The 57671-nt window shown below is 53.6% G+C and carries 53 protein-coding genes and 1 pseudogene (1 of these 54 running past the window's edge); 14 read left to right on the forward strand and 40 right to left on the reverse strand.

All coding sequences use genetic code 11. The features are described from left to right. Positions 1-215: 215 nt before the first annotated feature. The 3 genes from PUR_RS22400 (at position 216) to PUR_RS22410 (ending at position 1578) form a co-directional block, all read left to right on the forward strand. Positions 216-473 carry a GlsB/YeaQ/YmgE family stress response membrane protein gene (locus PUR_RS22400; protein ID WP_179037158.1) on the forward strand — a complete coding sequence of 86 codons (258 nt, stop codon included), beginning with the start codon at positions 216-218 and terminating at the stop codon, positions 471-473. Positions 474-511: 38 nt separating this feature from the next. Continuing rightward, the gene (locus PUR_RS22405) at positions 512-1051 is read left to right on the forward strand and encodes a YtxH domain-containing protein (RefSeq protein ID WP_179037159.1); all 540 of its coding nucleotides are present in this window, start codon (positions 512-514) and stop codon (positions 1049-1051) included. A 194-nt stretch (positions 1052-1245) separates the two neighbouring features. Continuing rightward, positions 1246-1578, forward strand: coding sequence for a DUF5665 domain-containing protein (locus PUR_RS22410; protein ID WP_179037160.1), 333 nt, complete (start codon positions 1246-1248; stop codon positions 1576-1578). Between the two features lie 239 nt (positions 1579-1817). On the opposite strand, the gene PUR_RS22415 is transcribed toward PUR_RS22410, so the two are convergent. The 11 genes from PUR_RS22415 to PUR_RS22465 all read right to left on the reverse strand — a co-directional run bounded on the left by PUR_RS22415 (position 1818) and on the right by PUR_RS22465 (position 13749). After that, positions 1818-2588: a sigma-70 family RNA polymerase sigma factor gene (locus PUR_RS22415; RefSeq protein WP_179037161.1), complete on the reverse strand. Its 771-nt coding sequence runs from the start codon at positions 2586-2588 to the stop codon at positions 1818-1820. Then, the gene (gene rsbW, locus PUR_RS22420) at positions 2585-3034 is read right to left on the reverse strand and encodes an anti-sigma B factor RsbW (RefSeq protein WP_179037162.1); all 450 of its coding nucleotides are present in this window, start codon (positions 3032-3034) and stop codon (positions 2585-2587) included. The genes PUR_RS22415 and rsbW overlap by 4 nt, the downstream gene beginning before the upstream one ends. An 18-nt stretch (positions 3035-3052) precedes the next feature. Continuing rightward, the gene (locus tag PUR_RS22425; protein WP_124697038.1) at positions 3053-3391 is read right to left on the reverse strand and encodes an STAS domain-containing protein; all 339 of its coding nucleotides are present in this window, start codon (positions 3389-3391) and stop codon (positions 3053-3055) included. Between the two features lie 97 nt (positions 3392-3488). Continuing rightward, positions 3489-5162, reverse strand: coding sequence for a response regulator (locus PUR_RS22430; RefSeq protein WP_179037163.1), 1674 nt, complete (start codon positions 5160-5162; stop codon positions 3489-3491). A gap of 18 nt (positions 5163-5180) precedes the next feature. Continuing rightward, a complete protein-coding gene (locus PUR_RS22435) occupies positions 5181-6050 on the reverse strand; it encodes a CheR family methyltransferase (protein ID WP_179037164.1) in 870 nt (289 codons plus the stop codon). An 84-nt stretch (positions 6051-6134) separates the two neighbouring features. Further along, positions 6135-9800 (reverse strand): response regulator, encoded by a 3666-nt coding sequence (locus tag PUR_RS22440; protein WP_179037165.1) that lies wholly within the window; start codon positions 9798-9800, stop codon positions 6135-6137. Between the two features lie 6 nt (positions 9801-9806). Further along, entirely contained in the window at positions 9807-10973 is a 1167-nt protein-coding gene (locus PUR_RS22445; RefSeq protein ID WP_179037166.1) for a PP2C family protein-serine/threonine phosphatase, read from the reverse strand. A 238-nt stretch (positions 10974-11211) separates the two neighbouring features. After that, a complete protein-coding gene (locus PUR_RS22450) occupies positions 11212-11559 on the reverse strand; it encodes a YflT domain-containing protein (RefSeq protein WP_124697043.1) in 348 nt (115 codons plus the stop codon). Between the two features lie 100 nt (positions 11560-11659). After that, positions 11660-12217, reverse strand: coding sequence for a hypothetical protein (locus PUR_RS22455; RefSeq protein ID WP_179037167.1), 558 nt, complete (start codon positions 12215-12217; stop codon positions 11660-11662). 56 nt (positions 12218-12273) lie between these two features. After that, on the reverse strand, positions 12274-12774 hold the full coding sequence (locus PUR_RS22460; protein ID WP_179037168.1) for a DUF948 domain-containing protein: 501 nt from the start codon (positions 12772-12774) through the stop codon (positions 12274-12276). A 357-nt stretch (positions 12775-13131) separates the two neighbouring features. Then, positions 13132-13749 (reverse strand): hypothetical protein, encoded by a 618-nt coding sequence (locus PUR_RS22465; protein WP_179037169.1) that lies wholly within the window; start codon positions 13747-13749, stop codon positions 13132-13134. Positions 13750-13879: 130 nt separating this feature from the next. On the opposite strand from PUR_RS22465, the gene PUR_RS22470 reads away from it, so the two are divergent. After that, on the forward strand, positions 13880-14287 hold the full coding sequence (locus PUR_RS22470; protein WP_179037170.1) for a hypothetical protein: 408 nt from the start codon (positions 13880-13882) through the stop codon (positions 14285-14287). A gap of 262 nt (positions 14288-14549) precedes the next feature. On the opposite strand, the gene PUR_RS22475 is transcribed toward PUR_RS22470, so the two are convergent. After that, on the reverse strand, positions 14550-15362 hold the full coding sequence (locus tag PUR_RS22475; RefSeq protein ID WP_179037171.1) for a C40 family peptidase: 813 nt from the start codon (positions 15360-15362) through the stop codon (positions 14550-14552). A gap of 209 nt (positions 15363-15571) precedes the next feature. Beyond that, positions 15572-16396 carry a cation diffusion facilitator family transporter gene (locus tag PUR_RS22480; protein ID WP_179038033.1) on the reverse strand — a complete coding sequence of 275 codons (825 nt, stop codon included), beginning with the start codon at positions 16394-16396 and terminating at the stop codon, positions 15572-15574. Positions 16397-16656: 260 nt separating this feature from the next. Between PUR_RS22480 and PUR_RS22485 the strand changes: the two genes are divergently transcribed. Both PUR_RS22485 and PUR_RS22490 read left to right on the forward strand, forming a co-directional pair. Beyond that, positions 16657-16839 (forward strand): hypothetical protein, encoded by a 183-nt coding sequence (locus PUR_RS22485; RefSeq protein ID WP_124697050.1) that lies wholly within the window; start codon positions 16657-16659, stop codon positions 16837-16839. 197 nt (positions 16840-17036) lie between these two features. Then, positions 17037-17402, forward strand: coding sequence for a cyclase family protein (locus PUR_RS22490; RefSeq protein WP_232101606.1), 366 nt, complete (start codon positions 17037-17039; stop codon positions 17400-17402). Between the two features lie 160 nt (positions 17403-17562). Here the strand turns inward: PUR_RS22490 and PUR_RS22495 are convergent, their stop codons facing one another. Further along, positions 17563-19188: an ABC-F family ATP-binding cassette domain-containing protein gene (locus tag PUR_RS22495; RefSeq protein WP_179037172.1), complete on the reverse strand. Its 1626-nt coding sequence runs from the start codon at positions 19186-19188 to the stop codon at positions 17563-17565. A 154-nt stretch (positions 19189-19342) separates the two neighbouring features. Beyond that, a complete protein-coding gene (locus PUR_RS22500; RefSeq protein ID WP_179037173.1) occupies positions 19343-20332 on the reverse strand; it encodes an MBL fold metallo-hydrolase in 990 nt (329 codons plus the stop codon). Between the two features lie 199 nt (positions 20333-20531). On the opposite strand from PUR_RS22500, the gene PUR_RS22505 reads away from it, so the two are divergent. After that, complete coding sequence (locus PUR_RS22505; RefSeq protein ID WP_179037174.1) at positions 20532-21671, forward strand: conserved virulence factor C family protein; 1140 nt, start codon at positions 20532-20534, stop codon at positions 21669-21671. Between the two features lie 150 nt (positions 21672-21821). On the opposite strand, the gene PUR_RS22510 is transcribed toward PUR_RS22505, so the two are convergent. Both PUR_RS22510 and PUR_RS22515 read right to left on the reverse strand, forming a co-directional pair. Further along, a complete protein-coding gene (locus tag PUR_RS22510; RefSeq protein WP_179037175.1) occupies positions 21822-23000 on the reverse strand; it encodes an IS110 family RNA-guided transposase in 1179 nt (392 codons plus the stop codon). Positions 23001-23297: 297 nt separating this feature from the next. Then, on the reverse strand, positions 23298-24422 hold the full coding sequence (locus PUR_RS22515; RefSeq protein ID WP_179037176.1) for a transglutaminase domain-containing protein: 1125 nt from the start codon (positions 24420-24422) through the stop codon (positions 23298-23300). Positions 24423-24763: 341 nt separating this feature from the next. Here PUR_RS22515 and PUR_RS22520 point away from each other — a divergent pair, with 341 nt between their 5' ends. From PUR_RS22520 to PUR_RS22530, 3 genes are all read left to right on the forward strand, one after another. After that, on the forward strand, positions 24764-25879 hold the full coding sequence (locus PUR_RS22520; protein WP_179037177.1) for an IS110 family RNA-guided transposase: 1116 nt from the start codon (positions 24764-24766) through the stop codon (positions 25877-25879). 386 nt (positions 25880-26265) lie between these two features. Then, positions 26266-27027 (forward strand): GNAT family N-acetyltransferase, encoded by a 762-nt coding sequence (locus PUR_RS22525; RefSeq protein WP_179037178.1) that lies wholly within the window; start codon positions 26266-26268, stop codon positions 27025-27027. 32 nt (positions 27028-27059) lie between these two features. Continuing rightward, positions 27060-27260 (forward strand): hypothetical protein, encoded by a 201-nt coding sequence (locus tag PUR_RS22530; RefSeq protein ID WP_124697056.1) that lies wholly within the window; start codon positions 27060-27062, stop codon positions 27258-27260. Between the two features lie 193 nt (positions 27261-27453). On the opposite strand, the pseudogene PUR_RS22535 reads toward PUR_RS22530, so the two are convergent. From PUR_RS22535 to deoC, 7 genes and pseudogenes are all read right to left on the reverse strand, one after another. Then, positions 27454-28669, reverse strand: a pseudogene (locus PUR_RS22535) (IS110 family transposase). A gap of 299 nt (positions 28670-28968) precedes the next feature. Next, positions 28969-29205: a glutaredoxin family protein gene (locus tag PUR_RS22540; RefSeq protein WP_124697057.1), complete on the reverse strand. Its 237-nt coding sequence runs from the start codon at positions 29203-29205 to the stop codon at positions 28969-28971. A 67-nt stretch (positions 29206-29272) separates the two neighbouring features. Beyond that, the gene (gene trxB, locus PUR_RS22545) at positions 29273-30214 is read right to left on the reverse strand and encodes a thioredoxin-disulfide reductase (RefSeq protein ID WP_179037179.1); all 942 of its coding nucleotides are present in this window, start codon (positions 30212-30214) and stop codon (positions 29273-29275) included. Between the two features lie 306 nt (positions 30215-30520). Beyond that, on the reverse strand, positions 30521-32566 hold the full coding sequence (locus tag PUR_RS22550) for a heavy metal translocating P-type ATPase (protein WP_179037180.1): 2046 nt from the start codon (positions 32564-32566) through the stop codon (positions 30521-30523). A gap of 517 nt (positions 32567-33083) precedes the next feature. Next, a complete protein-coding gene (locus tag PUR_RS22555) occupies positions 33084-34055 on the reverse strand; it encodes a hypothetical protein (RefSeq protein ID WP_179037181.1) in 972 nt (323 codons plus the stop codon). Positions 34056-34230: 175 nt separating this feature from the next. Continuing rightward, complete coding sequence (locus PUR_RS22560; RefSeq protein ID WP_179037182.1) at positions 34231-35535, reverse strand: homocysteine synthase; 1305 nt, start codon at positions 35533-35535, stop codon at positions 34231-34233. Between the two features lie 305 nt (positions 35536-35840). Then, entirely contained in the window at positions 35841-36518 is a 678-nt protein-coding gene (gene deoC / locus PUR_RS22565; protein ID WP_179037183.1) for a deoxyribose-phosphate aldolase, read from the reverse strand. A 304-nt stretch (positions 36519-36822) separates the two neighbouring features. Here deoC and PUR_RS22570 point away from each other — a divergent pair, with 304 nt between their 5' ends. Together PUR_RS22570 and PUR_RS22575 are read left to right on the forward strand one after the other, a co-directional pair. Further along, positions 36823-37164, forward strand: a complete 342-nt coding sequence (locus PUR_RS22570) for a hypothetical protein (protein ID WP_179037184.1) — start codon at positions 36823-36825, stop codon at positions 37162-37164. 4 nt (positions 37165-37168) lie between these two features. Further along, positions 37169-38167, forward strand: a complete 999-nt coding sequence (locus PUR_RS22575; RefSeq protein WP_232101607.1) for a ketoacyl-ACP synthase III — start codon at positions 37169-37171, stop codon at positions 38165-38167. Positions 38168-38294: 127 nt separating this feature from the next. On the opposite strand, the gene PUR_RS22580 is transcribed toward PUR_RS22575, so the two are convergent. From PUR_RS22580 to PUR_RS22595, 4 genes are all read right to left on the reverse strand, one after another. Further along, the gene (locus tag PUR_RS22580) at positions 38295-39125 is read right to left on the reverse strand and encodes a prohibitin family protein (RefSeq protein WP_179038036.1); all 831 of its coding nucleotides are present in this window, start codon (positions 39123-39125) and stop codon (positions 38295-38297) included. 228 nt (positions 39126-39353) lie between these two features. Next, a complete protein-coding gene (locus PUR_RS22585) occupies positions 39354-40805 on the reverse strand; it encodes a SulP family inorganic anion transporter (protein WP_179037185.1) in 1452 nt (483 codons plus the stop codon). Positions 40806-41075: 270 nt separating this feature from the next. After that, a complete protein-coding gene (locus tag PUR_RS22590; protein ID WP_124697065.1) occupies positions 41076-41399 on the reverse strand; it encodes an HPr family phosphocarrier protein in 324 nt (107 codons plus the stop codon). A gap of 157 nt (positions 41400-41556) precedes the next feature. Further along, complete coding sequence (locus PUR_RS22595; protein ID WP_179037186.1) at positions 41557-42636, reverse strand: bifunctional 3-deoxy-7-phosphoheptulonate synthase/chorismate mutase; 1080 nt, start codon at positions 42634-42636, stop codon at positions 41557-41559. Between the two features lie 517 nt (positions 42637-43153). Here PUR_RS22595 and PUR_RS22600 point away from each other — a divergent pair. Beyond that, complete coding sequence (locus tag PUR_RS22600; RefSeq protein WP_179037187.1) at positions 43154-43786, forward strand: LysE family transporter; 633 nt, start codon at positions 43154-43156, stop codon at positions 43784-43786. On the opposite strand, the gene PUR_RS22605 is transcribed toward PUR_RS22600, so the two are convergent. Further along, positions 43783-45225 (reverse strand): amino acid permease, encoded by a 1443-nt coding sequence (locus PUR_RS22605; RefSeq protein ID WP_179037188.1) that lies wholly within the window; start codon positions 45223-45225, stop codon positions 43783-43785. The genes PUR_RS22600 and PUR_RS22605 overlap by 4 nt on opposite strands. 159 nt (positions 45226-45384) lie before the next feature. Here PUR_RS22605 and PUR_RS22610 point away from each other — a divergent pair, with 159 nt between their 5' ends. Then, positions 45385-46017 carry a GGDEF domain-containing protein gene (locus PUR_RS22610; RefSeq protein ID WP_179037189.1) on the forward strand — a complete coding sequence of 211 codons (633 nt, stop codon included), beginning with the start codon at positions 45385-45387 and terminating at the stop codon, positions 46015-46017. A 109-nt stretch (positions 46018-46126) separates the two neighbouring features. Here the strand turns inward: PUR_RS22610 and PUR_RS22615 are convergent, their stop codons facing one another. The 11 genes from PUR_RS22615 to PUR_RS22665 all read right to left on the reverse strand — a co-directional run. Beyond that, positions 46127-48385 (reverse strand): PAS domain S-box protein, encoded by a 2259-nt coding sequence (locus PUR_RS22615; protein WP_232101608.1) that lies wholly within the window; start codon positions 48383-48385, stop codon positions 46127-46129. Positions 48386-48576: 191 nt separating this feature from the next. Next, positions 48577-48984 (reverse strand): response regulator, encoded by a 408-nt coding sequence (locus PUR_RS22620; protein ID WP_179037191.1) that lies wholly within the window; start codon positions 48982-48984, stop codon positions 48577-48579. A 136-nt stretch (positions 48985-49120) separates the two neighbouring features. Then, positions 49121-49795, reverse strand: a complete 675-nt coding sequence (locus tag PUR_RS22625) for a Na-translocating system protein MpsC family protein (protein ID WP_179037192.1) — start codon at positions 49793-49795, stop codon at positions 49121-49123. Between the two features lie 381 nt (positions 49796-50176). After that, a complete protein-coding gene (locus PUR_RS22630) occupies positions 50177-50527 on the reverse strand; it encodes a 4Fe-4S dicluster domain-containing protein (RefSeq protein WP_179037193.1) in 351 nt (116 codons plus the stop codon). Beyond that, positions 50524-52131: an FAD-dependent oxidoreductase gene (locus PUR_RS22635; protein WP_179037194.1), complete on the reverse strand. Its 1608-nt coding sequence runs from the start codon at positions 52129-52131 to the stop codon at positions 50524-50526. The genes PUR_RS22630 and PUR_RS22635 overlap by 4 nt, the downstream gene beginning before the upstream one ends. Positions 52132-52234: 103 nt before the next feature. Further along, positions 52235-53299, reverse strand: coding sequence for an ABC transporter substrate-binding protein (locus tag PUR_RS22640; protein WP_179037195.1), 1065 nt, complete (start codon positions 53297-53299; stop codon positions 52235-52237). A gap of 49 nt (positions 53300-53348) precedes the next feature. Next, complete coding sequence (locus tag PUR_RS22645) at positions 53349-53681, reverse strand: 4Fe-4S dicluster domain-containing protein (protein WP_179037196.1); 333 nt, start codon at positions 53679-53681, stop codon at positions 53349-53351. Continuing rightward, complete coding sequence (locus tag PUR_RS22650) at positions 53678-55285, reverse strand: FAD-dependent oxidoreductase (protein ID WP_179037197.1); 1608 nt, start codon at positions 55283-55285, stop codon at positions 53678-53680. The genes PUR_RS22645 and PUR_RS22650 overlap by 4 nt, the downstream gene beginning before the upstream one ends. A 40-nt stretch (positions 55286-55325) precedes the next feature. Further along, a complete protein-coding gene (locus PUR_RS22655; RefSeq protein ID WP_179037198.1) occupies positions 55326-56204 on the reverse strand; it encodes an ABC transporter permease in 879 nt (292 codons plus the stop codon). A 15-nt stretch (positions 56205-56219) separates the two neighbouring features. Next, positions 56220-57023, reverse strand: coding sequence for an ABC transporter permease (locus tag PUR_RS22660; protein ID WP_179037199.1), 804 nt, complete (start codon positions 57021-57023; stop codon positions 56220-56222). A gap of 67 nt (positions 57024-57090) precedes the next feature. After that, positions 57091-57671 carry the 3' portion of an ABC transporter ATP-binding protein gene (locus PUR_RS22665; RefSeq protein ID WP_179037200.1) on the reverse strand. 196 nt of this gene lie beyond the right edge of the window, so the window shows 581 of its 777 coding nt (coding positions 197-777); its start codon lies beyond the right edge, outside the window — the gene reads right to left on this strand; its stop codon occupies positions 57091-57093.

Raw genomic sequence — 57671 nt, forward strand, 5'->3', positions numbered from 1 at the left:
AGAACTATATAATCTAGCAGGCAAAAGACGCCGTTTGTAAAGGTTCAAAAAGGACGGTTTACTCTATATATTAGCGTGCGTTCATTCCGTTTCCTCAGTTATCCTTCACCAATCTTTCCCGTACGCTTCCGCTGTTTCAGCACATTCGCCCAAGTTTATATACGAAGTAAGATGAACTCATCGTACTACGATTTCCAAACAAAGGAGGCGATCGTATGTGGGGAATCATCATCAGCATCGTGATGGCAATCGTCATCGGCATTATAGGTGATGCTATAGCCGGAGGCGATATGCCCGGCGGAATCATCGGCTCGATGGTTGCAGGATTAATCGGCGCTTGGCTGGGAGCATACTTATTCGGCGGCTTTGGCCCTGTGATCGGTAATTTCGCCGTCATTCCGGCAATTATCGGTACCATGCTGTTCATATTTCTGCTGGGTTTGATTTCCAGACTGCTGCGACGCGCCACCTGATTTTGGATTTACATTATTCTAATGAGGAGTGATTGGTGATGAATAAAGCAGAAACCGAATATCCAGTACAAAGCGGCGGGACTTTTGCAAAAGGAATCTTAATCGGCGGCCTGCTCGGTGCGGCGGCGGCTCTCCTCTTTGCGCCCAAACCGGGACGCGAAATGCGGAGCGATCTGTCCGACAAGCTGAGCCTGGCGACCGACAAAACGAAAGAGTTTTCCGGCAAGGTCAGCGACAAGACGAAAACGCTAGCTTCGACAGTCGGCGGAAAGGCGTCGGATCTGGCCAGCACCGTGACCGCCAAAGCTTCCGACTTGGCCAGCACCGTCTCGTCTAAAGCTTCCAATATCCTGACAACCGTCAGCGACAGCAAGCAGCAAATAGCCGCCACCTTGCAGGAAACCGGAAAAGATGTTTCCGATACCGTCAGTTCCGCTTCCGCAGAGGTAAGCAAAGACGTCAAGGATGCTTCAAAGGAGGTCGCCGATCAGGCCAAAGACGCTTCCGAGGATGTCTCCGAAGAAGCGAAGGACGCCTCGGACGAAGTCAAAGCTTCCTATAAATCGACTTCTTATTAAGAAATGCGCGCATTTTTATAGTTTTCCATTTAAAGGCGCGGCCTGCTTCAAGCTTTACACTTTATCTTTACTCCGCCAACAGCCAGCTGCGATCAGCTGGCTGTTGGCATGTATGGCGCCTCATTTCATGAACCGGAAGCGGCGGCTTCCAATTCAAATAAAGCCTGTACGGCTGGAAGAAAGCAGGGGACTTTATGGGAAATCCGACTGAAAAAACGAAAACCAACGAAGTGGACGATCACCCGTTTGAACTCCGCCATGAAGTGAAGCGGCTCAATGCCAGGCTGGACAAAATCGCCGATTCGCTGGAGAAATCGGAGTTCAAAGATATACTGGAGAATTATACCGATCCCAAAAAGCGGATCATTACGAACCTGATGGCCGGCATTTCCCGCGGCTTGGGGTTATCGCTCGGCACATTCGTCATTCTCGGTTTACTCGGCTATATTATCAGCCTGTTCGTCAATGTGCCGGTCATCGGCGAGTACTTGGCCGAAATCAAAAAGTACATTGATGCCAACAGCTGATGCCAACAGCTGATGCCAACAGCTGATGCCAACAGCTGAAGCATGCCGTACCGCAATCCAGCCCGCCGAAGTTCCGGATCTGACCGGGAACTTCGGCGGGCCTTGGTTTTACGCTCAGTCTTCGAAAGGAAGCTGCGCTTCGCCATGCCATACTCTCCCGAACATTAATAAAGGGCATGAGCCTCCTTTCAGGAGAACACATACCCTTTATTAGTCAGGAAAGCCGCTTGTCCACTCCATCAGTAAGAGGAATTGGACATGATCTGCTTCAGCTTCTCGGTCGCCCGCTTCTGGATTCGCGATACGCTCATCTGCGATACACCCAGCTTCTGGGCGATTGCCCGCTGGGACTGTCCTTCCTGGAAGGCCAGCAGCAGCACCTTCTGCTCCTGCTCCTTCAGCTGTCCAAGCGCCTGCTGAAGGTCCATACGCCGCTCTACGGTATCGTAGTCATTCGCGTCCGAGCTGATCAGTTCGCCCAGCGTTGCGCCGGTCTCTTCTTGAGACAGCGGAGAATCCAGAGAAACGTAATGATAGCATTCTCTGCCTGCAAGCACTTCGACCGTTTCCTCCACCGACAGATCCAGGTAGTGTGCGATTTCGCCCACATCCGGAGAACGCTCCAGCTTGACCGTCAGCTCGTCGATCGCCTGCTGAACCAATGCGCCTTTTTCTTTGATGCGTCTCGGAACCTGTATGTACCAGGATTTATCACGGAGAAAATTTTTCATATGCCCGATCATACTCTTCATGGCATACGGTTCGAAAGGAATACCCAAGCTGATATCGTACTGCTGCAGAAGGCGGATGAGAGCCATCTGGCCAACCTGATACAGGTCTTCATACAAGTCGGGGCGGTTGCGGGCAATCTTCCCGGCAGCCATTTTGACCATAGGTTCATATTTTTGAATCAAAGCGGTGGCAATATCATTATCCTTGGTCTGCTGATATTCCCAAATGAGAGAAACGGATTCGTCCATGGACTCTGGGGGAGTCACTCTTTCATTCATACTCTCTCCTCGCTGAGAAGTAGTCTTTTGGTCAAAGTTACGACTGTCCCCTTTCCCGACTCGCTTATTACGTTAACCTCATCCATAAGCGCCTGCATCAGATAGAAGCCCAGCCCCCCGACTTGAACATCGCTCAGTTCCTTGTCATGCAGGGTGATGCGTTCTTCGGATGCCACATTGTCAAAGCTCTCCCCCTCGTCTTTGACAGTGATAGACAGAGCGTCCGCACTTACTTCAAAGATGACATCGACAAATCCATCCTCCTGATTGTAAGCGTAAAGAACGGAATTGTTGCAAGCCTCGGAAACGGCTACCTTCATATCTTCTATATCCTCGTACGAAAAGCCCATCTTAGAAGCGATTCCGTACAAATTGAGTCTAACAATATCGACATATTCCGCGCTGGCCGGCAACTGAAGTATCACTTTTTGTATATCATCACTCATTCTATGTTCGGTCCTTTCCTAGTGGGAATTCTCTTGGGAGGCGAAAAATTTAGCGATCCCTGTCATATCAAACAGCTTCTGAATTTGCGGCGGAACTTCCTCCACGGTGAATTTGACATCCATCCCGTGTCTTGCCTTGAGGATCGACAAGAGAATTCCTATTCCCGTGCTGTCGATATACTTCAATTCTTTCATGTTAATGACAAGATCAAGCGCTGTATCCCCCACAAGCGGCTCCATCACCAGCCGGAAATCGGGAGCAACCGACAAATCGAGCTCTCCGCTTAAGTAGACCGTGCAGACACTGCCCTCGGTCTTGGTCGTTGCATGAAACTTTTCACTCTTATGTGTATTCATAGACAATCTCTCCTGATTAATGTTTTCTTTACCAATAACCCTTAAGACATACTCTTGAAACAAAAAAATCGGACTTCATTCCCTGGTAACTGCTGGATCAGGCGGGATTTGACGTGGTATCCCGGTCGTGATCCAGGCTTTCCTCACCGGAATATCGGGACAAAATTTGTTTGAGGCTGCTCAGTTTGAGCGGCTTGCTGATATAATCGTCCATGCCGGCGGCCAGGCAGCGGCTCTGAATGCCGTCCATGACATTGGCCGTCATGGCGATAATAACGGGGGACCCGAACTCCCGCTTTTTTCCCCGCCGAATCTCTCGCGTCGCCTCGAGTCCGTCCATTTGGGGCATGTGGAGGTCCATAAATATCAGATTGTATGGACGGGACAGCGCCAAGCCGGTGGCCTGACGCCCATCCTCGGCCACATCCGCCTTCACTCCCAGCTTCTCCAGCATGCTGACCATCAGCTTTTGGTTGATAGGATGATCTTCTACAATAAGCACTTTGTATTGGCCTTCCTGGCGGAGCGGAACTTCAGCCTCTTTCTTCTCCGGTCGACCGCCTCCGCTCGGATCATCCTCCGGGACTCCCGCCACAATGGTGAACACGAAGGCAGCCCCTTTTTCTTCCATATATTCAACCCGAATATCGCCTCCCATCATGCCCACCAGCGATTTGCAGATGGCAAGACCTAGACCGGTGCCTCCGTACTTCCGGGTCATCGAAGAATCAAGCTGGGAGAAGGGCTGGAACAGACGGTCGCGCTTTTCCGGAGAAATGCCGATGCCGGTATCCTTGACCGTAAATTCGACAACAATCTCGTTATCTCCTCTCTTCGCGCCGGATACGACCAAATAAACCCCGCCTTGATTGGTGAATTTGACCGCATTCGACACCAGGTTCATCAGCACCTGGCGAAGCCGCGCCATATCCCCGTACAGCACCTCCGGCAGCCTGTGGTCGATAAAGTAGGCCAGCTCCAGATTCTTTTTGCCCGCTTCCGCGGAGAACAGGCTGAAGACCTCCTGAATGCAGTTCCGCAGTTCGAACAGCTGGACTTCCATTTCCATTTTGCCGGATTCCATCTTCGTAAAATCAAGAATATCGTTAATGACGGTGACGAGAGTGTCTGCGCTCCTGCGGATGATTTCTGCGTACTCCTGCTGCTCCGTTGTTAGCGCCGTTTCCATCAGCAGGTCGATCATCCCCACGACCCCGTTCATCGGCGTTCGTATTTCATGGCTCATCATGGCCAAAAATTCAGTCTTTGCCCTTGCGGCGCTTTCCGCATCTTCCTTCGCCTTGATCAGCTCCTGGTTGATCCGCTCCAATTCCTGCGTCTTCTGCTGGAGCAGCATCGACTGGGTCTGGTGCTTCTTGGTCGTCAGGAACATGTCGACAAAGCCTTCGATTTTCGATTTCAGAATTTGCGGGATAAACGGCTTAACCATATAGTCGATGGCCCCTGCGGAATATCCGGCAAACAGATGCTCCGCTTCCTTGCTGTTGGCCGAAATAAAAATAATCGGAATATCCTTGGTCTTGTCCCTTGATTTGATCAGTTTGGCGGTCTCAATCCCGTCCATTCCCGGCATCTGAACATCAAGAACGATAACGGCGAATTCATGCCTCAGCAGACATCTCAGCGCCTCTTCTCCGGAGTTTGCCTTTATTAATTTGTATTGCTGGCTTTCAAGGACCGCCTCAAGCGCCAGCAAGTTTTCCGGACGGTCGTCTACCAGCAGGATATGAATCGGTTCTTGAACCCCCATAAGCCCCTCCTAAGACAATCATTTGACTTTACGGTAGATTTTTTCCACTCTGTCCAGGGGTTCGTAGCTGTCGCTGTACCTGGTAAAATGAATGGACTCTTTCGCTCCGAGAACAAGCACTCCAAACCGGCTGAGGCTCTCGCAGAACAAGCCGTGGACGTGATCCCGAAGCTCATCGTTAAAGTAAATCATCACATTTCGACAAAATATGACATTAAATTCGTTGAATGAGGTATCGGTCGCCAAATTATGCTCGGCAAAAATAATATTTTTGCGCAAGTCAGGCTGAAAGATGACCGAATTGTATTTCGCCGTATAATACTTGGAGAAGGCGTGTTTTCCGCCGGCTTCCAAGTAGTTTTTGGTATACTGCTTCATCTTGCTGATTTCGTACACGCCTTCCTTAGCCTGCTGAAGCGAACGGTTATTCATATCGGTGGCGTAAATACGCGCCTTGTCGTACAGGCCTTCCTCCTGGAGCAGTATCGCCATGGAGTAGACCTCTTCGCCCGTGGAGCAGCCGGCATGCCAGATACGGATGTACGGGTAGGTCCTCAGCAGAGGAACGACCTTCTGGCGGAAAGTCAGGAACAGGCCGGGGTCCCGAAACATCTCCGTAACCGGTATGGAAAGGCTGTAGATGAACCGCTCAAAACAGGTCCGGTCATGAAGCACCTTCTCCTGCAGTGCGGAGATACTGGACAGGTTCTCCGCATGAACATGATGCCAGATGCGCCTCTTCAGGGAAGGCAACGCATAATTCCTGAAATCATATCCATACAGGCGATGAACGCCGCTGAGCAACAGTTCGATTTCAATATTTTCCAATTCGTTATTGTTGGTCCCTGCAAGGGGCAGTTCATCGCTTCCTCGTTCTGTTGCTACCATGGTTATCCCGGCTCCCTTGCGCTCGCCGTCTTCTGGTAGGCGGCTGATTGTTCTGTCTGTAAGAGTATTACCCCAAATGGGGAATTACGAATACAACCACACCCGCATTAGCGAAAGAAGCTGCTCCGTATCGATCGGTTTCTTCATGTAATCGGACGCCCCGGCCTCAATGCATTTGACCCGGTCTTCTTTCATCGCTTTGGCGGTCAGCGCGATGATCGGCAGCTTGGAGAACTGCGGCATTTCTCGAATCCGCCGCATGGCTTCGTATCCATCCATTTCAGGCATCATCATATCCATCAGCACGAGATCAAACTCCGGACTATTCACGAGCATTTCCAGCGCTTCCCTGCCGTTCTCCGCGAACTTTACCTCCATCTGGTACGATTCAAGCACGCTGGAGAGGGCAAAGACGTTGCGGATGTCATCGTCGACGAGCAGAATCTTTTTGCCTTCGAACAGTTCCTCTTTATTGTGAAGCTTCTGCAAAATTTTGCGTTTGTCCTCCGGCAGGTTCGCTTCGACACGGTGCAGGAACAGCGTCGTTTCGTCAAGCAGCCGTTCCGGCGAGCGCACGTCCTTGATAATGATGGACTCCGCATATTTGCGCAGCCTTGTCTCTTCCTTGCTGTCCAGATCCTTGCCGGTATAAATGATGATCGGCAGATCGTTCAGCTCCTCGTCGTCGCGGATATGATCCAGCAGCTCGAAGCCGTCCATATCGCCCAGCACGAGGTCGAGCACCATACAGTCGTATTTCCGCTTGCGCAGCTCGCCCAGCGCTTCCCCTCCGGTCGAGACAGCAGTAATGGCCACATCGTCGTGGCCGATCAGCTCCATGATGGAGCGGCGCTGGGTTTCGTCGTCTTCGACGATCAGCAAATGCTTGAGACTGCTCTCCGTGTAGGACTCGATCTGCGTGAATGCCCGTTCCAGTGCTTCCCTGCTGGAAGGTTTTCTTAAATAGGCGATAGCGCCCATCATCAGACCCTGCTTGATTTCTTCGCCCACCGAAATCACATGCACCGGAATATGCCGGGTCTTGGCCGCACCTTTCAGTTCCCTGAGAATCGACCAGCCGTCCATTACGGGAAGCTGAATATCGAGGATGATCGCATCGGGCAAATAAGACTGGGCCATTTGCAGCCCGGCGTCTCCCCGAAGAGCGACAATCGTCTTGAAGCCGCGGGCTCGGGCCATATCCACCAGCACTTTGGCGAACTTGTCATCGTCCTCAATAATCAGCAGCACCTTGTCGCTGGAAGACAGGGCCTCACGGTCATCCGCAAACGGTACTTCGTGTTCCCGGACCGGCTCGGGTTTGGCTGTGGCGGGCGGGGACAAAAAGCCGATCGCAGGGCTCGGCAAGCCGGTTTCTCCGGTTGCCGCCGATTCCTGTGCTCCCGGCAGCAGGCTGTAATTGAGAGCGACCGGCAGGTACAGCGTGAATTCGCTGCCCGTGCCCTCACGGGATTCCAGCATAATGCCTCCGCCCAATAAGCGTGACAACTCGCGGCTGATGGACAGGCCTAGGCCGGTACCGCCGTATTTGCGGCTGGTCGTGCCGTCCACCTGCTGGAACGCTTCAAACACCAAATCCTTCTTATCCGCAGGTATGCCGATGCCGCTGTCCTTGACGCTCAGAGCCAGATACTCCCTGTCCATCGGCAGATACACTGGCAGGGACCTCTCTTCCGCCCGGCTTACCGAAAACTCCACAAAGCCTTTATTCGTAAACTTGAAGGCATTGGAGAGGAGATTGCGGAGCACCTGCTTCAGACGGTAGCCGTCAGTAATAATATGATCCGGAAGCGGTTCGTTGAAGGACAGACGCAGAGAAAGACCTTTCTTCTGGGCCATCGGGGCAAAGTTCTGCTTCACGAACGTTTTCATATCCGTGAGGGCGACTTTCTCGCGGTTCAGTTCCATCTTGCCCGCGTCCACTTTCGACAAATCGAGAATTTCATCAATCATCTTAAGCAGATCCGCTCCGGACGTGTGGATGGTCTGGGAGAATTCCACCTGCTTGTCCGTCAAATTGCCTTCTTTGTTCTCCATCATAAGCTGGGACAGGATAAGCAGACTGTTCAGCGGAGTACGCAGCTCGTGGGACATATTCGCCATGAATTCGGATTTGTACCTGCTTGTAACGGTCAACTGCATGGCCTGCTTCTCCAGTTGGGCCCGGGCACTCTCAATCTCATCCTTTTGCTCTTCGACGAGTCCCACCTGCTCCTCAAGCGAGCGCGTCTTGGATACCAATTCGCTGTTGTAATGCTCCAGCTCTTCCTGCTGGCGCTGCAGCAGCTCCTCGGAACGCTTAAGTGCTTCCGTCTGCTCTTCCAGATTTTCATTGGAGCGGCGAAGCTCCTCCTGCTGGGTCTGGAGTTCCTCGGACTGGCACTGCAGCTCTTCCGTGAGGGCCTGCGATTCCCGCAGCAGTTCCTCGACCGCCAGACGATGCGTCGTATTATTAACGATGGCCGACAGGTTCACGGCTAGCTGCTCCAGCAGCTCATAATGCAGCTCCGAAAACAGCTTGAACGAAGCAAATTCCATAACGCCCAGCAACTCGTCATTGAATAGAAGCGGGTAAATGGCAATATTGCCCGGAGCCGAGCTTCCGAAGCCGGAAGCGACCGTGAGATAATCATCCGGCGCGCTCTCCAGCAGAATCGGCTTTTTGTCCAGCGCGCATTGGCCGACAAGGCCGCTGCCAAGCTCAAAGCCGTTCCTTGGCTTGCTCTCGTCAAAAGCATACGCGCCGTAGATCTCCAGCCTGTTCGATTTATTCTTCTCTTTCAAATATATTGCGCTGAATTGCGCACCGACAACGGGCGCGAACTCATTCACGAAGGTCTGGGAAATCTCTTCGAGCGAGTTCACACCGCGCAGAAGCTCCGTAGTCCGCGCCACATTGGCGTTAAGCCAGGAATGATCCTGCTGTTCCTTGATATAGAGAGCTTCCCTTTCCTGCTTCTCCTCGATCTCTTCCGCCATGACCTGAAAAATACGGGAGATCTCCCCGAACTCATCCTTTGAGGTAACTTTAATATTGCGGATTTCTTTCAAATTCCCGGCGCCGACACTTCGGATCATCATGGACACGGCTGCCAGCCCCCTTGTGATGCTAGGCAGCACCCACAAGATGACGCCAAGTCCAAGCAGCAGACCTGCGAATATCACCATAGCAACGACTTGAATGGAACTCTGATAGCTGTTCTTGGCATTGTCGATTTCTTCATTGATCTTGAAATTCTCATACTCGGCCAGACTGTTCAGACTAGCCAGCACTTCGTTCTGAATATTGGTGCCGATCGAATTGCGGTAGGCGGTCGACGCCGCCCTTTCTCCGTTATTCAGAAGGGTCAGCACGCGTTCTTGATATGAAAAATAGGCCTCGGTCGCCTCATCGATACGCGCGAACATCTGCTGCTCTTCCGCGCTCTTCTTCGCGGAACCCATCTGCGTTATATATTCCTTGGACTTGGCTATGCTCTGCTCGATCTCATTGCGCTGTACATTCATATTCACATCAGGATTCAGCATAATGTTTGTCAGAATACGGGCCATGTCATTCACTTCACCGCGCATTCCGGAAGAGGCCCGGATCTTCTGATAACGGTCCTGATAGATGCTGTCAAGCTGTTTGTTCATATAATGAAGGCGGTCGTATCCGACCAACGCCAGCGCCATCAGGATGAGCAGAAGCGCGCTGAAGCCGATCAGCAGCTTGGCTTTGATCTTCATTTGTTATCATTTTCCCTTCTTCAGTGAAATCCACACCAGGCATTTGTCATCATCGCGCTCACCCGGAGCCGCACCATCGAAGAAAGCGGCCCGCATCGGCTCTTCCCGCCACTCATGTTCCCCATCCAGTTGACGGATCAAAAATTCAAGCTGTTCCTCCTGGTCTCCGCTTACCATTTCCAGCAGCCCGTCGGTATATAACGCCAAGTGGCCTTCCCGCTCATAGCTAAAGCTTTGAGGCGTGGCTTCGATCCGGTCGAACAAGCCGACCGGGTGGCAGTTGCTCTCAAGCATAATCGGTTCTCGGGCGTCGCCTTCAAAGAGCAGGGCCGGCGGATGGCCGGCATTGATATAGTCAATGCGCTGAAGCCTGGTATCGATTACCATATAAATGGCCGTAAAATAGTATTGTACAAGCTGCTTTTCAATATAAAGCTGGTTGAAACGGCGGTTTAGCTCCTGTATGACCTTCTCCGGTTCGACATAAGTCGTGACCGTATCCTTTAGCACGGAGGCGATGAACATGCAGAACAGCGAAGATGAAATGCCGTGTCCCATCATATCCAGCAGGATAACGGCGTACCTCCCTTCGCCCAGATCGTACCAGGCGTATAAATCTCCGGCCAACTCGAAGGAAGGCTGGTAAATGGCATGAACCTCGAACTCTTCTTTTTCCAGCGGCAGGCTGAGTACCGCATTTTGCACAAGCGCCGCCAGCTTCAGTTCGTCCTGTATTCGCTGGTCCCGCTCCTTGTGCCAATCCTTCTCGGCTTTGAGTCTCAGCGCCAGCCGGATTCTCGCCATCAGCTCAACCTTGTTGATCGGCTTGGTCACATAATCGACCGCGCCCGCGTCCAAGGCTTCCGCCAGCTTTTTGGAATCGCCGACGGCAGTTACCATAATAATAGGAATATCCTTCAAGTGCTCGTACCGCTGCACGATCCGGCAGGCCTCGATACCGTCCATTTCCGGCATCATCATATCCAGCAGAATCAAATCGACGTCGGAATGCTTAGGTCTAAGTTCATTATTATTCTCACGGCTGATTCCGATCATCTCCAGCATTTCGATGGCGGAAGCCGCAGTAACCAAATTGCGATATCCCTCTTTTTTCAGGATTTCACGGATAATGATAATATTGGTCGGATTATCGTCTACGATTAATATTTTCATCAGTTCACCTCACCCAGTTTCATACTTCGACCAAAAACTCCAAAAAGCGCATAATTCTATCTTACGACATCCAGACGGGTATTTTCCATCCGCAAGATTTGTTGCGGCGGCCTTTTCTTTCCTCCGCCAGGAAGATTTAGGACATTTCTCCAACAAAGTAACCTCCAGCCCCACTGACACAGTGGTTCTGGAGGTTACGTTATTGGACTATGAATCCTTCCCGATCAGTTAGCAGCGCTCATACGGATGTTTTTTTTGCGATAACGAGCACTTTGCCCAAATCAAGCTCTTGTTCGAAAAAATCAGCCTCTGCTTCGCTAAATCCCAAGGAAGTAATCTTGGAGCGAAGTTCGTCGCCGCGCGAGCGGAACATATTGGCCAACGTGCCGAACAGTCCCTCTTCACTCATCCCGACTTCATTGCTGTCCGCAGCCTCTGCAATCCGGTCTTCCCGGTCCCGGTCATGACTAATAACGTACAAATCTTCCTTCATATACCCGCTGTCCCGCAACCTGTTCACTTCCTCAATCGCTTGTACACCATTCTCCAACACCTTGGCATAGGCTTGTGCACCGACAGAATCCATGATCTCACTCTCCTTAGCATGAAATTATTCATTTCTTACAAGGCAGTAACGGCAAAGACAACTATATCTTAATAAACTTGCCGCTTCCGGTTGAAACGGATCAGGAAGAATAATCGTCAAACAAATCAATTCCGTCCCACTCTCCGGTTTCCTGGCTCCGGTAAATTTTAAGGGCCGTGCTTCCCCTCATGTACACATCGCCATCCTCGGCCACGAAATCCGGAGAGCCCAGCGTCTCCTGCAGCGTATCGTGAACAGGATCGATCTTAACCGTGTTCAGCTGCAGCCCGTAATTCCTAGCCTGCTGGGGACTGACATGTACATAGACCACAACTCCGTCCGAGACGCCGGCCGACATATCCGCATAGCGGTACTCCAGGCTGTTCTGCCAAGGATCGGGAACGACTTCGAGCGGCTCCCCTTTACGCTCCACCAGTTCCTCCTCTGAGGAATACAGCGATACTCCGGCCAGCGACTCAAAGCTGCGGATAAACTTGTCCTCCGTTTTATTCTCCGTTTCTCCCGCTGCGTTTTGGGCCGCCAGCACCGTCTGTGGCCCGAATCCGAAACCGTCAGCGTTTAAGGACGCATTCTGGGCAGGCGAATCCGCAGCAAAAAGAGGGGAAAGAAGACCGAACAAAAGAATCCATACATTCATAAGATTGCCCCACCTTTCCAATCTGCACCTCGGCTGCCCGCATCAGTCGGCCGAAATCATTTGCGGTATCTTTGCCAGAGGCCCGCGGCTACGTCGACACCCTTCAGGACGGCCTGCATTTTTCCTTTCTTGCTGTATGCCGCTTTGTAGGAATTGACCGTGCGTTCTTCAGCAGGGCTCATCGGCGCATTATCGATCGACACATGATCCGATTTCTCTCTCAATTCCCTGTTTTTGCGGAACTTCTCAATCACCGTTACCGAGACCTGCTTGACGGTCAGCGTCAGCTCGTTCAGCACCTCGCCTAAGTTTTGGACCGAATCCAAGATGGGATCGATCTTCCCGATTTTGCCCTGCACATCAGCGGTAATATCGTTGGCATGCCTTACGGTAGTCTTTACTTCATAAGTAAGCTCGTCGACCGTCTTCTGGACCTCCTGAAGCGTCTGGCTCACTTTGTCCAGAGAGTCCTTGGCGGAATTCAAAGTCTTGATTAAAAAGAAAACGAGAACTGCGAATGCGACGGCAACAAGCGCTACGCTTAGGCTAATAATCATGGGTAAAAGCTCCTTCCGATTCGAAATAATTACGGCTCCAAACCCGCCTTAATATTGCATAGTTACCCCTTGGTTTCAAGGGCGAAACAATTGTTCGGCCGCTGGCCCCCGGACTCCCGGATCCCCGGTTTAACGCGGTGTTTCAATGCTCCCCGCTTGCGTTTAAACATTGACTACCAACGCCATGAAAGGGTGAAAAAACATGCTGAAATGGTCCGTTATTCATCATTTCTCTCTTCACCGGGCGAAGAGGCCGGTCAATGTAAGTGTATGCGCCCATATGGAAAAAAGGGCATAAACACCTCCCCAAACAAAAATAAGTCCGGGACTTCCCCTAACGCAGGAGGAGTCCCGGACTTATTTCAATTTCAGCAGCAATTGAAGCAGATCATTCCAATTCACGTCAAACGAGATGCGCATGCCGCTGTCCAGCAGTTCGATCTTATCCACCTCCACCATAAACGGCATATGCTCCCTGAGGGGAACCGCAATCGGCGGAATGGACAGCATGCCTTCCGGCAGTTTCCGGTTCCGGATCGAAGTATAGTCGTGGCGCAGCATAATCATTCCCCCCGCCCCCGTCGAAACCTTCATGGTCATCCCGATTTCCGCACCGAACGGCACCGGACCGGCCAGCCCGTTAATATCCGCGGTCAGGCGGTCCCCGCTCTGCCGGAACCTTGCTCCGGTGAGACGGACAAGGGTTAACGGATGCTCGGCGAGATAGTCGTTCAGCCCTTTTTTGAACAGGTTGTTCAGTTCGTCTTCAGTCAGCGTCAGAACAGGCCTTCTCTCTTTTGCCATCTGAAGCAGCTGCGGCTCAAGGTCCAAGCGGTCGTAAGACATATCCAGTTTATACTCCGGTTTGACGTACCAGACGGCCGCCGTTCCCGCAAGGAGCAGGACCAGCGCGAAGCCGGCGAACAGCCGGAGCAGAATTCTGCGCGGTGCTCTCTTTTTACTCGTACGGGGCATATCGCTTCTTCCCTTTCTTGTCATGGACAATTCTTTGGCTGGTTCACAATACCGACATTTGTTTACTAGGATATTGACGCACCGACTACCGGATTATTCCGGTAAGACAAACATCAAGGAGGAATTGAATATGAAGAAAATCGCCACTATTGCAGCAGCTATCGGTCTTACGGCCACCATCGCCTCTACCGCTTCGGCAGACGAAGTCACGGGTACGGCCTCGCCGGCCACGGCTACCTCAAGCACTTACGGCGGTACCGTTACCTCAAGCACTTACAGCAATACGGTGACGGAACCTGTAATCACACCGGAGGATATCAAGCAGGCTACGCCGATAATCATCCTGACCCGTGTTACTCCGTTCTATTTCTCTAACGGTTCCGTCATGAAGGCAGCCGGCATGCTCAGTCCGCAAACGGTCGATACGACCGGACAAGTCATAACCGATGCGATCGGCAATGAATGGAGAGAGGTCTATACCTGGCTGGGCCTTGCATGGATCAAGGTTCCCAATTCCGCTTTTGTAATCATGCCTTAAATTAAAGTATAAACGCAAATCGCAGCGATATCATCCCGGCCGGGGTTACATAACCTTTCAGTCAGCCGCCGAAGTCCTCGCATGGTTGCCCTTCCGGGCAGCGCGGGATGATATCGCGCCATTGGATAAGCAGTCCGGATGTCCGGCCCGCTACGCAAAAGGGTATCCCTATCAGCCATCACCGGCAGATAGGGATACCCTTTTTCAAGATGCACCCGTCACAAACATACTGCTTTCGCTTCGCCTTGGGCAGGCTGTATAATCAGTGGACGACCGAGCCTCCGAAGAGAAAACGGTTGGTCCAAGAAGCGCTTAATTTATCCACTCTGACGCCCCCGGAAGACTTGGAATACGTATGCAGGATCTGCCCGTCCCCCAAATATAGAGCGACATGCGTAATCGTCTGCGCCGACTTGTCGATCCCGGCATAAGCCGCCGCCGAGCTTCCTTTGTAGCTCATAAAGAACATCAGATCGCCGCGCTTGAGGCCCGATATATCCATTACGGCAGAGCTGTTCTGCTTGACCCAGCTTCCCTGCTGTCTGGAATCGGCCGGGAGCTTGATATTCGCTGCTTCAAGATAAATCTGCCGCATAAAATCCGAGCAGTCAAAGGTGGATGTGTTGCTGCGGCTTGACCCGAATTCGTAAGGTGTGCCGAGGTAGGCCATCCCTCTTGCAATGACCGCTTCAATGGCCCCAGATGCCGCCGGGCTTGCCGCAGGAGCAGCCGGTGAAGGCTGGGGCGCCGCGCCCGCTGCGGTTAACGTGATGTACTTGTCCCGAGAACTGCAATAACCGGTTTCACCATCCGCTGTGCGGACCCTATAGAAATAAGCATTCGTCTTCTCAAGAACGGTTACCTTCTCCCCTGCTTTCAAATAGGAGAGCACCCTGCTGTTAACGGATGGCGTGCTGCGAAGCCGCACTGAGGACTGGATGACAGCCGTCTGCACCGCTGAAGCTGACAGAACCTCAGACGCATGGGCGGTCTGGGTGCCAAGCTCTCCAGAAGAAGCGTAAAATGCAGTCGATAAAAATAACGCGGCAAAAAGCTGCTTGGTTAATTTGTTCATACCGTTCCCCCGAATGGCTATGATGAGAAATCAACAAGGGTGGCGCCGCCGTTATTGTTTTCTGAACTCATTATAGGCTCACAAGGATATGGGAACATGCACCAAATTTCACAAATCACCATGCCAATTCATGGTAAACACCGGGTCTATAGTCTTGTTTTCTACTTATATTTGGTGGAAATTACAGCTAATTAGGAAAAATCGGAATGTTAACTTTTGGGTTCCACATGGACATGCACACTCATGATGTTGTGCTTGTTATGCATGCGCTCCTCAATGGAGTCGCTGATTTCATGGCCCTCCATTACGGTTAATTCAGCATCCACTTCAACGACGACATCCACCAGCACTTGATTCCCGTGAATCCGCGCTTTCATATCCTTGATGCCTTCCACGCCCGGCGTCCGCTCAATGGTGCTGCGCAAATCCAGCAGCCGGTTCTCGTCAAATCCGTCAGTGAGGCGGTAGGTGGAGTCGCGGAAAATTTCCCATGCCGTTCTGCAGATCAGCAGGCCGACCGCAAACGCCGCAACCGGGTCCATCCAAGGAAGCCCGAACTGGGCGCCGACGATGCCGACGGCCGCTCCTATACTGACCATGGCATCCGAAAAGTTGTCCTTAGCGGCTGCCATAAGGGCACTGTTATTAATCTTAACTGCAAGCCGCCGGTTGTAACAATACACCCCGAACATCGCCAAAGCGCACACAATCGCCACCCCAGCTGACCATAGTCCCGGAACGGACTCCCGTCTCTCGAACAGGTTGCGCACCGCCTCGATGATGACCTGTATGCCGACCATTGCCATAATAAAAGATGCCATCAGCGCGGCAACCGTCTCCGCCCGAAAGTGTCCGTACGCATGATCCGAATCGGGTGGCTTGCGCGAGATACGCAGGCCGACCAGCACAGCCACGGAAGCAACAATATCGGTAAGGTTATTGAAGCCGTCCGCGAGCAGCGCGCTGGATGCGAACAGATATCCGCAGATCAGCTTAAAGGTCGACAAGATCAGATAAGCCGCTATGCTGATCATCGCTCCCCGCTCGCCTTTGCGAATATCCTCATAAATATCAACCAATGCCGCCACTCCTTTTTAAAATATAACAAAGTATAGATCTTCCAGTGCCACTCTATCCTAGCAAAGCGCATCCCTGTGGGTCTAGAGCAACAGTGTTGGCCTGCCGAAAGATCGTTTCAATAAGAATCGCGTTAACCACAACTATTCTTGCCCTTGTCGGCGTTTTTAAAAACAATTAGAATAATCTCATGACTAGCTTCAAGGAGGAAACGAACATGACCGAAAGCAGCGACAAGCCCAAAATTAACCTAGCCGACGCCATCCGGCAAAAGCTCGAGCAGAAGAAACAGCAAAACGCCAACAAAACGGGAGGCTTTCAAGCCGGCGCCACCAAAACGTTTAAAACCCAGAACAACAAAAAACCGAATAACCAGCGCCGCCGCACCGGCGGGTCCTGATTTGGCAGTCTAACTGCAATCTGCAGAAAAGAGCCTTTAGATGGATTAGAAAGACAAACGGGGTCGTCCTAAACGCAGCTTTTTTACTTTCGCTGCTGTCAGAACCGCCTCGTTTTTATTTTGGGGCCGGACGTTTCGGCCGAACGGTAAAGGAGTCTTGAAATCAGGGCTGCCTGCTTGATGTCAGAGGAACCGGAGTGATCGGGTATAAATCCGAATATGAACAGCTCGTCCGCGAAGGACAAATCGTTCTCCTGTACACCGGCCACGGCGATTCGTTCGGAGAGCCCGCCTATTATGCCGATTATCCGGTGCTGGCCCCGGAGCTTGCGGAACTGCTGATCCGTAAAAAGATTAAAATAGTCGGGATGGACACGCCATCGCCGGACAAATATCCTTTTGAAATCCACTCGCTCTTGTTCCGTCACAAAATTCCCATTATCGAAAACCTGGCCAATCTCCATCTGCTTCGCGGGATGCCGCGATTTGAAATCATTGCTCTCCCGCTCAATATCGATGCGGACTCCTCTATTGCCCGGGTCATCGCCCGCACGGTCGAATAAGCTGGGAGCCAATACGGGCTTGCAAGCACTGCGTAAAAATGGGGCTGTTCCGGCACTGTGAAACCTATCCCCTGTGATCGAAATCAAACAAGGAAGCTCCCGCAGCCGAAGGCTTTGGGAGCTTCCTTGTTAATACAGCATTGCACCGGGCACCGCGATCTTACACTTCCACCGGATACATCCGCTGGCGGAGTTCCTTGATTTCGTCGCTCTCCAGGTACTCGTCATAGCTCATTACGCGGTCGATAATACCGCCCGGCGTAATCTCGATAATCCGGTTCGCGATCGTCTGAATGAACTGATGGTCATGCGAAGTGAACAGAATCGTGCCGTCGAAGTCGATCAGCCCGTTGTTCAGCGCCGTGATGGATTCGAGATCCAAGTGGTTGGTAGGCTCGTCGAAGATCAGCACGTTCGCGCCGTTCAGCATCATCTTCGCCAGCATGCAGCGCACCTTCTCGCCCCCGGACAATACGCTTGCCTTCTTCAGCGCTTCTTCGCCGGAGAACAGCATGCGGCCCAGGAAGCCGCGCAGGAACGTCTCGTCCTGGTCCTTGGAGTATTGGCGCAGCCATTCCACCAGGTTCATGTTCACACCTTCAAAATACCGGGAGTTGTCTTTCGGGAAGTAAGCCTGGGATGTCGTAACGCCCCAAGTGTACTCGCCCGAGTCCGCTTCCGTTTCGCCCATGATGACATCGAACAGCGTCGATTTGGGCAGCCCGTTAGGACCGACAAGAGCAATCTTGTCGCCTTTGTTGACGACAAAGCCGACTTCGTCCAGCACCTTTTCGCCCTCAATGCTCTTGGTCAGGTTGCTGACCGTCAGCAGCTGCTTGCCGGCTTCGCGCTCCGGCTTGAAGTTCAGGAACGGATATTTCCGGTTCGACGGACGGATGTCGTCAAGCGTGATCTTGTCGAGCTGCTTCTTCCGCGACGTCGCCTGCTTCGACTTGGAGGCGTTGGCCGAGAAGCGCTGAATGAACGCCTGCAGCTCCTTGATCTTCTCTTCCTTCTTCTTGTTCGATTCCCGCTGAAGCGAAAGGGCCAGTTGGCTGGACTCGTACCAGAAGTCATAGTTGCCGACATACATCTGGATTTTGCCGAAGTCGATGTCCGCGATATGCGTACATACTTTGTTCAGGAAGTGACGGTCATGGGATACGACGATAACGGTACCTTCATAGTCCATGAGGAAGTTCTCCAGCCAGCCGATCGATTCGAGATCCAAGTGGTTGGTAGGTTCGTCAAGGAGCAGGTTGTTCGGACGGCCGAACAGCGCCTGGGCAAGCAGCACCCGGACCTTTTCGTTGCCGATGAGCTCCGCCATTTTCTTGTCGTGCAGATCGCGCGGAATGCCAAGACCGATCAGGAGCGCGGCGGCGTCCGGCTCGGCGTCCCAGCCGTTCAGCTCGGCGAACTCGCCTTCCAGCTCGCCGGCCCGCAGACCGTCGGCTTCTGAGAAGTCGGATTTGGCGTACAGCGCGTCCTTCTCCTTCATAATGTCATACAGGCGCGCGTGGCCCATAATGACCGTCTCCAGCACCGGGTTTTCGTCATATTCGAAGTGGTTCTGCTTCAATATGGCCATGCGTTCGCCGGGCGTGATATGAACTTCGCCGGAGTTAGCTTCGATCTCGCCGGACAGAATTTTCAGAAACGTCGATTTACCGGCGCCATTGGCCCCGATCAGACCGTAGCAGTTGCCGGGGGTGAACTTTATATTTACATCTTCAAAAAGTGCGCGCTTTCCGTAACGGAGTGTCACGCCGCTTGTGCTAATCATTTTTGCATACCATCCTTTACACATAGGTTTCCGGCATATTATAGCACAAAAATGAACCGAAAAGCCCGTAAACTCCTTGATTTGCCGCGAAAAGGGCAAAATTGGGCGGTCACGCAGCGGGATTCCGGGTCTTGGCGACTGCTCCTGCTCCGGTTTAACGCGCCTCGGGATGAATAATAAGCGTCTCTCCATTCCCAAGCGTTCGAATCCGCTCCTCGCCGAGGCCCTGCTCCTTGCGCGCCGCTTCCATCCGGTCGAGCGCCTCGCGCGCCGTATCGTCGGCGAGCCGGAACGTGCCGTAATGCATCGGAATCATCGTCTCCGCGCCCACGTCGAGAAACGCCTGCACCGCCTCTTTCGGGTTCACATGCTGCGAGGTCATAAACCACTCCGGCTCATAAGCGCCGATCGGCATCATGGTCACATGCACCTTGAAGCGCCTTCCAATCTCCTTGAAGCCCGGGAAATAACCGCTGTCCCCGGCAAAATACAGATTGGGCGGCAGCTTATGCCCTCCCTCGCCTCCTTTACCGCCAGCGTCCGGATGCCGCTCCGGCTTGGCAGGCTCCATAATGAATCCTCCCCAGTGCGAGGTATTCGTATCAAAGGGCGTCCGCCGCGTCCAGTGCTGGGTCGGCACGAAGGACAGCTTGATGCCGCCGACATCCAGGCTCTCCCACCACTGCATTTCCACGCAGTTCCGGAAGCCTTTGCGCAGCATTTTCCGTTTAAGTCCTGCGGGCACGACCACGGTTGTCTCCGCGCCGTACAATTTCCGGATCGAACCCACATGCATATGATCGTAATGGGAGTGGGAGATGAGGATCAGGTCGACAGGCGGGACGTCGCCAATCGCCATCCCTGGCGGCACCAGCCGCTTTTCCAAGCCCAGTCTTCCAGCCCAAATCGGGTCTGTGATGATGTTCATTCCTTCATATTGGATAAAAAACGTCGAGTGGCCGATCCAGGTTATCGTCGTATCCAGCCGGTTCTCCCCTAAATAGGACAGCATCGGCGGCACGCTGGGAACGACGAACGAGAGGTCCTTGACTTTTCGCCGCCGCTCTTCGCGCCATTGGCGGAATTCCTTGAACGTCTTGTCCACGCTGACATTATCGATATTGTTGTATCGGAGTTTAGGCATGACTGATCTCTCCTTGAAAGTCCTAAAAGCACGGAATGCTTCCATTTTACCAGATTTTCCATTTCCATTCTTGTCCGCCCTGTTTTGTGTTTTCAATCAAATTTGATGTAAAATGCGGATACATACTTCCGTATATCTTTTACGTAAATCTTTATAGCCAGAAAATGGGGCGCTGATGCCCTAAGGAGGTTTTACCCGAATGAAGATTACATTTATTGAACCGACGCCTAGTCCGCATACGATGAAGCTTCATCTGGATGAAAGTCTCGAGCCGGGGGTACGCAGAACCTATACGCCGGAAAGCCTGCGCTCGGCGCCTTCCTGGGCGCGGGAGATGCTGTCCATTCCGGGCGTGACAAGCGTCTTTCATACCGCCGACTTCGCTGCGGTGGAGCGCAAGCCATCGGCGGACTGGGCTGCAATTCTTCGTGAAGTGCAGTCCCGCTTCGGCGGCGAATCGTCCGGGGAAGCAGACTGGAGCCTGACGGATGAGAACGCGGGAGCGCACTTCGGGGAGGCGCAGGTGTTCGTCCAAATGTTCCGCGCCATCCCGATCCAGATCCGGGTCAAGACCGGATCAAGCGAGGAACGCATCGCGCTGTCGCCGCGATTCACCAAGGCGGTGACGGATGTGGCGAGCGCCGTCCTGATCAAGGAGCGCAAGCTAAGTGATTACGGCGTCCGCTACGGCGAGCCGAAGGAAATTGCGCGCGAGGTCGAGCAGGAGCTGGAGGCCGCCTATCCGCAGGAGCGTCTCGATTCGCTGGTGCAGCAGGCTATCGCGCACGGAGTTACGGGCGGTGAATTCATCGAGCAGCGCAGCAAGCGCGGGCAGGACGAACTGCTTCGCGACCTTGCGAGCGAAGACTGGCGCGCGCGCTATGCAGCGCTTGAAGATTTGACGCCTTCGCCAGAGCTGCTGCCGCACATCGCCGCGGCCCTGCACGATCCGAAGCTGCTGATCCGCCGGCTGGCCGTCGTCTACCTCGGCGATCTGCGCACGACCGAAGCGATGGCGCTGCTGTACGATGCCATGCAGGATAAAGCTCCCGCCGTGCGGCGCACCGCCGGCGATACCCTCTCCGACATCGGCGATCCCGCCGCAACGCCGGTCATGATCGACGCGCTGAAGGATGCCAGCAAAATCGTCCGCTGGCGCGCCGCCCGCTTTCTGTACGAAGTCGGCACGTCCGAGGCGCGCGGGGCGCTGGAAGCGGCGGTTAACGATCCCGAATTCGAAGTCGGACTCCAGGCGCGCATGGCGCTGGAACGCATTGAATCCGGCGAAGAAGCCGCCGGAACCGTCTGGCAGCAGATGGCGGAACGTGGACGCGGGTAATCAGCGACAGGCAGCCACAGCTGATACAAAAAAACCAGCTAATACTTGTCAAGAATTTTGTATTGGTGATTCGTGTTCTTCTTGGTATACTATTTTTTAAGCATGACAAAGAACCTTCATTGGCGTGAAGGTTCTGGATAATTATGGGTTTTAAGTTTGGAAGGGCTGCTGCTTACATAGGATGGCGTACACGTGATGGAGTAGCTTGTTGGCGCAAGCGATCACGACCACCTTGTAGGGCTTGCCCTCTTTTCTTTTTTTGTCGTAATACTCCCGTATCCTTGGGTTTGTTCTTCCTCGAATACCGCACTGTACGGCTAGATATAACGCCCGACGAAGCCTCTTGGAGCCGCGTTTTGTAATTCTGGAGCTGGTCGCCGTGAATTTGCCGGATCTGAATATTCCAGGGTCTAAACCTGCAAAAGCCACCAGTTGTTTGGCTTCTTTAAACTGCCGTACATCTCCGATCTCTGCGACAATTGCGGCTGCGAGCTTATCTCCGATTCCCGGTATACTCTTCACGAGCTCAACCTCCGGAAGACCCCTTGCCATCTCATTCATCTGCTTCTCCAGTTCGCTCAATTGATCTGTAAACGCTAGAACTAAGTCCACCATACTGCGGAGAACGGAGGTTTGAGCGCGACTTCTTGGTTGTTCACCCCAGCGGGACATCACTTCTCTAAGGGTTTCCGCCTTAGCTTCTACCCACTTCTCAGAATGTGATTTCCCTGCACTTTTTCGGATGACCACATGCAAATCCTCAGTTTGACCTTCCAGGCAGCGAGCCAGCACGTACAGAGAGGTTACCGAGAATAGATTGCGAAACACCTTCTCGTACGCCGGGAAAACTTGATCCAGCAAGGCCCTCATGTTTAACTTCGCTTGCACAAACATCCCCGTCACAAACTCATGTTGTCTGGTTACATGTTGGAGCTCCGTAAACCCCTCATCCCAAGTCCGATGCGGTGTAACATCTCCCCGGTAATACATTTCGGCTAAGTGCCAGGCATCTGCAGCATCCGTCTTTACCTTGCGCAACTGTGTGCCTTTCGCTCGTTTTGCTTGTAACGGGTTGACAATGAAGTACGTCCATCCGCTGCGCTCTAGATAGGCGACAAGTCCACGGTGATAATGACCGGTCGCTTCCAGAACGACAGCTGGAGAAATCCCTGTCTGTGCCTGCAGTTCCGTCAGAATCTCCCCCAATTGCTCAAATCCGCTTTGCTCATGCGAGATGCTTATCGCCTTCCCCCAAGGCTCGTTCCGCTTTAAAAAAGCTTGTATGACACTGAATCCCTTGGCCACATCTACTCCTATAACAGGTTCCATAACAACCTCCCGATTCGTATTTGCCGGCAATCCTACGATGGTTCCAAACCCATAGCTTCGCATGTGATACGGGGTCCATTGCCCCTACCAGCTCAAACATGGTCATTGGGAATAGTAGGAGAACAGTTTTTTTGACGGGGTAACGTCCCCAAAGCAGCCCGCGTTCTCCCGGCTATCGCCATCTTAAAACACCCACAAAAACAGGCCAACCAGAAGTTTCTGGCTGACCTAATAATACGAAACGGCCCTTTCTCCGTCCTTTAGACGGATGGAGAGGCCATTTTTTATATCCCGGCATTACTGCCAAAAGAGCTCCACCTTCAAATCCCCTGTATCCTCAAACGAGGATGTCTTATAGCTCAGATCCTTGAAGCCTGTCTTGTACAACTGCTGCAAATCGCTCACCAGCCTGCTCTCGCTTCCGTCGTAGCGGAACAGCAGAGAAGCTTCCCCCGCTTTCCGTGCCTGCTGCGCCAGACCGGCCAGCTCAGCCGCGGTATTGACGATTCCGCTTTCCTCATATAGATCGTACCTTAGCTCCCGCTGAAGTTTCTGGTAGACCGACCGCTTCTCGCCTCCGGCGCTTGCCAGTTCACCCAGCGTACGGGAATACTCCACAGCCGCAGCCGGATAGGCGCGCGTCCAGGTATGGTCGCGGCGCATCTGATTGTCGGTGCGCAAATAATAAGCCGTGCTGACGGCCCCCTCCCGGTCGGGTGTGGGATCGTCCCAGGTCGTATCCAGGTGGTACCAGCGTCCGTTCAGCTGAACCAGATTCCAGGCATGCGATTGGCCCGAGCCCCCTTGCCACGCGGTGCCTTCCACGATTTTATTCGCAATGCCCGCGCCCTTCAGCAGCTTGTAGGTCAGAAGCGAGTAGCCCTGACAAACGGCGCTGCCGCTTTTCAGCCCTTCATACGCCGTATATTTGGTGTAGGTCGTGTCATATTTCAGGTTAAGCACCACCCAGTCGTGGATCGCCTTAACTTTTTCATCGGCCGTCATTCCCGGAGTAATAATCTCGCTCAAGATCGTCTTGACCCGTCCGTTGACGTAAGCAGTCTGCTGAAGCGATTCGCGGTAGGCAAGCCGGACACTTACGGTCGCCGAGCGTGATCCTCCCCGGTAGGAGAAGCTGTAGCTGTTCACAATATAGTTCAAATAGGGATCGCTCGACATCGCCCGATCCAGCGCCGTTTGTATTTGCGACTTCAGGCTTGAGGTCTTTCCTTCATATGTAAACGTGACGCTCTCTTTGCGGCTATTCATCGCTCCGCTCAGTCGCTGGGTCATATCGCCGACAGAACGCATGACGCTTCCGCTTGCCGCGGCATAGGCGTAATCCATTCCCCAATACACGGCCGGCGGCACGGCGGCGGCAGCCAACATGCCCAATAGTACGGCTTTTGTCATCTTACCCATCTTCTTTTAAGCCCCCCTGATGCCTGGAATTTTCCGTCGCTCCAAATCATTCCCCAAATCCTCTTCCATATATTACATGCGGGGAGTAGCGTTTCCAATGCTACTTAAGCGCCAAAATTCACAAAATAATTGCGTCTCAATACTCTAATATCGGCAATGCGGGCATCATGAATAAGGGTTCCGGGTGAAAGACAAACCACGCCGTGTCCCTCACAGCACCTCTTTTGATAGTTCGTTTAAGTTAAGATGAACAAAAAAGGCCAGCTCACGTTTGCAGGACGTAGGTTAAAATGGAAGCGTGAAACCCCATTTCAGAGCTACAAGCAAAGGAGCTGGTTGGAATGAATTATACCACAAAATATGTAGGATTGGATGTATCGAAAGAAACAATAGCGGTGGCGGTAGCGGAAAGCGGCAGAGACGCCGCCCGCTATGTGGGAGCGATCAAGCACGAAGCTGGAGCGATCCGCAAACTGCTGAAACAACTGGGAAAAAAGGAAGAGCTGGAGGTTTGCTACGAGGCCGGGCCGACGGGCTACGGACTGCACCGTTTGCTGACGAGCCTGGGTGTGCGCTGCATGGTAGTGGCGCCATCGCTCATCCCGGTACGGCGTGGAGATCAGGTCAAGACGGACCGGCGGGATGCTTTGCGCCTTTCGGAGCTGCTTCGGGCCGGCGAACTGAGCGGGGTCTACGTGCCAAGCGCGGAAGACGAAGCGCTGCGGGACCTGGTGCGGGCGCGGGAAGACGCCCGGGAAGATCTGCACCGGGCGAAGCAGCGGCTGCTGAAGTTTCTGTTGCGGTACTCAATCACACCGCCGGCGGGAATTAAACGTAGATGGACGAAACGCTACCGGCTGTGGCTGGAAGGGCTGAAGCTGGAGCAGGAAGCGCAAGCGATAACGTTTCGGGAATATTTGCACGCCGTGAAAGAAGGAGAAGAGCGGCTGAAGAGGATCGAAACGGGACTTTTGGAGCAGGCCGCCCAGGGCGCGAACGGAGCGTTGGTCAAGGCGCTGCAAGGGTTGCGAGGGGTGGCATTCGTGACGGCGGTGTCGCTGGTGGCCGAAATCGGCAGTTTCCGGCGTTTTCGCAGCCCGATGCAACTGATGGCGTACCTGGGGCTGGTGCCGAGGGAGTATTCGTCAGGGCAGAGTGTGCGGCGGGGGAAACTGACAAAGACGGGGAACCGGCATGCGCGGCGTTTGCTGGTGGAAGCGGCGTGGAGCTACCGGCACAAGCCGGCGGTGCGGGGCGAAATCGCCAAGCGACAGGAAGAATTAAACCCGCAGATTCAGCTGATTTCATGGAAGGCCCAGGAACGGTTGCATACGAAATACCGGAAGCTGGTACAACGAGGTAAGGCGAAGAATCTGGCGGTGGCCGCAGTGGCGCGTGAATTATGCGGGTTTGTGTGGGCGGTGGCCTGCGAAGTGGAGAGCGCTGCGGCCCACTAGAGTCATCTCCCTCTGCAACAGGCAGAAGCAGAACGTCCGGGCTGGAAGGCTGGGCCCGGGACAAAAGAAAAGGTTGGAGAGAACCCGCGATACATTCTTGCACCCGGGATTCATCCCAGGACGTGCGTTCTAAGTTTGCGGAAGCTCTCCATACGAAGGCTTACCCTGTGGTATCCAACCCACGAATAGCAGTGTGCAAGCCGACGACTGCATTTTTGTCCCGTGCCGAGCCATTTAGCCCCTGTGTGTAACTGTGTGCTTGACAGATTTGTTCATAGCAGAATGTTTGAAAAACATGCACATATTTGTCATTCCAAATTTGGGGTATTTTGTCGATAATGAAATTAGGAAAGTCTTCCTGGAAAAGGAAAGGAGAAATGCTGACCATGATACAGCTTGAAACCTTATCACGGGAGAATCTTGAGAAAGAAGGAAGCTACTGCTATCAAAACAGCCCAAATTCAGAAAGCTGCCAGAGAAAAAACAACTGGTTAAGCGCCGAATTGGAGAAGTATATAAGCTATGCAAAAATAACGGATGACGGGAGGCTGCGAGGGTTTATAGAATTCGCGGAGGCCTTCTATTTTTCGAAAATGGTCTATGCCGATTTATATATGGTTATTCATTGTTTGTGGGTCTGGCCCGGAGAAGAGTATGACAGCAGGCTGATCGATCATTGTCTGGAGGAGTCGGAAAGATTGGGCAAGCAAGGAATTGCCGTTATTGTCAATTCGGGAAATTCGTGGACATCGTACAAGGAAATCTTCCTGAAAAATGGCTTTAAAACGGTGGACAAGGTGCCTGGGGGTTATGAGCTTCTAGCTCTCAAGCTTCATTCGGACGCTTATGACCCTTTCTTTCCCTGTGACTGGGAAGAGCAGCTGAACCGCTATAAGAGGCTGACTCTTCTCCGTGCTTTTCAGTGTCCCTATGTTCAAAGTTTAACCGCGAATTTTGACAAAGCCGCCGTTGCACTCCATCATATCAGCGACGGAATTGATGATCCGCACAGCCGTGATGCTCTGACCCCCTTGTCCCCCACCCCTTACGGCGTATTCGGAGCTGTGTGCGACGACACTCTCATCTCCACTCATCGGCTAACAGTGCAAGCCTTGGTAGAACAGCTGAAAAATCGTACAAGCCGATAGCGCAACTTACATACGAATTGGAGTGAACGCTCATGACCTATGTGGATACGTCCGATATTTCGGCCCGGATGTTCATCACCGTACTGCTGTTTCTGCTCGTTATCGCCCCCTTGATCAGTCTCGGGGTGCTGCGCCTGTTCCAGTCCAGAAGAAAGGCGGGCCTCATGCTGATCGGCGGCGGCATCGCCGTGTATGCGGTCTTTCAGATCGCCATGTCCCTTATTCCGGCCTAGCCGGAAATCCCCATATAAGAAGAAACGGCTTTGCCGTCCTCTGGAAGAGGAAGGCATCCGTTTCTCGTAAAAATATCAGGTTAAGGATAAGCGCGGAGCTTATACTTTCTGCCCTGAAAATAAAGTTGCTCCAGAACACTAAAAGTGTGCATACGAAAACAAACCCCAGATTGTATATTTTTTAAATCGGCTGTCAGGCCGTTTGTTCCGTCAGATTTACTTGATATCCTAAGGATTCTAATCGTTGGAACGGTTCATCACCATGTCGCGGTTTCGTTGATCGAAATAATCAAATCCCAGTTCTTTATATTCTTGTTTTCGCGTTAACAAGATATAAACGATCGTCAGGATGCTATGTCCGACAGCCACTGCTGCCCTGTTTTTTCCTCGCCTGCCTGCGATCCGGTGATATTGGGCCGACAGGTAGGTATTCTTTTTTCGTCCCGCGGCCCGTGCCGCTTCCACCAGCGCACTTCGCAGTTTTTTGTTCCCTTTTCGGGTCTTCGCTGACCGCTTTTTCCCGGCACTTTCATCGTGACCTGGAGTCATTCCTGCCCAGGAACATAAATGTCCCGGACTTGGAAACCGTGTCATGTCGGTCCCGATTTCCGCCAGAATTTGTTCGGCGGTTCGCTTACCGACGCCGGGAATGGTATCCAATAACTTCAGGTCCTCTGCGAAAGGGGTCATTCGGCGTTCCACTTCTTCATCCAGTTCGGTGATTAACTCGTTCAATTGGTCGATATGCGACAGCTGTTTTTCCAGCATGAGCAGCTGATGCGGCCCCAAGCTACCTTCAAGCGCCAGTTTTAATTGTTCTTTCTTGGCCTTCAGCTTCTTTTGCGCGAAGTCAGCCAGGATCGATGGATCACTTTCTCCCTGAATCATCGCTTCCAGCATGTTCCGTCCAGATACGCCCAGCACATTGGAGGCCACCGACGAGAGTTTGATATTTCCGCCTTCCAGCACCTTTTGCAGTCGGTTTACTTCCCGGGCTCGTTCTTCGATGATGCTTCGCCGGTAGCGAATAATTTCCCGAAGCTCTCGCTGCTCCCGATCGGGAATATAGCTCCCTTGCACCAGTCCATGCCGGAGTAGCTTGGCAATCCATTCCGCATCCTTTACATCCGTTTTTCGCCAGGCACCGCTTTGATATGCTGAGCGTTCACGACGATCGGCTTGACATCTTCCAGTTCAAGCAGGTTATAAATCGGTTTCCAGTAATCCCCGGTACTCTCCATCGCGACATGGCTGCACCGCTCGCTTTTGATCCAATCCACCAGATCGACCAGTCGTCTGGTCAGGGTTTCAAAACTTCGAATCTCCTTTCCTTTCGGGGTGATGATACATGCGGTGATGCTTTTCTTGTGCACATCCAATCCACAGCAACGTTCAATCAGGATTTCCATGCTTTGCTTCTCCTGCCTGCTGGCGTTAATTAAGGCTGGTGCAAAGACCAATGCTAAGGTTATTCTGCCCTGCGTGCTTCCCGAATGGGAGCAACAATCTGTGATGCACCGGGTCGATGGGGTCCGTCTGATATCCGGGTTCGTGACACCAAGAAAGTACGACCTACCTTCGCCAGCCCAGTAACCAGTATCGCCCATATTTTCATTATTCAGTGGTGCCGCGCAGCGGCATGGGAGTCTGATATTTCAAAAAAAGGCGCCTCCGCTGCCGGAGACGCCCCTTGCCAAGAATAGCTGTATTATTGCGCAGCCGCCAATACTTTGTCGAACTGCGTTTTGTTCATGCCTACGATTTTATGTTCACCAATCACTGTGACAGGCACGGCGCGCATGCCCATATCCCATACCTGCTGCGCATAATCGTCGTTCTGCTCGATATTGCGCTCCTCGTAAGAGATTCCCTTCTCGCTCAAAAAGCTCTTGACCTGACGGCAGTGCGGACAATTGGTGGATGTGTACACCACAACGTTTTCCATAGTAGGTTACCTCCCAAGTATCATTTTTTTTGTTGTTATTATAACACCTGATGTGCTCCGATGAAAATTACAGCATTACCGCGCTGTGTTCCAGGCTCTCAATGTATTTCTCGGCGTCCATAGCCGCCTTGCAGCCGCTGCCCGCTGCTGTAATTGCCTGTCTGTACCGGGTATCCTGAACATCGCCGCAGGCGAACACGCCCGGAATGTTCGTTTCGGAAGTGCCCGGATTCGTCACAATATAACCGTTCGCATCAGTGGTAATCTGGCCTCCGAGGAAGGCCGTATTCGGATGATGTCCGATCGCCACGAACACGCCGCTTGCTTCGATGATCTCTTCTTCGCCGGTCTCGTTGTTCAGCACCTTCAGCCCGGTCACGCCGTTGTCGCCCGCCACAACTTCAAGCGGTGTGCGGCTCAGCGCCCATTCCACTTTCGCGTTGTCGCGCACGCGGTCCTGCATGATCTTGGAGGCGCGGAGTTCTTCCCGGCGGTGAACCAGCGTTACCTTCGAAGCGAAGCGGGTCAGGAAGCCGGCTTCCTCAAGCGCGGAATCCCCGCCGCCCACCACGATAATCTCCTTGCCCCGGAAGAAAAAGCCGTCGCAGGTTGCGCAGGTGCTGACGCCCCGGCCCACATTGTCCTGCTCTCCGGGAATGCCCAGATACTTTGCCGTAGCTCCGGTGGAAATAATCAGCGTATCGGTCTCAAGCGTACCCATATCTTCAACATTCAGCTTGAAGGGACGCTCGCCCAGCTCCACGCTGTTGACCCAGCCGGTAACAAATTTCGCACCGAAACGCTCAGCCTGAGCCCGCATGTTGTCCATAAGTTCCGTTCCCAAGATGCCTTCCGGAAATCCCGGGAAGTTCTCGATCTCTGTCGTCGTGGTAAGCTGGCCTCCCGGCTGCGGACCTTCGATAACCAGCGGATTCAGATTGGCCCGGGCCAAGTAGATAGCAGCAGTCAGACCGGCGGGTCCGGTACCGACAATAATGGATTTATACATGACAACATCCTCCTTAAATATGGAACGATAGAAGTGCGAGCTCTTAAAGTACAACATCTATAAGCTGCGCGCTCATCCTTGGCCTTATATTTCTAAGGGAAAAGAATACCTGAAGGCGATGCTTGATCGCCGGCTTCAGAAGCAAGAGCACAAAGGGCGTCAAGGTGTTCCTTCTTGTTTAGAATTATTATAATGTAGTACTTATTATGATAGACACTGGCGAAAATGTCAATATGCCAGACTCGTCAACCCGAGGAATATTTTGTGAACAATTTAATTTTTAAAAACTTTTGTCAAATCCATTCGTTACCGCAGGAGCCGCAATCCGTTCAAAATCACGAGAATGGTGCTGCCTTCATGACCGACGACGCCGAAGGGAAGCGCGATTCCCTCGGTAAAGTTGCTGATAATCAGCAGCGCAATCACGCTTATGGCAAAAATCATGTTCTGCTTCACGATCCGCTGCGAACGGCGGGCGAGAGAAATGGTTGACGCGATCTCTTCAATATTATCGTTCATCAGCACCACATCCGCGACTTCAAGCGCCGCGCCGCTGCCTTTCATGCCCATGCCCAAGCCTACCGTCGCCTGGGCGAGCGCGGGCGCGTCGTTGACGCCGTCGCCGACCATTACCGTATGGCCGTACTGCTCCCGCAGCGCGCCGATATGCTTCACCTTGTCCTCCGGCAGAAGGTCGGCAAAGACGAGATCGACGCCCGTCTTCGCGCCGATAGCCTGCGCCGTGGCTGCCCGGTCGCCGGTCAGCATCGCCACCTTGATGCCTAGCTCCTGCAGCTTCCGCACCGCTTCCTCCGCCTGCGGGCGCATCGTATCTTGAAGCGCGATCATGCCCGCTATTTTGTCTCCGTCCAGAATAACGGATACGGTTTTGCCGTCCTTCTCCAGGTCCGAACGCTGCTCTCTCCAGAACGCCAAATCTTCATCCCGCAGCGCCGCCGGCGCGCCCTCGGCGCCCCTTTCAGCCGCCCCTCCGGTTTCGGCATTGCCCGCCGTCGTCGCGTATGTTTCCGCAACCGTACCTTCATCCAAAATGTTCGACTTGCCGATCTTCCACAGCTTACCGCTCACTATGCCTTCCATTCCCCAACCGGTCAGAGAGCGGGAATCCTGAACGCTCCACAGCTCCAGACATTCATCCTCGGCTTTGCGTACAATCGCTTCGGCCAGCGGATGGCGCGACATGCTCTCAATTGAGGCGCTCACTCTGAGCAGCTCAAGCCGGTGGTATCCTTCACCGACGATAAAATCGGTTACTTCCGGTTTGCCCTCCGTCAAGGTTCCGGTTTTGTCAAAAGCGACGACGGCGGTACGCGCCATATTTTCCAGATGCGCTCCGCCCTTGAACAGAATGCCTTTGCGCGCGCTCTTGGAAATCGCGGACAGCATCGCCGGCATAATGGACGACACCAGGGCGCACGGCGAGGCGACAACGAGGAAGACCATCGCTTTATAGAACGTGGCGCCCCAAGACCAGCCCAGTACAAAAGGAGGCAGGAAAACGAGAACAAGCGTCAGGGCGACCACGATCCGGGCGTAAATCGCCTCAAATCGTTTGATAAACCGCTGGGACTCCGGAACCTCGGCTTCGGCATCCTCCACCATTTTGACGATTTTGGCAAACAGCGTATTCTCCGCCGATTTCGTCACTTCGATATACAGCACGCCTTCGCCGTTCAGCGTACCCGCGAATACTTCATCCCCGTAATACTTCTCAACCGGGACCGATTCCCCGGTAATCGACGCCTGATCGACCGATGACTCGCCCCGGTACACGGTTCCGTCGGAGGGAATCAGCTCGCCCGGACGCACCAGCAGCAGATCGCCGACGCCCAGCTCGTCGATGGCCACCTCGTTCATGGCCCCCTGCTCGATACGCAGCGCCGTCGCCGGCTTGAGCGCCATCAGCGAAGAGATATCCTTTCGGCTGCGGTCCATTGTATAGCTCTCCAGCGCTCCGCTGAGCGCAAAAATAAAGATCAGCATCGCCCCTTCGTTCCAGTACCCGATCGACGCCGCGCCAAGCGCCGCCGCGATCATCAGCAGGTTAACGTCGAGATCATGCTCCTTGACGAGTGTTTCCACTCCCTCTTTGGCTTTGATCCAGCCGCCGACCGTGTAGGAAATGACATAAAGGCAGATCGACAGCACCGATGACCAGCCGCTGAGTCCCCAGGCCAGAAGCATAAGCAGCCCGCTTCCAAGCGCGGCCTGCATTTCCGTATTTTGAAGCATCGCCTTCGGATCGAATTTTCTGCCTTTGGGCGCTCCCGGTTTCTTGGATTGTTCGTCGTATGACGAGACGCGCGGCATGGATTTCGTAGCTTGTTGCATCGCAGACACCTTCCTTACTAATTGATATTGGGATATTAGGATTTAGGGCTAATGATAATGAGAGCCATTCTTACAGCCCTTAAAATGACACATGCTGCCCCGGCTCCGCCGGGACAGCATGGTAATGAGAATGATAATCATTGTTTCTTTAGTACAAAATGTTTTCCTTAGTGCAACTTAATAGTTATAATATACCCCTCCCTGGAAAATGTAAACCAGTATACAAGCCCATTTTTTGCGGAGTCTGCACAAATAAATCTCTTTAGAATAGAGAAAATCCGCTGCCGCCTTGATTGAAATCGCTTAACTTTGGCAGCGATCAACGGCTTATAAAATACGCCAAAGGGAGCGCCCAATGGGCGCTCCCTTTGAAAGTGACACTTTATGAATAATTCCGGACGTGCAGGACAACCCGACCCGCCCGATTGTCCGGCGGTTCGCTTTGTTTCCGTCCGCTTCTGCAAGAATAACCCTCATTCACGATACGGGAGGAGGAATGACTGCGGACTCCCACTGCTTATGATAGCCGGCCGGCGGCCGTATCCGTGCTCTCATGCCGGTCCATCCAGACCAGGCAGGCCGCCCGAAGCAGCGCTTCGGTCCGATGGGCGGCGCCGCAAAAAATCCCGTTCAGCCCGATCCGGTACAGATCGGCCAGCTCGGACGCCGCCGGAGCGCCCGCGGCGAGCACAACCGCCTCTGGCTTGACGCTCCGCACGGCGGCGAGAATGCGCTCCGCCGCGGAGGCAAAGCCCGCGGCGCTCTCCTCCGGCGCGGACCGGTCCGCCGCGCCGTCCAGCACGAGGAAATCGGCGATGCGCCCGATTTCCGCGGCGGCGGCGGGATGGACATCTGGGGCGATCAGCGCCCCGATGCGGCACGCCGCCGCGAAACGGTGGCCGAGAGTCTGCTCGGCCACCGACTCCATGAATTCGCCCGCAGCGGCGAATTCGGCCGGGCTGGCGGGATAAGGCGCCAGCAAATCCAGGCGGCAGTCGCCGCCCTCGCGCTGCCGTTCCGCCAGCGCGTTGAAGAGCGCTTCCAGCAATGTGTCCTGGAGCTCGGCGAGCCGGTCCGGACGGGAGTCAAGCTCCGGGGTGACGGGCAGGCTCACCGCTGCCCACTCCCCGTCCGCCGATCCCAGCAACGCGGCCGCTTCGTCGCGCAGCCGGTAATAGACCCGGCGCAGCGCCAGGTCCGCTTCCGGTCCGCTCCCGCTGGCGAGCCAGTCGCCAAAGAGCGAAGATGAAGGCGTCAGCCAGTCCTCGCTTCTGATAAGGCAGGGCCCTGCCGGAGCCGATCCCGGTTCACGGTTATGCGGACGATCCTCCCGGCCTTCTGGGAGCACAAGGAAAGCCGGACGGGCTCCGCGCAAGGAAGCCGGCAGATACGAGTCTTCCACGCCGGCCGGGATTTCCGCAGCCGTTCCGGATGAATACGGATATTCCACGCCGTTTCGAACACTATCCTGCCATTGTTTATCCCCCATCTTCGCACCTACCTTATCGGTTATGGATTGTCGCCGGACGAAGTATAAGCAAGCATTCCGCCGGCTGTTATTCTTCTTGCGGTCTCTCTAAATTCATACGAAGATGGAGCATGAAATATGCAGGTACGGGCTTCCCTTTGATGGGCAATCTGACAGCCGGGTTGTCAGTAGTCTCTTATCCGGCGATTACTCCCCGGCTGGCCGCAATCGCCTGCCGCAAATCGCCTATAATGTCCTCGATCGCTTCCGTGCCGATCGACAGACGGATCAGTTCGGGCGTGACGCCCGCAGACAGCTGTTCCTCATCCGAAAGCTGCTGATGGGTTGTGCTGGCCGGGTGAATGATCAGCGACTTGGAATCGCCGACATTCGCCAGATGCGAGAACAGCTTCACATTCTCGATCACCTTGCGGCCCGCTTCGCTTCCTCCCTTGATGCCGAAGGTTAAGATCGCCCCTTGGCCTTTAGGCAAATACTTCTGCGCGAGCTTAAAGGAAGGATGGTTCGGCAGCCCCGGATAGCTTACCCATTCCACATCTTCGTGAGCCTCCAGGAACTCCGCCACCTGCAGGGCGTTCTGGCTATGGCGCTCCAGCCGCAGATGCAGCGTTTCGAGTCCTTGCAGCAGCAGCCAGGAATTAAATGGCGAGATCGTCGCGCCAATATCGCGGAGCAGCTGAACGCGCGCCTTGATAATATAGGCGACCGGCCCCAAGGCTTCGGTATAGACCAGCCCATGGTAGCTGGGATCGGGCTCTGTCAGACCTGGAAACTTGCCGCTGGCTTTCCAGTCGAATTTGCCTCCGTCCACGATCACGCCGCCGATTGAGGTGCCGTGGCCGCCGATGAACTTTGTTGCCGAATGGACGACAATATCGGCTCCGTGCTCGATCGGACGAAGCAGATACGGGCTCGGAAACGTATTGTCAACGATAAGAGGAATGCCGTGCTCATGCGCGATTGCCGCCACTGCTTCGATATCCAGCACATCGCCCCGCGGGTTGCCGATCGTTTCTGCATACAGCGCTTTGGTCTTCTCGGTGATGGCGCTGCGGAAATTGTCCGGGTTGGCCGAATCCACGAAATGGACCTTAATGCCCAGCTTCGGCAGCGTCGTGGAGAACAGGTTGTATGTCCCCCCGTACAAGCTGGCCGAGGATACAATTTCGTCTCCGGCTCCGGCGATGTTCAGAATGGAGAAGGAAATAGCTGCCGCACCCGAAGCGGTCGCAAGCGCCGCCGCGCCGCCTTCCAGCGCCGCAATCCGCTGCTCGAACACATCGGTCGTCGGATTCATCAGACGCGTATAAACGTTGCCGAATTCTTGCAGTCCGAACAGATTGGCTGCATGCTCCGCATCCCGGAATCCGTAAGAGGTGGTCTGATACAGCGGAACGGCACGGGCAAATGTAGTCGGATCGATTTGCTGTCCGGCATGGACGGCGAGGGTTTCAAATAACAATTGGGTTTGTTCTGGCATAGTCGGTTCCTCCCTTTTTTTCCCTATTCTCTCACAAAGAATATCATTTGAAAAGACTTAATCTTATTATTCCACTGAGAATTATAAGAAAATTAAAAAAAATTAAGAAAAAACGGCTTCACCGTCCTTTTAGGGAGCTTAAGCTTCCGAAGTAGCGATACGAGTATCGCTTTCAGGTACCGTTTCTCGTAGAAATATAAGTCAAAATGTTAAGCGCTCCGCTTATACATGCTTATATTTTAAAAAAAGCTGCGGTCAAAGAGGCTTTTCCTCTTCAACCGCAGCTTGTCGCGTCCGAATAAATGTCAATATCCGGATATATTTTGTTCTCCTTTAGCAATCGCGACGCCGCCGCTCGTCCCGATCCGGGTAGCGCCCGCGCCGACCATGACCAGAGCGTCTTCCGCGCTGCGCACGCCGCCGGAAGCTTTGACTCCGATGTCCGGCCCAACCGTTCTGCGCATGAGCGCGATATCCTCCTTCGTCGCGCCGCCGGTTGAAAATCCGGTCGATGTCTTCACGTAATCGGCTCCGGCTTCCACGGACAGCTTGCAGGCCCGGATCTTCTCTTCTTCCGTTAGCAGACTGGTCTCAATGATGACCTTGGTCAGCGCCTTTCCGCGAGCGGCTTCCACCACGGCGGCGATATCGCGCTTCACCAGGTCGTCGTCGCCGTCCTTAAGGGCGCCGATATTGATGACCATATCGACTTCTTCCGCCCCATTGGCGATCGCGTTCGCCGTTTCAAAAGCCTTGGTCTCCGGCGTCGAGGCTCCCAGCGGAAAGCCGATTACGGTGCATACCTTAACCTCAGGCGTATCCTTCAGCACTTCATAAGCGACGGCAACCCATGCAGGGTTGACGCATACGGAGGCGAACTTGTAGCTTTTGGCTTCCTCGGCCAGTTTTACAATATCTTCTTTTCGGGCATCCGCTCTAAGCAGCGTATGATCGATCATTTGAGTCAGCTTGTTTTCGCTCATATACAATTTCCTCCATAACGTAAATAGTGATTCTCTCACTCCCTGTAATCATACCAACTGGGCTCCTATTTGCAAAGCGCATGACTTTGAAAGACATCTCGCTAGGTATTTCATCCTACATTACCTAAGCAATGAACAGAACAGTCTCAAATAATTTAACAAAATTTCGACTACAATGAATATTTTGCTAAATGTTCTTTTCCGGACTAGAAAATATAGGTATAATGTAGCAAGCATGCTCATATTTTCGACATATTTCAATTTTAAATTCTATTTTTAATAGAGAGAGGAGAACTTCACACCAATGGGAAGCTTTAAATTCGAAACCACCCCGGCTTTGCGCACTCTAAATGTGACCGTGGAGGGTTCTTTCTCACAGGAAGACGCCGCCCGTTTCGTCGCCGCCTACAACGATTCCGTGAGTAAGTTCAATCCGAAAGAGTATGAAATTGTGTTGGATTGCACTACGATGAACGTTACCGCTCCGGGGGTCATCCCCATGCTGGAACAGTGCTATTTGATGTATAAAGAATCGGGCTTTAAGAACGTCGTCTTTACCATTGCCAAAAATCCCGTTCTCAAAATGCAGCTTGGCCGTGTAGCGCGCACTACGAAGCTGGATCAATACGAGATCAGAGAAATCTAGGGAGGTGTTCACTCTGGAGTATATTTCGATTCGCCAGGTCGCTTATTACCACCCGGAAAAAGTCGTTCACAACGATTATTATTTGAATCATTTTAATCGGATGGGCAAGGATATTGCCCGCTTTTTGCAAGTGATGGGCAGGGAACAAAGATATATCGCCGCCGAAGGAGAGAACGCGCTGACCATGGGTCATCAGGCGGCCCGGAAGGCGCTTTCGGACGCCGGACTCGTCAGCGAAGATCTGGATATGATTGTCTTCTCGTCTCAGACGCCTGAATATACTTATCCTACGAACGCTCTGCTGCTGCATAATCTGCTTCGCGGCAAATCCCGTACGATTACTCTCGACTCCAACGCAAATTGCGCCGGAATGGTGGCTGCGCTAGAGCAGACAAGCCGTTATATGCAGTCCAACCCCCATATTCGTTATGCTCTAATTGTAGGAAGCGACCTCAGCTCGGTGAACTGCAATCCCGAAGATGAGATCACGTCGCCCAATTTCGGGGATGCCGCGGCGGCCGTCATTTTGGAGCGTGGCTCCGAAGGGCGCGGCTTCATGGATTCCTTGTATTACACCGATTCCGGGGATTGCGAGAATATCATGTTTCCCGCGTGCGGCCTGTCCAATATTTATAATCCCGAAATGAAGCCGGAACAAATACGGATTGCCTGGAAGCCGTTCGACGGCACCTGCGTAGTCGAACCCGCAGCAGCCGATATCCAGGAAGTGATGCGGCGCAACGGACTGACCCTGGACGATATTTCGGCCTTCTGCCTGTCGCAGTTCTCACTGAAAAATATCGAGCTGATCTGCGAAAAGCTGGGCGCCGATATGAATAAATTCATTTATGTGGGCGACGAGTTCGGCTATACCGGGACAAGCAGCCCTTTTATCGCGCTGCAGCGCGGTATTGAACAGGGAAGCATCAAACGGGGCGATTACATTTTCTTCTGGTCGGTGGGAGCCGGCTGGCAGCTTCCGACGGTTCTGTTTCAGTATTAATTAAACATTTTTCAGTATAAATGGACTTCTTCGGCTATAACAAAGAACCTCCAATTCCGCCAAGGCGTCGTTGGAGGTTCTTTGTTATAGTTCAAGCATGATTAAAATGCAGCCAGCTTGGATCGGATTATTTTGCGGTAAGAGAATCAACATCGATAAACGGAGCAGCCCCGCCGGTAACGGTCGGAAGCTTCCCGTCCCATTTCTCCAGCGCTTTCTCCTGAACCTCAATCTGCTTCAATTGTACGAGCTCGGGTGTGACTTCCTGCTTCTTCAGCTTAAGCGACTGAGCTTCCGCCTGCGCCTGGGCGATCTTTTGCTTCGCCTCGATTTCGATCCGCTTCAGATCATTCTCCGCTTTCAGCGCCTGCTGCTGGGCCACCTGCTTTGCTTCAATCGACTCATTAAAAGCTTCGGAGAATTTGAAATTGACGATATTGATGTCGTTCACGATCAGATCGTATTTGGCAAGCCGAGTCGTCAAATGTCCGCTGATCTCGCCGGCGACGATGTCGCGGCGGGTAATCAGATCCTCGGCGGGATACCGGGCTGTAACTTCCTTGACGATTTCCTGGATGGCGGGATTGATAATAACCGAATCGAAGCTGCCGCCGATATTGTTCATCAGATTGTACGCCGACTCCTTGTTCACGGAATAGTTCACCGCCACATGTGTGGATACGGGCTGAAGATCCTTCGACGAAGCCGATGTATCGGTTTCCGCCTTGGTAACCTGCGTGTTGACCTGGATAATGGTTTGAATAAACGGAAGCTTAAAATGGATACCCGGCGATAAAATATTGTTGTTCAGCTTTCCGAACGTCTTGTACAGTCCCACATGGCCGTATTCTACCGTGGAAAAGGCATTCCCCCCGATCAACAGCACGATGAGCACGGCTGCGACGACGCCGATTATTCTCCTCGAACGAAACGACCTCAGCTTTGGATTGGTCTCCATATTCACAAACATTCCCCCCTAATTAATTCGGGAAGCCCTGGCCGGGATGTTGTTTCGGAGTCCAAAGTCATTCTGCCCGGATTCAGCCGGCCTTCCACTATACATTGTATACGGCGGCTCCGCAAAAAAGGTCGCAGCAAATTGGCCTGAAAAATCATTCGTCCGGGCAAGCAAGAAAAACGACGTCCCGCCAAGAGGAACGCCGTCTTTCTGTCCGTATGATATATGCTAGTGACCGTCCGTCACTCTTAGTCCCACCCGGCTTACGAGCCTGGAGCTTTCTTCATTCATGCCGATGATCGTTACTGTTTTTCCATACTGTTCATACTTGTCCATCGTCTTTGAGATGGCGTTCACCGCCGATTGATCCCAAATATGCGAATGCGAGAAATCGATGACAATTTTATCCGGATCGGTCCCATAACTGAACTCATTGATAAAATGGCTCATCGTGCCAAAGAACAGCTGTCCCGAAACGATATATGTCTTGGAGCCGCCCTCCGTTGTTGCCGTCATGCGGATCGAAGCCATCTTCCAAGCAAAAGTCAGCGCGCTCAGCAGCACGCCCAGAAGCACGCCGATTGATAAATTATGCGTGGCTACAACCGAAATCACTGTAACGAGCATGACGAGCGCATCGCTGAGCGGAACGCGGACAAGCGATTTCAGCGAGCCCCATTCAAATGTGCTTACCGACACCATGATCATGACGCCGACCAGCGCGGCCATCGGGATCTGCTTGACCACATCGCCGAGCACCAAAATCAGGAACAGCAGAAAGATGCCCGACACGAAGGTGGACAGCCGCGTACGGCCGCCGGATTTCATATTGACCATCGACTGGCCGATCATGGCGCAGCCCGCCATTCCTCCAAAGAAGCCGGTCACGATATTCGCCATCCCCTGGCCCTTGGCCTCTCGGTTCTTGTCGCTGCCGGTGCCGGTAATATCGTCAATGAGTGTAGCCGTCATTAGTGATTCGAGCAGCCCTACGACCGCAAGCGACAAGGAATACGGCAAAATAATGAGCAGCGTATCCAGCGTAAACGGCGCCTGCGGAAGATGGAACAGCGGCAAAGAAGCCGCTATATGCCCCATATCTCCTACCGTTTTGACATTAAGATGCAAAAAGATGGTCAACGCTGAAACGATAATAATCGCGATCAGAGCCGAAGGCACAGCCTTGGTCAGCCTTGGCACGGTGTATATGATAACAAGTGTCAGGGCAACGAGTATATACATGAGCGGGCCTTGTCCGCTGAAATGCGTCAGCTGCGACATAAAGATAAGAATGGCCAAGGCATTCACGAAACCGGTCATTACCGGCTGCGGCAAAAACGTAATAAAGCGCCCCAGTTTCAGCACACCCATCAGAATCTGAAAAATGCCGCAGAGAATCGTAGCCGCGAACAAATACTCGATGCCGTGGTTCAGGACAAGGGTGCCGACCAGTAGCGCCATCGCTCCCGTGGCCGCCGAAATCATACCCGGCCGTCCTCCGGCGATTGCCGTTACGATTGCAATACAAAAAGACGCGTATAAGCCCACCATTGGACTGACTCCCGCCAAAATCGAAAAAGCGATCGCCTCCGGTATGAGCGCAACGGCCACCGTCATTCCCGACAGAACGTCACTCCGGGTATTCGATAACCAGCCGTTATTCAATTTGCTTTGCTTCAATGGAAAGATTCCCTCCTGCGTTTTGGATTTGAGTGTAACAGGTCCGATGCAACGCTAATGCCGTTAATTGTACCTGATCCGCCACTGCAGCCACAATCAGACATCATCGATTTGTAAGCGTTTATTTCAAGTTTTCTCTTTCATATTCACCTGTTTTCTCCTGCATTCGAATAATTAAAAAAAGAGAGGTGTTCCAGCAGCCATTTCATGGCTTTTGGAACACCCCTTTTCCAGTTCATTGAGCACGGCAGCTCAACTTCCTGTCTTTAATCAGAACTGCTTCTCAGCCATTTCCCCACCATTCGGGACGGCGTTGTTCAGCCAACTGGAATCCATACCGGAATCCATACCGGAATCCATAATCTCGCACATAAAGTCCAGCGCTTCTTCTTCGTCCTTGCCTCTGGTGCGAATGGTAATGACAAAGCCTTTTTTGAGTGGAGACAGCATCATTCCCAGCAAGCTTTTCACATCGATGACCGCATCCGGCTTCAGCAGTATAATCTCGGAAAGGTAGCGTCCCGCATTAATCGATATGCTCTTGAGGTCATCGGAGGAAAAGTCGCGGGTCAAAGTAATATCGTGAACGCGCATAAATAGGTCCCTCCCAAGGTTGTTACCCCAAATTTTAGCACCGGGAGCAGCAGCTTGAAAGGGATTCCGGCCTATTAATCATGACAAAATCGGTAAACCTTCATCCTGTGGCTCCGGACTATGCCACAAGACAGCCTCAGCACGCTTTTTGCAGCGATTATTGGCGGTACAATCCGGACGCCTTCACTTCGTCCATGAACGTGTTGAACTCGTCGATATTAAGCTGCTGCGCCGCGTCGGACAGCGCCGTCGCCGGATCGGGATGGACCTCAACCATAATGCCGTCGGCCCCCGCCGCAAGCGCGGCTTTCGCGCAGGGTACGAGGATGTCCTTGCGGCCGGTGGAATGGGTTACGTCGACCAGAACGGGCAGATGGCTCTCCTGCTTCAGAATCGGCACGGCGGAAATATCAAGCGTGTTGCGCGTCCATTTCTCGTAGGTGCGGATACCGCGCTCAATCAGCATGACCTGCGTATTGCCGCGGGACATAATGTACTCCGCCGCATGCAGGAACTCCTCCATCGTCGCCGCAAGTCCACGCTTCAGCAGCACCGGCTTGTTCACTTCGCCGGCCGCCTTAAGCAGCTCGAAGTTCTGCATGTTGCGCGCGCCGATTTGAATGATGTCGACATAGTCAAGCGACGGCTCGATATGCGCCGGGTCGACGATTTCACTGATGGTCAGAAGGCCGTATTCATCCGCGGCTTCGCGCAGAATGCGCAGGCCGTCCATGCCAAGACCCTGGAAATCGTACGGCGAGGTGCGAGGCTTGAACGCACCGCCGCGCATTACGCGCACGCCCGCCTTTTGCAGCGCCGCGGCAACTGCCCGGGTCTGCTGCTCACTCTCGATCGAGCAGGGGCCGGCCACCATAAGCGAAGCGTTGCCGCCTACCAGAACGTCCCCGGGAAGGATGATAACCGTGTCTTCCTTGCGGGTTTTACGGCTGACAAGCAGGCTCTTCTTATGCTCGGCGCTTTGCAGGTCAAGCGATGCCTTGAAGATCTGCTTGAACAGCGTGCGGACCGTGCTTTCGGTGAACGGTCCTTTGTTCTCGGCTACGAGCTTGTCCAGCATCTTCTTTTCCCGTTCGGGATCGAATTTCGGCACTCCCTGCTTCTCCTTGACAGCCCCGATATCACGGACTATCGCAGCCCGCTCCGAAATCAGCGCGAGCAGTTCGCTGTTGATCTCATCCAGCCGGCTTCTTAATTGTTCCAGTTCCGCATTACTCATAATGTGTTACACTCCCTCTTCTCTTTTATAACAACGCAAAAAGGCTCTCCGTCAAGGGACGAGGAGCCGTGGTACCACCCTTATTTAGAGCCGTTCTTCAGTTCGAAGGAGATCAGCTCTGTCTTAAACCCTGTAACGCGGGGTGCGGGATTCCCTACCCATGCCCATAAAGGCACTTCAGGAACCGACTAGGAAGTGAATTTCGGCAGCAATCGTATCCGGGGCAGCTCTCAGTCTTCGGCATGCCTTCCCTGTTCAGATCCTTATTTTGCGCTTACTCTCTTCGTCAACGTCTTTGCTTTATTATAACGGGCACCGTCCGGAAGGACAGCGAAGTCTTTTCTTCTGGTATCTTAATGGATATTGTCGCTTGATGCAATGGCTCTAACCAACGCATTAAAGCATTAAAACTGCAACACTTTAATCTAATCTTTAATTTCCAAAAAATGTAGTACATGCCCATCACGCCGAATAGGATAAGATGTACGACCTATCCGGCTGAGGAGGAGACGTGACCGTGGACATTTTTATCGGCTACATTTTTCTTGGAATATCGCTTTCAGCACCTATAGGGCCCATTAACGCCGCACAGTTGGACAAAGGGGTCCGCAGCGGCTTCTGGCATGCCTGGTTCGTCGGGCTCGGGGCGATCTGTGCGGACATTTTATATATGCTGCTTGTCTATTTCGGCGTCATTCAACTGCTGGAATCCCCTTATATCAAAGCTTTTCTTTGGCTGTTCGGATTTCTTGTGCTAGTCTACACCGGGATTGAGAGCATTAAGGATGCCGGCCGCGTCTCCGTCCCGGGATCAGCAAGAGCCGACGCCAGGCTCAGCAAATCCCTGCTTTCCGGATTTCTGATGTCCCTGTTCAATCCGCTGTCGATCCTGTTCTGGCTCGGAATTTACGGTTCCGTACTGGCCAAAGCCGCTGCAGAGTTTCCGATGCAGCAGCTTCTTCTGTACAGCGGCGGCATCGTTCTCGGTATTCTCTTCTGGGATATCAGCATGGCTGGGGCAGCCAGCTTTTTTCGTAAATTCTTGACCAGCCGAGTATTAAAAAGCTTGTCGGTCATTTCCGGACTGGCGCTGATCGGATTCGGTTTATACTTCGGAAAGGAAGCCGCGCGTCTGCTCTTTTTCCACTAACGCCGTGATTTGCGCAGCCAAATCCCCTTGATGCGAAAACCCGGCCCGCCGCTTAAGCGTCCGTGGAGGGGAGCAGCCGCCGGATTCTCCGGCTTGTCTTGCTCCCTTTCCTTGCCGCTGCGCCCTTTGCGCACACGCTGGACGATCGCGTCGCAGCCGGCAATGAGCGCCACAAGCAGCAGGCTGATAAAGAAGCCCGGCCGGCTCTCATGATGAAAGACCGTTCCTATAACCGCCGCAGCGATCAGCATAAGCCCGCACCAGCGTTTTAAGCCGCTGAGTTTGGCGGGCTTCAGCAGTTTTGCGGAAGACAATAAAATAAACGACCAGTTGTAAAGCAGCATAAGACCTGCCGCCGTGGTAATGTACTCATACACCTTTCCCGGCATCAGCAGAGCCGCTACGATGGTCGCCGTAAGACCTGCCGCAATCAGGCTCAGCGCAGGCACCGGATATTTGTCCTTCAGCTTCCGCGAGAACAATCCGGGTGCGTCACCCTCCTGCGCAAGCGTAATCATCATAGAAGTAACGGCATACAGCGAAGCAGTCATCGTGGAGAAGCCGGCAACGATCAGCACCCCGTTAAAAACATGGGGAACAAAAGCCAAATGGTCGCTGCTTAAAGCCAGCACGAACGGGCTCTCCTTCGGATTGAATTTGAATTGGGGCACCATAGTTACGGCTAAGGCGATCGACAGTGCATACACGCCCGCCAAAAGCAGCAGCATGATTTTCCCCGCTTTGGGGGCCTCCTCCGGCTTCTGGAGCCGGTATGACATAATGCCGAGCACCTCAATGCCGCCATAAGCGTAAAAGGCAAAAATAAACGATGACCACAGTCCCATTCCGCCGTTCGGGAAAAATTCTTTCATCGTCAGTGGCATATTCGGCTTAAACCGCCCTCCGTCGATCCAGCCCGCAAGAAGTCCCGCCGCAATAATCAGAAACATGACAATCGCGGCGATTTTGACAACGGCAAGCACATTCTCTACCCTGTCAAAGCCCTTGTTGCCGAAAAAGACGATAATCAGACCGAGCAAACCGAAACCGGCGGCGAAAATCCACATCGGAACAGCCGGAAACCAAAATCTGGAGAATATGGACAACGCCGTAAGCTGACTCCCCATAATAAGCAGCTCGGAGCACCAATAAACATATCCGCTTCCGAATCCCGCCCATCCCCCGAATGCCTTCTGCGCGTATGAACGGAAGGAGCCTTGTTCGGGATGATCAGCCGTCATGCGGGACAGCGCGTCGAATACGACGTAGGTTCCGGCCGCAGCCAGAAGATAAGCGATCAGGACGGACGGACCGCCAATCATAATCGCAAGGCCCGAACCCAGAAAATAGCCCGTTCCGATCGTTCCCGCCACTCCGAGCAAAGACAACTGCCACCACTTGAGCTTCCCGCTGCCTTTCGAAGACGATTGTTTGCCCATTATTCGATCCTCGCTTGAAGTAAATTGCGTGCTTAATTATCATGCCTTTTTTAAGCTTTTTTCATGTGCAGGCTATTAATATTCACCTCTATTTATTCGATAAATTAGTATGATGTACTTACACCAATAGTTCTAATAGCCTATTTACGAGGTGCCACTATGAAATATACAGGAAGGGTTCTAATAATAAGCATCATCCTTATGCTGCACAGTTCCTATCTCCTTTACTATGTTCTTCTGGGCAGAGAAATTACAATGCTCGACTGGCTAGGATATCCCATATTTGCGGCGATATGCTATTGGGCGGGACTTCAATTTGACCGGGCCGTCTTTTATTCCGAGAGAGATCCTTTGACCGGGCTGTATAACCGAAGAAAAGCGGATGTCCGAATCGCAAGGATGATGGCTGCGGCGGACCGGACCGGTCAAAAAGTATTCGTACTATCCATCGATTGTGACAATTTTAAATGGATCAACGATACACTGAATCATCAAACCGGCGATGCCGTGCTTATTGAAATTGGCAAGCTTTTGCAGCTGGAAAGCAGCAGGCAGACGGTTGCCGTCCGCTGGGGAGGAGATGAGTTCTTGCTCTGCGGGCTCTGCTCCGGCTATGAAGAGGTGGAAGCGCTCAAACACCGGCTCAATACGGCAATTGCCGGGTTGTCGGCCAGCATGAATCTGCCCGTCAATATCTCCATCGGCTCAGCCCTTTATCCCGACGACAACTCCACCCTTTCCGTACTGATTACTCTTGCCGACTCCAATATGTACAACGAGAAAAAGGCATAGGCATTCCGCTCAATATCCGCAAAAAAAGAGACGATAACGATAAATCGTTAACTCGTCTCTTTGCTTAATACCAAAGCTTATGTCCGCCGGTCCAACTCTCCCGCCGTTCTCAGAAAAACTTTCCGATCATTTTCCGGATCGTCTCGGTTCTTACAGGCTTGCTGATATATTCATCCATCCCCGCCGCCAGACATCTCTCGCGGTCATCCTTCAAGGCGTTGGCCGTTATCGCAATAATAACCGGAATTTTCTCCGGGGGGAGCGTGTCCTTGACCACCTTTACTGCTTCCAGCCCATTCATGCGCGGCATCTGGACATCCATAAAAGCAAGATCATACATGTTGTCGTTCAGCGCATGAACCGCCTGAAGCCCATCGGAAACTATGGATACGTTATGTCCACGTTTCTCCAGCATCTTCCTCAGGACAATCTGGTTGACTTCATTATCTTCAGCCACAAGAATCCGCAGAGGGCGGGAATCCGTTCTTCCTTCGCGAACTGCATCCGGTTCCACCCGGTTCCCGCTGTATTCAGCCTGCCGGAAGACGACCGTAAACACAAATGTCGCTCCCTGCTCCGAATCCTGCAGCCTGATACTGCCGCCCATCAAGCCGACCAGCCTTTTCGCGATTGCAAGTCCCAGCCCCGTCCCTTCATGCTGGCGCTGCATAAAGCGATCCGGCTGGTAGAACGGCTCGAACAGCCTTTCCCGCTGGTTCTCGGGTATACCGACACCGGTATCGGACACCTTGACTTCCAGCGTTACCTCATTCCGGTCGATTTTCGTTGTCCGGACACTGACGTTCACTCCGCCGGTATTGGTGAATTTGACGGCGTTGCCCACAAGGTTCATCAGAATCTGCTTGAAGCGTTCGCTGTCCCCTCTTACAAATTCAGGAATCTCTGGATCGACTGAAACACGAAGCGTCAGTCCCTTAATCTCCGCTTTTGGAGCGAGCACCATGACCGCCGATTCAATGCACGGCCTTAGTTCAAAACGTTCTTCATGCAAATCGGTGCGCCCCGCTTCGATTTTGGCGAGATCGAGAATATCGTTGATAATCGAGAGCAGCGTATCGCCGCTTTTTCGTATAATCTCCAGATACTCCCGCATGGAAGAATCCGGCGGGCTCATATCCAGCAGCAAGTCCGTCATGCCGATCACCCCGTTCATCGGAGTGCGGATTTCATGGCTCATGACCGCAAGAAACTCGCTTTTGGCCTGATTCATGCTCTCGGCAAGTTCTTTTTCAATCAGCAGCATTTTCTGCTCGGTTATATCTTTGGCGATAATATAAAAACCCGCTTTGGTGTTGTTGATAATAATGGGCGCAACCGTCGCAATGACTTCCACAAAATGGCCGTCCTTATGGCGAATACGGTCGATATCAGGCTCTTTGAACGTATGCTCCGTGGAAAACGCGAGAATATCGTCCAAATGCTCTTCCCCGACAAGGATGGACACATTCATTCCGGTCAGCTCGGAGATGTTGTAACCTGTCAACTGACAGACCCTCTCATTCCCATTGATCATGTTACCCAGCAAATCGACCGAGATTATCGCATCATGATTGTACTTTTTCAGGGAGGTGTATCTCTCCAGCATTTCCTGCAGCTGCCGCTCCACGACTTTGCGCTCCGTCATATCGCGTCCAATGGCCAGCATACTTCGTCCATGTTCGTCCTCCATAATACGAAGCGTGAAATCGAGCCATATGTAATGGCCTTCCTTATGCCGTGCGCGCAATTGGACGCTTTGGCGTTTCAACATCTCCGTTCCGGACACCAGCGATAGATCATTCGGATGCAGCAGACCAAAGTTGCGCTTCCCAAGCAATTCCTCTGGCTGGTAACCCAGTATTTCATAAATGGAAGGAGAGCAGTACAGGCACATGCCGTTAAGCGAAGTGTAATAAATGATGTCTCTCATATTGGCGGCAAAGGAACGGTACAGCTCATCGCCGGGCTGAACAATGCCGCACTGGGTATCCGGCCCTGAAACAGGGAGCAGATTGACAATGTAATACTGGGATGCCTGGGCCGCGGATTCATTGATTAACGTAAGCCGCAGACGCACCCGGACAGGCATCCCTTCCCGGGAAACCATCCGGATCTCCTTCTCCTGGCAGGTTGTATTTCCTTCCCGAAGGAGACGGATCATCTGTTCCGCCACAGATAAATCATCCGGGTGTATCACGTCTGTGAAGTCGCGTTCAAGCAGTTCCTGTTCGCTATAGCCAAGAATGCCGGTAACGGCAGGATTGATATCTGTCCATTTCGCATCGACGGTAAGAAATCCTTCTCCGACAGCCGCCGTCATGAAGGCCTGTTCAAAACGGGAATATCCATCCGCACACTTTCTTAGCAAATGCTTCACCTGCCCGTCTGTGGAATGAAAAAATACAAGAAATTAATAGTTTAAAACTGTATTATTAATATCTTGTATATCCGAGCGAAAGTCAAATGCAAATCCTGTTCCTTTCAGCAATCCCGGGCACCTTCTACCTATGGTTTTTCATGGTGCGCTCTCCCCAGAGCAATCTTTTTCCTAGATGATATTCAGTAGCCGGTAAAGCTGCCCGCCCCTCCGGCAAGCAGACCCTGTACGGTTTCTGTGAAGGTCCTGACTTGAATCGGCTTGGTAATATATCCCGCAAACCCCGCCTGCCGCGCTTTGGCGATGTCCGACAATTGGGCAAATGCGCTGATGGCCAGGACCGGAACATGGCGTGTATACTCCCCCTGCTGCAGGCATTCCATCGTCTCATATCCGTTTAGACCCGGAAGGCCGATATCCAGTATAATAAGGTCCGGCCGCTGCTGCTCAGCCATTTCAAGTCCAAGCTCACCCGTTTCGGCTTTCAGAAGCAGGACATTAGGCAGATTTTTTTTGAAGAGATGATGCATCAGCGCCATATTCAGTGGATTATCCTCCACATATAGGACTTTTTGCAAATTATCTTCCATTTGCTATCCCCCTTATAGCGGTCCCGCCATTCATTAATTTCCATAAAAATGAAAAAGCCGAAGAAAGGGGACATTCCCCTTTCTTCGGCTTATGTTCGGCTCATTTGCATGTCCGACTCATTTCCGCCTAAACCTTCTATGAATTGAACGTAAATGCGATAACACTGTTATCTTTATCAAAATCCCAGTCCACATAGATATCGGCCAATTCCTTGCCGAACAGCTGCGAAATGGTGGTCGTCTCCAAATAACGCTTCTCCATTTTCCGCTTGGTCGTCTTAAGTGTATTCTCGTAGCCCAGATCAATCAGTTCTTTCTCCAGCGGAATCAGTATGCCTTCGCGCTTGACGATCAGGGTGCGCGGATTAATCCACCACGAAGTTGTGAGATCCGGGAACCTCTGAACCTTGCGGCTAACTTCGTTAATCTGGTTATGAACCTCATCCTGTCCCGCGTACTCGTCTGTGAAAGCTTCACCGCCCTTGATCAGAGCCACAATCATTCCTGATGCGTTATGTATACCCCAATCATAGAAAATCTCAGCAACCTCGATCTCCAGCTCATCCTTTATATAAGAGGACAATTCGGGAAGAAGAGACTTCATCAGCAGCTCGCGCGTGTAGCGAAAGGCCTGCTCCTCCTCTTTACTGAGCAAGAAACGCTCTACCGGTCCCATGAAATTACGTATATGCAGCGCAATACATTGCTTCGCAATCGAAGCGTATACGGATTCGGGACCTCTCCCGAACCGTTCCCTAAGCAATCTTCCCGTGTAACTGGAAAGCTGTCCCGCCAGGTCTATAGTACTCATTCATTTTCCTCCAGCATCAATTTCTCAAGTTTCTTGGCAAGCCCTGGGGGAGGCAGTCCGTCTGCTGAAAAAACGGTATGCTAACTAAGTATAATATCTTCTGGGCGCTTCGTATATAGAAAAATACACCTGGTTTTCAGGGCTTCGTTAATGCTTCTTAATGCCTCTCCCGTTCGGCTAAAATACGAAGATAGTTCAGCTTATAAAGAAGGACAGGCCGGAATTTCCCGGCCTGTCCTTCTATTCTATCCTGTTCCAAATGGAATATTCCGCGCTTTCCGCTGCACATAACATTCCACATCTGATCCTTGTCCTGTCGGCGGAGACTATCAGACCGAGGGAAAGGATAGCCCTTTGCGCTCGCACCTTGTCTCCCCTGACTTATGTTCTTCGGTATCGTTCGGTGAATATTTCAAACATAGGCGTCGTGTCCCGGGCCGCCATTGTCGAAGTGGAACCCGGATTCCAGCCGATCTCCTCTCTCCAACTGCCCAGCAGACCGGAACCAATCAGATCTTCCTCCCGAACGGGAACGGAATGCTCCGCTTGGGGAGCTACATAAAGCGCGTCAGCCGGGCAGTAAGCCTCGCACATGAAGCAGGTCTGGCAGTCCTCCTGCCGGGCAAGTGCCGGAAGCTTTCGATTAATGTCAAAATCGAATACGTTCGTCGGACACACCTTTACGCATAGCTTGCAGCCGATACAGCGGTCCGAACTGATCAACTCGATCATATTGCCCGCTCCTCCTTTACGGCACGCAGTTCATGGGCGTGGGGCACGCTCTCTGTAGAGATGCGAATATTGCCGATACCGGACAGAACCAGCCGGTGGGTCTGCCGGGGGTCCATCACCGGATATTCCGCCAGCGCCTGCAGGCCGCGCGTCTCCTTCCGGGCAAGGGCGGCGGTATACATCCAGCGGGCAGTCGCCAGCATTGCCGCCGCTTCGCGCGCCTGAACGATTCCTCGTGTGGATGCAGGCGGTTGAGCGTTCAAATCAGACATCAGCGCATTCAGGCGTCCGAGCGAAGCATCGATTCCTGCCTCGGTGCGGAAGAAGTTGATGTTCAGCGGCAGCACTTCGCGCTGGACCGCCGTCACCAGCGCCTTAACCTCAAGCGTTTCCGGCGAGTCTGCGCCGGCGGACAGCCCGTAGCGTCCGGCCGCTTTGAGCCGGCGGCCGCCGCTGCCGCCAAGGGTCCGGGCATATCGTGCGGCCGCTTGGCCGGCCCAGCTTCCGCTGCATATGGCCCAGGACGCGTTGTACGCCCCGCCGCCCGAAATCGCGCCGGTTACCTTCTCGCGCGATGCGGCGTCCCCGGCCGCATACAGGCCGGCAACCGTCGTCTCGCAGCCGCTGCCGGTCAGACGGAGGCCTCCCGTCCCGCGCATCGTTCCCTCATAGCGAAGCGTCAGCGGGAATTTGTCGCGGAAAGGGTCGATTCCCGCCCGCTCAAGCGGCATGAAGAAGATTGGATGGGCACGGCGCAGGAAATTACGTTTCTCCTCCGTATCGGCGAGATCAAGACTGGCGTAGACCGGCCCTTTCAGCAGCAGTTCGGGAATACTGCCAAAGGTACGGTCCCCTTTCAACAGCGGCTGCCCGGCTGCATCATACAGCGTGGCCCAGGCCAGCATGCGTCCGCGGGTAACGCTGCCGTCCGCAAAGCTCGGCGCGTACTGCCGGGTGAATTCCATTCCGGACAAATCGGCGCCAGCCTCGGCTGACATCAGCAGTCCTTCCCCGGTCAATACATTGCAGCCGAGACCCTTACTCAGGAAAGCGCAGCCTCCAGTGGCCATGACAACCGCATTCGCCCTTACCTCCCATGCATTGCCGGTCAGACGGTTAACACCGCGCGCCCCGCCAACGCCGTGATCATCGTGAAGAAGCTCCAGTGCCGGAGACTGATCCCATATCTTTACGCCGGCCTTGCGGACAACCTTACGCATCAGGCCCATATATTCCGGTCCGTGCAGGTGAGTGCGCATGGCATTGCCGTGCTCATCTTTCGGAAAAGGATAGCCCCAACTTTCGATCTGCTCCAGGTTCTGTTCCACCTGATCCAGCACGCGGTGAATCCAAGCGTTCTCAGACAAGTAGCCTCCGGCCTTAAGTCTGGACCGAACGGCCTCCTCCCGAAGCTCCGACACGGGAGGGATCACGAGCAGCGTCGTTCCTCCCGGGGCTGTCGCTCCGCTTGTGCCGAGATAGCCTTTGTCGGCCAGGATGACTTTCGCTCCCAGCGAGGCCGCGCTCCATGCCGCCCATGCCCCGGCCGGACCCCCGCCCAGTACAAGCACATCCGCCTCCAACCGTTCTTCTTGCCGCGTCATTTCCGCTCACCTCCGAAATATGGTAAAGTCTACGGTTCATGAGCAAGCTCTGAACTCAACCTGAAGAAGCAGCCGAGACTTTCTCCGGCTTTCCTTTAAGCCGCTATTTCAGCTGCCAATCGCTGATTTGGAAATCTTTTTTGGCCAGCTTTTCTTCCACAAGAAAGTTCTTCGTGCCTTCAAGCAGCGCTAGTCCGTCATCCGTAAAAGCGGTATCCTTTAAGTCTCCGACCGGACTTACCTGCTTGACGATATCCGGCGTAGTCTCCCCGATTTCGGCAAGAAACTTGTAATATTCGTCCTCATGCTGCTTCAGGTCGGCCAGCGCTTTCTCGCGCGCCTCGTTCCAGACCTTAGGGAAGTCCGGGAATTTCGCCAGATAATCTTCCGACACAACGGTCACACTGGAGCCAAGAAGCTCAGGGTGCTTGGAGGAATCGTCCAGAAGCGGATACCCGGCGCTGATTTGCTTAATCGCCTGAACGCCGTTGTTGGTTGTCGCGTCGATATCTCCGCGCGCCAGGGCAGCGGTAGCGTCAGGAATGAGCATATGCACAAGCTTGTAGTCCGTAACCCCTTCTTGCTTGAGCAGTCCCACAAGGTAGCGGTGCATGAAAGATCCCTTCTGCGTCGCAATGGTCTTGCCCTGCAGATCCTTCACCGTCTTCGGGCCGTCCTTCTTGGCAATCAGGTAACCGACGGTATGGGCCGATCCCTGGCCGATTAGGCGGGTCTTGGCGCCGCCGGCATAAGCGATAATAGCAGGGGTATCGCCAAGCGAACCGAAATCGAGCCGGCCGCTGATCAGCGATTCCGTCTGGTCCGGTCCGTTCGGGAAGCTGGTCAGCTTCACTTCTGTAATGCCGTGTTTCTTGAGTTCCTCTTGGATAATGCCCTTATAGAAGCCCCAGCCTTCCGCTCCACTCGGCAGATTCAGCTTGTTGGCCCCGATGAAGCCGTAATTCAGCACCGCCGGAACGCTGCTCTTTGCGGCATTTCCGCTGCTAGCCGCCTCCGCCGTATCCGTTCCTTCCGCGGCCTTGCTGCCGGAATTCCCGTTGCTTCCGCAAGCGGAAATGACCAGCATAACCATGACCACACTTGCGATAAGCATAAAGCGCAAGCCCCGTGCCGCGCCCCCCTGAATCTCTCTATACACCTTTGCCATCTTTGTTTCTCCCCTCAAAATAGGTATTTGCTTATATGACACCGGGCCGCTAGAATCCCGCCCGGCGGGATAACTGAACCATAAAGCCGTGGCTGGCCACAGGCTTCCTCCCTTTTCCCCAGCCCACCTTCTCCCTGTATCCGCCAAGAAGCCCCCGCTCCTTAAGCTCCGTTTCCGTAATGCCTGTCGCGGCTTCCGAATCCGGCGCCACATACAGGGCATCCACCGGGCAGTACAGCTCGCACATAAAGCAGGTCTGGCAATCGCTTTGCCTTGCAATGACAGGAACCTTGCCGCCTGACTGGTCGAACACGTTGGTCGGGCAGACCGCCACGCATTGATTGCAGCCGACGCAACGGTCCGCGCTGATGACTTCAATCACGACGGGACACTCTCCTTTGCCGTAAGTTCGGGCTTCACCCAGACCTCATCCAATCCGCCGCTGATTAACCGGTAGTGCTGGTTCTCATCGATCGCCTTGTGGTCCTCGCGTTTATGCATGCCCCTCGTTTCCGTCCGGGCGAGCGCCGAGGAGTACATCCAGCGAGCCGTCGCCGTCATGGCCGCCGTTTCCCGGAGCTTCACGCCTTCGGCGGTAAGCTCCACTTCCTGACCTCGCTGCTCTTTCCACAGCCGGTCCAACCGTCCGAGGGAAGCCTCAAGGCGTTCCCCGGTACGGAACAGATTGATATCGTAAGGCGTTACCTCCGCCTGCACGGCAGCGGTGTATTCCAGCGCCCGGGACGCCGCTCCCGGCTGAGCTTTCCGGTGCGTAAGGGTCGAGGATGAAAGTCCGGCCGGAGCGCGTCCCGCGGCATGCCGTCCAAGGCTCAGCGCATAGCCGGCTGCTCCCTCTCCGGCGAAGGAGCCGGAGGACATGGCCCAGGCGGCATTGTGGCTTCCGCCGCCGGTGAAGCCGCCGCAGATCAGCTCGCGGGTTGCGGCATCCCCGGCCGCATACAATCCGGGCACGCCCGTTCCGCAAGCCTCGTCCGTAATCCGGATGCCTCCGGTTCCGCGGACCGTGCCTTCCAGCCGAAGCGTTACAGGGAAGGCGTCCTTGAACGGATCGATGCCGAGCCGGTCGAAGGGCAGGAAGAAGTTCGTCTGCGCCACCCGCAGGAGAGGCCGCAAATCCTCCGGCGCCTGATCCAGCCGGGCAAAGACCTTTCTCCCCTGTAGGAGATTCCGTGCAATGAAGGAACGTCCTTTCTTGGAACCCGCGCCTTCCACAACGCTTCCGTCCTCGTAATAGAAGCTTGCATAGCTGTAATACGCCGTCTTGGTCACGGAAGAGAAAGTCGGGCATATGGCATAGGCATTGGAGAACTCCATCCCCGACATGGCCGCGCCCGCCTCGGCGGCAAGCAGAAGCCCGTCGCCGGTCAGTACATTGCAGCCCAGCGCCTTGCTCAGGAAAGCGCAGCCGCCGGTTGCGATCACAACCGCTCCGGCTATTACACTCCAGGCTTCCCCGGTCTGCGTCTGCACGCCGGTGGCGCCGGCTATGCCGTGTTCGTCGGCCAGCAGCTCCAGCGCAGGGCTGTGGTCGAGGATGGTAACGCCCGCCTTTTTCACCAGCTTGCGCATCAGCCTCATATACTCCGGCCCCTGCAGACTGCGGCGGTGGGGATTGCCGAATTCATCCACCGGGAACGGGTATCCCGATAAGCCGAGCCGGTTCATATTCTCATACGTACGGTTAAGCACCCGGTCCATCCAGCTGTGCTCCGCCAGACTGCCGCCCAGAATGAAACGGCTTGCCTTCGCTTTCTCGCGAAGCTCCTTATCGGGATCTACATACCAGACGCCCGTTCCGGACGGGGCGGTTGCGCCGCTGGAGCCGCAGTAGCCTTTGTCGGCCAGAACGACCTTGGCCCCCTTGGCCGAGGCGGTCAGAGCGGCCCATGTGCCCGCCGGACCTCCCCCAATCACGAGCACATCCGCTTTCAACTCCAGTGAACCCCTTTTTACCGTTTCATTCATTGCTTTAGCCTCCTCCGAAATCTTGGTTGTGGATCGAAATTTACCCCCGGTAGCTGTCCCGCCAGAACAATAATCGGTGCTCCAGCACCCGGAAGATCGAATCGATCAGCTTGCCGACGAAGGCGAAAATGAGAATCCCGACAAAGATAATTTCCGTATTGGAATTTTGCTTTGCTTCATTAATAAGGAAGCCGACGCCCGACTGCGAACCGATCAGTTCCGCAACGACCAGACTGATCCAGGCCACCGCCAGCGACAAGCGCAGGCCCAGCAGAATATTCGGCAGCGCCGCTGGCAGGACAAGCCGGCGCAGCCGCTGGTACGGACTGAAGCCGAGCACCCTTCCGACCTCCAGCAGCTTGTGGTCCACATGCCGGATCCCCACAAAGGTATTGATGTAGAGTGGAAAAAAAGAGCCGCTGATAATAATGGCCACTTTGGACACTTCCCCAAAGCCGAACCAAAGGATGATCAGCGGAGCAATCGCCAGATGGGGAACCAGGCGCAGCACCTGAACGCTTGGGTCCAGTAAATATTCCGCGCTGCGGAACAGGCCCGTCAGGATGCCCAGCAGCAGGCCGAAAGCCCCTCCGATCAGAAAGCCCAGGAACGCCCGTCCAAGACTGACTCCGAGATGATGCGCAAGCCCGCCCGATACCGCCAGGTCAACAAAGGACCGGGCGATGGCCAGCGGCGTAGGCAGAAATTCGGGCGATGCCCAGCCGGCACTCCCGGCGGCCTGCCACAATGCAACAGCCAATGCCGGAATAATCACGCCGACGCCAAGGTTGGACAGATACAGCTTCCATGAAATCGGCCGCCGGGATGCCGCCGCTTTTTCACGTACTGCTTTAAGCTTGCCGCTTCCTTCCCGCACGCCTGTTCCCGGCTGGACAATAACTTTGGCTCCTTCACTCATTAGGTTCTCTCCTTTCTATCCTTTGTAGCTTTCTTTCCAGCGGAGCAGCCGATGTTCAATCAGACGCATTGCCGTATCGCTCAGCAGACCGCAGACCGCGAAGATGAGAATGCCGACGAACACAACCGGTGTATCAGCAAACTGTCGGGCGTCCGACATCATATAGCCGATGCCCGAGGTGGAAGCGATCAGCTCCGCAACGACCAGACCGAGCCAGGACAGTCCGAGCGACAGGCGGGCGCCGAGCATAATATGGGGCACCGCCCCCGGAAGCACGAGTTTAAGAATCTGCTTCGGTCTGCTGAAGCCGAGCACCCTGGACACCTCGAACAGCTTATTGTCCACACTGCGAATCCCCATGAAAGTATTAATATAGAGGGGAAAGAATGCGGCTTTGGCAATCAGCAGCACCTTCGACTCCTCCCCGATGCCGAACCAGAGGATAAACAGCGGGACTACCGCGAGGCTTGGGATCATCCGGATCATCTGCAGTGAAGGATCAAGCAGCTTCTCTGAGCGTTTGAACAGTCCGACCAGAATCCCGAACGCAAGCCCGAGACCCCCGCCGAGCGCAAAACCGAGCAGAACCCGAACGGCGCTGATTCTAAGATTGCTCCATAAATCTCCCGAAGCCGCAAGCGAAGCAAAAGAGGCCGCTATCGTATACGGCGTCGGAAACAGCAGATCCGAAATCAATCCGTAATGCCCCAGCGCTTGCCAAAGCGCCAGAACAGTTACCGGCAGCAGCAGACCAAGCAGGACTTGAGCCCCTTTTCCGGGCTTGCCTGCGGTTCGGATGGCGGCGGTACGGTTGCTCATGAATCCTTCCCTCCTTCTCTCGAATAAAATATATAATTCCAATCAATTAAATCGGATATAAGACAAGCTAAATGCCCGCTCCGTCGGTCAGCTCCAGCTCTTCTACCTTTTCGAATTCGCTGAGCACCTTCAGCCGCAGCTCCTGAAAAGAAGCGGTTGCTTTTTTGCGGGGATACGGAAGATCAATGTGGACGATTTTCCGGATTTTCCCCGGCCGCGGCTCCAGAATGACCACCCGGTTGCCCAGGAAAACCGCCTCGTCGATATCATGGGTCACAAAGATCATCGTTGTCCGGTTGGTCCGCCATATATCCAGCAGCACCGTCTGCATATGCGCCCGGGTAAAAGCATCCAGCGCGCCGAACGGCTCGTCGAGCAGCAGAATTTTCGGATTTCGCAGGAGCGCGCGGGCAATCGCCACCCGCTGGGCCATGCCGCCGGACAGTTCGCGGGGATATGACTTCTCGAATCCCTTCAGCTTCACCAGCTCGATCAGTTCATCCACTTTCTTCCAGACTCCGGGATCGCGCAGCGACAGATCGGAAGCGATATTCTTCTCCACGGTCAGCCAGGGAAAAAGGCGATGCTCCTGAAAAATAAACCCCTTGTCAATGCCCGGGCCGTTGATCTTCGCCCCTTCCAGCGTAA

It is taken from the genome of Paenibacillus sp. URB8-2, from assembly GCF_013393385.1.
Classification (GTDB): Bacteria; Bacillota; Bacilli; order Paenibacillales; family Paenibacillaceae; genus Paenibacillus_AQ.

Excerpts from the sequence above, each read along its gene's own strand:
- PUR_RS22400 (WP_179037158.1), top strand. The coding sequence starts at position 216 with ATGTGGGGAATCATCATCAGCATCGTGATGGCAATCGTCATCGGCATT.
- PUR_RS22405 (WP_179037159.1), top strand. The coding sequence starts at position 512 with ATGAATAAAGCAGAAACCGAATATCCAGTACAAAGCGGCGGGACTTTT.
- PUR_RS22410 (WP_179037160.1), top strand. The coding sequence starts at position 1,246 with ATGGGAAATCCGACTGAAAAAACGAAAACCAACGAAGTGGACGATCAC.
- PUR_RS22415 (WP_179037161.1), bottom strand. The coding sequence starts at position 2,588 with ATGAATGAAAGAGTGACTCCCCCAGAGTCCATGGACGAATCCGTTTCT.
- rsbW (WP_179037162.1), bottom strand. The coding sequence starts at position 3,034 with ATGAGTGATGATATACAAAAAGTGATACTTCAGTTGCCGGCCAGCGCG.
- PUR_RS22425 (WP_124697038.1), bottom strand. The coding sequence starts at position 3,391 with ATGAATACACATAAGAGTGAAAAGTTTCATGCAACGACCAAGACCGAG.
- PUR_RS22430 (WP_179037163.1), bottom strand. The coding sequence starts at position 5,162 with ATGGGGGTTCAAGAACCGATTCATATCCTGCTGGTAGACGACCGTCCG.
- PUR_RS22435 (WP_179037164.1), bottom strand. The coding sequence starts at position 6,050 with ATGGTAGCAACAGAACGAGGAAGCGATGAACTGCCCCTTGCAGGGACC.
- PUR_RS22440 (WP_179037165.1), bottom strand. The coding sequence starts at position 9,800 with ATGAAGATCAAAGCCAAGCTGCTGATCGGCTTCAGCGCGCTTCTGCTC.
- PUR_RS22445 (WP_179037166.1), bottom strand. The coding sequence starts at position 10,973 with ATGAAAATATTAATCGTAGACGATAATCCGACCAATATTATCATTATC.
- PUR_RS22450 (WP_124697043.1), bottom strand. The coding sequence starts at position 11,559 with ATGGATTCTGTCGGTGCACAAGCCTATGCCAAGGTGTTGGAGAATGGT.
- PUR_RS22455 (WP_179037167.1), bottom strand. The coding sequence starts at position 12,217 with ATGAATGTATGGATTCTTTTGTTCGGTCTTCTTTCCCCTCTTTTTGCT.
- PUR_RS22460 (WP_179037168.1), bottom strand. The coding sequence starts at position 12,774 with ATGATTATTAGCCTAAGCGTAGCGCTTGTTGCCGTCGCATTCGCAGTT.
- PUR_RS22465 (WP_179037169.1), bottom strand. The coding sequence starts at position 13,749 with ATGCCCCGTACGAGTAAAAAGAGAGCACCGCGCAGAATTCTGCTCCGG.
- PUR_RS22470 (WP_179037170.1), top strand. The coding sequence starts at position 13,880 with ATGAAGAAAATCGCCACTATTGCAGCAGCTATCGGTCTTACGGCCACC.
- PUR_RS22475 (WP_179037171.1), bottom strand. The coding sequence starts at position 15,362 with ATGAACAAATTAACCAAGCAGCTTTTTGCCGCGTTATTTTTATCGACT.
- PUR_RS22480 (WP_179038033.1), bottom strand. The coding sequence starts at position 16,396 with ATGATCAGCATAGCGGCTTATCTGATCTTGTCGACCTTTAAGCTGATC.
- PUR_RS22485 (WP_124697050.1), top strand. The coding sequence starts at position 16,657 with ATGACCGAAAGCAGCGACAAGCCCAAAATTAACCTAGCCGACGCCATC.
- PUR_RS22495 (WP_179037172.1), bottom strand. The coding sequence starts at position 19,188 with ATGATTAGCACAAGCGGCGTGACACTCCGTTACGGAAAGCGCGCACTT.
- PUR_RS22500 (WP_179037173.1), bottom strand. The coding sequence starts at position 20,332 with ATGCCTAAACTCCGATACAACAATATCGATAATGTCAGCGTGGACAAG.
- PUR_RS22505 (WP_179037174.1), top strand. The coding sequence starts at position 20,532 with ATGAAGATTACATTTATTGAACCGACGCCTAGTCCGCATACGATGAAG.
- PUR_RS22510 (WP_179037175.1), bottom strand. The coding sequence starts at position 23,000 with ATGGAACCTGTTATAGGAGTAGATGTGGCCAAGGGATTCAGTGTCATA.
- PUR_RS22515 (WP_179037176.1), bottom strand. The coding sequence starts at position 24,422 with ATGGGTAAGATGACAAAAGCCGTACTATTGGGCATGTTGGCTGCCGCC.
- PUR_RS22520 (WP_179037177.1), top strand. The coding sequence starts at position 24,764 with ATGAATTATACCACAAAATATGTAGGATTGGATGTATCGAAAGAAACA.
- PUR_RS22525 (WP_179037178.1), top strand. The coding sequence starts at position 26,266 with ATGATACAGCTTGAAACCTTATCACGGGAGAATCTTGAGAAAGAAGGA.
- PUR_RS22530 (WP_124697056.1), top strand. The coding sequence starts at position 27,060 with ATGACCTATGTGGATACGTCCGATATTTCGGCCCGGATGTTCATCACC.
- PUR_RS22540 (WP_124697057.1), bottom strand. The coding sequence starts at position 29,205 with ATGGAAAACGTTGTGGTGTACACATCCACCAATTGTCCGCACTGCCGT.
- trxB (WP_179037179.1), bottom strand. The coding sequence starts at position 30,214 with ATGTATAAATCCATTATTGTCGGTACCGGACCCGCCGGTCTGACTGCT.
- PUR_RS22550 (WP_179037180.1), bottom strand. The coding sequence starts at position 32,566 with ATGCAACAAGCTACGAAATCCATGCCGCGCGTCTCGTCATACGACGAA.
- PUR_RS22555 (WP_179037181.1), bottom strand. The coding sequence starts at position 34,055 with ATGGGGGATAAACAATGGCAGGATAGTGTTCGAAACGGCGTGGAATAT.
- PUR_RS22560 (WP_179037182.1), bottom strand. The coding sequence starts at position 35,535 with ATGCCAGAACAAACCCAATTGTTATTTGAAACCCTCGCCGTCCATGCC.
- deoC (WP_179037183.1), bottom strand. The coding sequence starts at position 36,518 with ATGAGCGAAAACAAGCTGACTCAAATGATCGATCATACGCTGCTTAGA.
- PUR_RS22570 (WP_179037184.1), top strand. The coding sequence starts at position 36,823 with ATGGGAAGCTTTAAATTCGAAACCACCCCGGCTTTGCGCACTCTAAAT.
- PUR_RS22580 (WP_179038036.1), bottom strand. The coding sequence starts at position 39,125 with ATGGAGACCAATCCAAAGCTGAGGTCGTTTCGTTCGAGGAGAATAATC.
- PUR_RS22590 (WP_124697065.1), bottom strand. The coding sequence starts at position 41,399 with ATGCGCGTTCACGATATTACTTTGACCCGCGACTTTTCCTCCGATGAC.
- PUR_RS22595 (WP_179037186.1), bottom strand. The coding sequence starts at position 42,636 with ATGAGTAATGCGGAACTGGAACAATTAAGAAGCCGGCTGGATGAGATC.
- PUR_RS22605 (WP_179037188.1), bottom strand. The coding sequence starts at position 45,225 with ATGGGCAAACAATCGTCTTCGAAAGGCAGCGGGAAGCTCAAGTGGTGG.
- PUR_RS22610 (WP_179037189.1), top strand. The coding sequence starts at position 45,385 with ATGAAATATACAGGAAGGGTTCTAATAATAAGCATCATCCTTATGCTG.
- PUR_RS22620 (WP_179037191.1), bottom strand. The coding sequence starts at position 48,984 with ATGGAAGATAATTTGCAAAAAGTCCTATATGTGGAGGATAATCCACTG.
- PUR_RS22625 (WP_179037192.1), bottom strand. The coding sequence starts at position 49,795 with ATGAGTACTATAGACCTGGCGGGACAGCTTTCCAGTTACACGGGAAGA.
- PUR_RS22630 (WP_179037193.1), bottom strand. The coding sequence starts at position 50,527 with ATGATCGAGTTGATCAGTTCGGACCGCTGTATCGGCTGCAAGCTATGC.
- PUR_RS22635 (WP_179037194.1), bottom strand. The coding sequence starts at position 52,131 with ATGACGCGGCAAGAAGAACGGTTGGAGGCGGATGTGCTTGTACTGGGC.
- PUR_RS22640 (WP_179037195.1), bottom strand. The coding sequence starts at position 53,299 with ATGGCAAAGGTGTATAGAGAGATTCAGGGGGGCGCGGCACGGGGCTTG.
- PUR_RS22650 (WP_179037197.1), bottom strand. The coding sequence starts at position 55,285 with ATGAATGAAACGGTAAAAAGGGGTTCACTGGAGTTGAAAGCGGATGTG.
- PUR_RS22655 (WP_179037198.1), bottom strand. The coding sequence starts at position 56,204 with ATGAGTGAAGGAGCCAAAGTTATTGTCCAGCCGGGAACAGGCGTGCGG.
- PUR_RS22660 (WP_179037199.1), bottom strand. The coding sequence starts at position 57,023 with ATGAGCAACCGTACCGCCGCCATCCGAACCGCAGGCAAGCCCGGAAAA.